Genomic DNA, 55,469 nt, shown 5'->3' with positions numbered 1-55,469 from the left:
CGCCGTAGGCGGCGGTGCGCAGGGTGGCCTTGTCCTGGTCGGTCAGGGTGGTGGTGATGGACATGTCGTGTACTCCTCGAAATCGGTTGTGGTACCGACTGGAACCTGTGTTGGTGCCGGTCGTTGTGTTCGATGTACATACTGTCGCGGGGCTGGCTGACACCGGACTGACACACGGCTGACACCTGCACTGACACCGCGATCGGCTATCCCGCTGACGATCACACGACCCGAGACCGCTACTCAGGACATCCGGTAATAGCCGCATACCGCGCGGTTCGGATCGGCCGCGACGTGGCAGCCTGCCTACGACATGCGCTGCGGCTCAGCGAGCCATCGGCCGGGGTGCGGCTACAGGATGAGAATCGACGGCATCGATACAGGGCCTGATGTCGTGGTCAGTGTGTCTCGAGGCTATTCAGTTCGTCGGAAAACAGTAGGGCGGGGTCGAACTCCATTCCGGTGAAGTGCCCGGCGAGTTCGAGCGAGAGGACGCCGTGGAGTCGGGTCCAGAAGGACACGGCGCCGTGGAGGGTTGTGGCTGGTACCGAGTGGTCGGCGGCCCATCGGCGATGATGTTCGAGGTGGGCGTCGAACGGTGTCGTTGGCTTGACGGGGGGTCGCGCGGAGAATGCCTCGATCAGCATCGTCATTATCTCGTTCGAGATCTCGGTGGTGTCGTCGGGGGCGTGGTAGCCGGGGACGGGTGTGCCGTAGATGAGGAAATATCGCTGAGGGTCGGCCAAAGCCCAATCCCGTAGGGCGTAGGCCAGCCCGGCCACATCGGCGCCGGAGTCTCGAGCCTCTCGCAGGGTGTCGCCGAGGCTCCGGTAGGCGTCGCGAATGAGTTCGGTGATCAACTCGTCACGGCTGGCAAAGTACCGGTACAGGGCGGGGCCGCTCATGCCCACCTGTTTGGCAATCGCGTTGAGCGACAGTGCGGATGCACCCGCTGTCGCGATCTGCTCCCAGGCGCACTGCTTGATCTCGGCCTGCATCTGCGCTCGATAGCGCTCCCGCGGGCTCTTGGCACCGGTTTCCGTCATGGACGACTCCTTCCGGCGGTACACCTGCCGCCAATTCTGGTTAGAGGCTATCACTTTTGCTCTTGCTTCTCACCGAGGACAGTTATATGGTCTAACCAACGCAAGATGCACTAACAAACGACCTTCGGGTCGGCCCGTCAACGAGGAGCAGAACCATGACCGACACTCGCCCGTCCAGCACTCCGAAGGCGCAAGCCGAGTCCGGCACCACCCGCCGCCGCGGGCGGGCCGCCCTGATCGGGATCGCGCTGACCGCCGCAATCCTGGGCGCCACCGTCGCACCGGCCCATGCCGGCGGCCCCACCGCGGACGCGGCACCGCTGACCTGCGACGGGAAGGGCATCGATCCCGCCGCGCCGATCCACTACCGAACCGAGGCTCTGATCAAGGCGCCACTGGACACCATCTGGAACCTTCAGGCCGATGTGGAACGCTGGCCGTCCTGGCAGAAGGCCGTTACCAGCATGAAGCGCCTGGATTCCGGGCCGCTGCAGGCCGATTCGCAGTTCCGGTGGACCACTCCCGCCCCCGCCACCGCCACAACCCCCGCGACCACCCTGACCATCACCTCCACCGTCCATCAGCTGGAACCCGGCCGGTGCATCCGATGGAGCGGTCCGGCGGTCGGTGACGGGATGGCCATCGACGGCGGCATCCATGTCTGGACCTTCACCCCGATGGACGGCGGCGTCCTCGTGCGCACCGAGGAGAACTGGAATGGAGCCCAGGTCGAAGCAGACGTGCCGACCTCCACCTACTTTCTCGGTGCCGGTCTCGAAGCCTGGCTGGCCGACCTGCGGACCGCCGCCGAACGATAGGGGAACAACCATGCCCGCCAACACATCTCGGCATGGCGGCACAGATCGAATCAATTACCTCGCTGCGCGGTCCGTCAGCGTCGCAGCCTTGTAATGCCACCTACCGCGCCGCAGCGGCTTACGGGCGAGACCCGCTGCGGCGCAAGACATCCTGCGATCAGCGTAAGTCGTTGTGTGTCAAACAGTTCGGTCGATGCCCCCGTCCGTCGTCCGGCTGGGCGGAGATGGGGTCGGTCCCCATAGCGTGCCGGCGAGGTCCCGAGCCGGCGGCATCACTCCAAGACACGCCCCGGACGACCATTTGGTGATCGGTGCCGGTCCGCGCCACCGGCCGCGCTGCTATAGTCCACGGCGACAACGGCTTTCGCCGTGACCTTCGAGGTGGGGGAAATGACAATGCGTCGATCGGTGCTTCTTTCGATGTCGACTGCGGGTATGGCGGCCGCACTGCTGTCCACGGCGCCCTTCGCGGCCGCCGAGGCGCCTGAAGAGGCCCGGCTCGCGGCCTGCGACATCGGGGTCGTCCTGTCCGAGTACGACTACACCGATTTGGACGCCTACGCTCAGCGGGTGCTCGAGCGCAGTACGGGGGAGTGGTATGCGGAGTTCTCCTCGAGCTTTCCCGAACTCCGCGACAGGATGCGTGCCGTGGAGGTGCGGTCCACTGCGGGCGAGGTCCGGTGCGGCACGCTCTCGGGCGATGCCACCCGCGCCGAGGTGCTGGTGCACCTGCGTCAGGATCTGCGGAAGGCGGCGACAAATGGTCAGGTGGAGTCCCAGCAGGTGGTCATGGTGATGGTGCTGGAGAATGTCGGCGGGCGCTGGCTGGTCTCCCGTGTCACCGCGGCCTGATGTCGTTTCGATAGGCGGGCAATCCAACCCGCTGCGCCAAGGGGCAACCGGGACGGCGCCCCGCCGAAGCTAGGGCCTAGCTGACTGCCCCTGCCTCTGCCTGGATGCCGGGCCGAGAACTGGGTGCGCAGAATCGGTCGGTCCTCACCTCCCGCGACGCGAGTCCGATCTTGTAGGGTGGCAAGCCCAGGTGGCATGGAGACGGGGGAGTTGTCATGGAACGCAGGGGTTTACGACGATATCTCGGGGCCGTTGTGGTAACCGTGATGGCCTCCACGGGCGCCGGTGGCGTGGTGGAGGCGAGCCCCGGAACACCGGCCGACCGCCCTCTCGTGGTCAGTCTGCCCGCTCCGACGGGACGCTATCCGGTCGGTGTCAGCGACTGGCATCTGACCGACATCAACCGCGTCGATCCGTGGGATCCCAGTCGTCGCCGCGAACTGATGGTGCAGATCTGGTACCCGGCCGCCGACGGAGCCGTCACGCCGACGGCACCGTGGATGCCGCCGGGCGGCCGGGAAGAACAAGCCGACTACCTGGCCAAACTCGATGTCCCCTCTGATGGCTGGACTCTCGCTCCCAGCCATAGCCGTCGCGACGCGCCTGCCCGCATCGACGGTGGGCGGTTTCCGATTCTGTTGAATTCGCCCGGAATGGATGACACGACGGGTTGGAGCACCGCCCAGGCCGAGGATCTCGCAAGCCACGGATACATCGTGGTCGCGATCAACCACACCCATGAAGCATTCGCGGTCCAGTTCCCCGACGGACACACCGAACGCAGTGCGGTGCCGTTGGATTCACCGCAGCACGTGCTGCCCGATCTGCTGCTACCGACCCGGGTAGCCGATGCGAGGTTCGTTCTCGATCAACTCGCTGGGGCCGCAGAACAATCGGCCCGCGGTGCCGACCTGCCGCAACAACTCGCCGAGGACCTGGACCTGTCAAAGGTCGGCATGTTCGGCCACTCCCTCGGTGGGTCGACCACCGCCCAAACTATGCACGACGACCACAGAGTCCGCGCCGGTGTCGACCTGGACGGGCCGATACTCGGCTCCGTCGCCGGCGACGGGCTCGATCGGCCGCTGCTGATGCTGGCCAGCGACACCTCACCCTGGTTCGGGCATCCGGGCTGGGAACCGAGCTGGGCAACGAATACCGGATTGAAACTCCCGCTTCGCGTCGCCGGCACACGGCATATGTCCTTCTGCGACCAGCAGACCATTCTGCCGCAGCTGGCCACTGCCGGCCTGGTCGATGCAGCCAAGGAATCCGACGCGGTCGGATCCATCGATCCCCACCGTTCGATCGACCTGCAACGCGCCTACCTACTGGCCTACTTCGACGCCAGCCTGGGTCGAACCGATACCAACATCATCGAAACGATCACGCGCCTCGCGTGGCCGGAGATGCTTCCGCATCCCTGAGACTGCTCGTGCATCCGTGGTGTCGGGGTGCAGATCCGTCCCGGCCGACGAGGCATGTTTCGGGTACCGCGGCGGAAGGGCTTGACCCTGACCCTGCGTTAGGGTTGGAGCCTTGTCACATGACCAATGACATCACTTCCTCGACTCGGCTCGCTCCGCCGATCGGCGGGTTCCAGGAAATCGACGGCCGCCGTGTTTTCGTGCATCGGTCGGGCAGCGGCGGACCGGCCGTCGTGTTCCTGCCCGGCGCGAGCGCGGTCGGTCTGGACTATTTCGCTGTCCAGCAACAGGTTTCGCAATTCACCACCGCTGTGGTCTACGACCGTGGCGGCACGGGCTACAGCGATTCGCTGCCTCTGCCGCGCACTGCCGCCGCGGTTGCGACGGAACTGCGCGAGCTGCTGCGCGCCGAGAACATCACCGCCCCTTACGTTCTCGCGGCGCACTCGCTCGGTGGCTTCTACGCGTATCGGTTCGCGCAGTTGTACCCGCAGGACGTGGCGGGACTGGTCTGGTTGGACACCTTGCACCGCGACTGGGACGACTTCATGCCTCCCACTGCGAGTCTGGCCGCGGCCGAGCGGATGGCACCTGATCTGGAGCAGCTCCGACAGATGCGCCCGGCCCTGCGCGAGATGCACGCCGCGTTGCACGCGGACTACCCGGAGCACATATGGCAACCACTGATCGATGCCAAGGTGAGCGACGAATGGTTGCGGGTCGGCATCGCCGAGCGTGCCGCCTTGACCGACCGCGCCACCGAATTGCGAGCGGGGCCGAGCATTCCCGATGTCCCGATGGTCGCGCTCACCGTGGTGGGCGACGATCCCGCCCAGCAGACGCTGACCTCGCCGGAGATGAAGGACGCCAAGACGAGAATGGACGCGGCCCTGGTGAGCGGAGTCTCGCACGGGGAACAGCGCATCCTCTCCGACACCCTCCACCACCGGCTCTGCTTCGACCGCCCCGATGCCGTAGTCCAGGCGATCCGAGACGTTGTGGACCGGGCGGCGCACCGCTGAGTTCACCCACCCCGCCGGCTCCGCAAGCTCCGCCGTCACGCCATCCCCCTAGACTCGGCACGACCATGCCCGACGACGACAGGGGAACGGTGCTGACCATCGGCCGGCTTGCGGCGACCGCGGGCGTGACCGTGCGCGCCGTTCGCCACTACCATCACGTCGGCCTGCTGCCCGAGCCCGAGCGCGATGCCTCCGGCTACCGCCGCTACAGCGCGCAAGCGGCGGTGGATCTCATCCGGATCAAGACCCTCGCTGACGCCGGTGTTCCGCTGGCACGTATCGACGCGCTGCTCCACGCACAGCCGACCGAATTCGCCGCGGCCATCACCGACATCGATGCCGAATTGCAGCGCAAGATCGACCAGCTCACCGAATTCCGCAGCCGCATCGCCGATCTGGCGAGCGGCGAAAATCTTGTCCTGCCCCCCGAGGTTGTCGCCATCCTGAACCAGATGCGCGGTCTCGGCGTCAGCGAACGGAGAGTACGAGCCGAGCGGGACTCGTGGATCCTGCTGCAGGCACTGGACCCGCAGGCCATGCCGCAGCGGATACGGGACAAGACCGCGGGCCTCGACGACCCCGAGACGACGCGCCTGTATCTCGCCTGCGATCGAGCAGTCGACTGGGATCCCCACGATCCACGCCTGGACCGGCTCATCGACGACCTGGACGCATGGGAGATCGAACACGAACGAGACAGCAGCCGACCGGAGAGCCTGCAGCTGATCTCTTTCCGGATCTCCGAGGCGTCACCGGCATGGCAACGCATCATCGAAGCGCTCGCCCACCGAGCCGAGCGGCGCCGAACTGCCGGGCACCACAGCTGAAGCGGGCACCGAGCTCACCTACCGCCGGAAATGAGCCAGAGCCACGAATTCGGTGCATCCGTCCGGTGGGTTTCTCGGTCGCTCAACAGGATTCGCTTGGAGTGGCCACCGCCCTCAGCTCTGTCCTTGCTGCGGTGCGGGGAGGCCGAGGGTGGCCGCGACGTACCGCCACAGCAGCGCGGTGGCCGTTTCCGTGGACACGCGTGGCACGGTTCGTAGCTGCTGCGCCAGTGCGTGGCGCAGTCCTCCGATGATGTAGGCGCCCGCGCTGTCGGGGTCGATGTCGGCGTCGAGTTGGCCGAGTTGCTGGCCGCGCCGGATATTGCGTGCCGTGGCATCGCTGACGCGCTGGATCAGCAGAGGTTCCACTTCGGCAATCTGCGGATCGGGGGCCGCGCGGTTCAGGAAGATCTCGGCCAGCGGATCAGCAAAGTGGTAGTCGACGATCCGGCGCGTGCGTTCGCGCTCCCGTGCGCTCCAGTCGGACTCATCCGGCAGTCCCTCGTCGGACAGGAGCGTGTCGAGACCGTCGTAGAACGACGTGTAGATCGCCGTGACCAGTCCGGCTTTGGATCCGAAATGGTGGTAGAGAGCACCGCTTGTGACCCCGGCCCGCCGGGTGACCGATGCGAGGTCGAGGGTGCCGTGCCCGGCTAGGAGCTCGGCCCTAGCCGCGGTGAGGAGTTGTTGACGTCCCAGTGGTGCGCGTGCCATGGTCTTAGCATAACACAACTACGTTATGTTTCGGAGGCGTTCATGACCCATGTGGTTTTCAACCAGGTTCCCCCGCTGACCGGCCACAATCCGGCCGACGATCCGGCTCTGCTGGAAGGTCTGCACCGGGACGGGGGCGGCGAGGCCGAGGCCGAGGTTCGGGAGGTCGGCGCCATGGCCGCCTCGGAACAGGTCCAGGCGTGGGCGCGGCAGGCCAACGCTCATCGACCTGTCCTGCGCACCCACGATCGGTATGGGCACCGCATCGATGAGGTCGAGTTCGATCCCGCCTGGCACGAGGTGATGGCTCGCGCGGTCGGCTACGGGCTGCACGGATCGGCCTGGGCCGACGACCGGCCCTACGCACACCTCGCTCGGGCGGCGAAGCTGTACGTCTGGCCGACGGAGGCCGGTCACATCTGCCCGATCTCGATGACCTACGCCAGCGTCGCCGCGCTGCGGCAGAGCCCCACCCTGGCGAGTTCCTATGAGCCGCTGCTGGTCTCGCGGTCCTATGATTTCGGGCTTCGACCGCCGCTGACCAAATCGGGCCTGATTGCGGGTATGTCGATGACCGAGAAGCAGGGAGGCTCGGATCTGCGCGCTGTCACCACCCGTGCCGTGCCGCAGGCCGACGGCTCCTATCTGGTCACCGGACACAAATGGTTCACCTCGGCCCCGATGAGCGACATCTTCCTGCTCCTGGCCCAGGCGCCCGGCGGGCTGTCGTGCTTCCTGCTCCCGCGGGTCCTACCCGACGGCACCCGCAACCGCATGCACCTGCAGCGGCTCAAGGACAAACTCGGTAACCACTCCAACGCCTCCGCCGAGGTCGAGTACGCCGAAGCGACGGCCTGGCTGGTCGGCGAGGAAGGCCGCGGTGTGTCGACGATTCTCCAGATGGTCAATCTGACCCGATTGGACTGTGTGATCGGCGCTGCCTCGGGCATGCGGGCCGGCCTCACTCAAGCTGTCCACCACGCCGCTCACCGCCGTGCGTTCGGCCGCCAGCTCATCGACCAGCCGCTCATGCGCAACGTCCTGGCGGATCTGGCAGTCGAAGCCGAGGCTGCCACCACCTTGATGACCAGGCTCGCGGCCGCGACCGACCGGGCGAAGAACGGCGACGAGGCCGAGGACCACTTCCAACGGCTCACGCTCGCCGTGTCGAAGTACTGGCTGTGCAAGCGTTGGCCGGCACATATCGCCGAAGCCCTCGAATGCCTCGGCGGCAACGGCTATGTCGAGGAATCGGGGATGCCCATGCTCTACCGTGAAGCACCGGTTCTGGGGATCTGGGAAGGCTCCGGCAACGTCGCGGCGCTCGACGTGCTGCGCGCCATGGCCAAGCAGCCGGAGACGGTCGCCGCTTTCCTCGCCGAAGTCGACAAAGCCGCCGGCGCAGACCGAAATCTCGATGTCGCCGCCGACCGTCTGCGCACCGAGCTCGGCGCCCTGCTCACCGCCGACGATCTGGACCTCGTCCAAGCTGGAGCCCGCCGCCTCGTCGAAAACATGGCCCTTACCCTGCAGGGCTCGCTCCTGGTCAGGCACGGACACCCAGCGGTAGCGGACGCGTTCTGCGCCACCCGCTTGCACCGCGACTGGGGATCCGCCTACGGAACTCTGCCCACAGCCCTCGACACCACGCCGATCATCGAACGGGCCCGACTCAAAGCCATTTAGCACAACCTCGAAGTCCTGGCGCGAGACCCCAACGGTGTCGCGTCAGTGACAACGAAGTCCTGTCGGTAGCGACTCCCGTGCGCTCGGCCACCGTGCCGGCGGTAGCTGGTGGATCTACGTCGAAAGGCCGAGACTGGTTACTGCCTGCCCGCGCCATTACGGCACGCGACGACACGGGTCCCGCCCACCTCGGAACCGCCAGATCGGGCAAGGTGCGTGGGTCCGTCCATCGGCATGAAGGAGGCTGGAAATGAATCACGTAGATACGGACCCGACCTTCTATCGCAGCGCGGCGGACGCGGCTGCCGCCCCAGCGGAGCGGCTCGCATACGTTGTGGCGTTCGACCGCGCGGCACAGAAGCCGGATGCACTGTCAGTAGTCGATGTGGATCCGGGCTCGGCCACCTATGGCCGGGTGGTGGGCTGGACCGAGGTACCCCACCTGGGCAACGAGCTGCACCATTTCGGCTGGAACGTCTGCAGCAGCGCGCTGATGCACGAGGGCCACCACATGGAGGGGCTGGCCCGGCGGTACCTGATCGTGCCGGGTCTGCGCTCGTCGCGCTTGTACGTGTTCGACACCCAACCCGACCCACGCCAGCCCAGCCTGTCCAAGATCGTGGACAGCTCCGAGCTCGCGGCCAAGGCCGGCTACTCCCGTCCACACACGCTGCACTGTGGGCCGGACGGTGTGTTCATGACCTGCCTCGGCGGGGCAGACGGATCGGACGGGCCGGGCGGGATCGCGCTGCTCGATCACGACACATTCGATGTGCTGCGGCAATGGGAGACCGACCGCGGGCCGCAATACTTCGCGTACGACGCCTGGTGGCATCTCAATCAGAACACGCTGATCAGCAGCGAGTGGGGCACCCCGTCGATGATCGAGGACGGGCTGAAACCGGAGCTGCTGCTGGCCAACAAGTACGGCCACGCGATCCACTTCTGGGACCTCACCGCCGGCAGGCACCAGCAGCGGATCGACCTCGGCGAGCACCACCAGATGCCACTCGAGCTGCGCCCTTCGCACGATCCGGACGCTACCTGGGGGTTCGTCGGCGTGGTGATCTCGACCGAGGATTTGTCGGCCTCCGTGTGGCGTTGGCACCGCGACGATGGCGTGTGGGCAGTCGACAAGGTGATCACCATCCCGGCCGAGCCGGCCGATCCCGACCTGCTGCCGCCGGCGCTGAAAGCGTTCGGCGCGGTGCCGCCGCTGGTCAGCGACATCGACCTGTCGGTCGATGACGCATACCTCTACGTCTCGTGCTGGGGTACCGGAGAGCTGAAGCAGTTCGACGTGCGCGATCCGGCCAACCCGAAACAGACCGGGTCGGTCCGGCTCGGCGGGGTCGTGGGTCGCACCGCCCACCCGGCCGCGCCGGATCAGCCGCTTTCCGGCGGTCCCCAGATGGTCGAGATCAGCCGTGACGGTCGGCGGGTCTACCTCACCAACTCGCTCTACAGCGCGTGGGACGACCAGTTCTACCCGGATGGGGTGGGCGCCTGGATGGCCATGATGCGCACCGAACCCAACGGCGGAATGACCATCGACGAGTCGTTCTTCCCGCACGATGAGGACTTTCGAGGTCTGCGGGTGCACCAGGTGCGCCTCCAGGGCGGCGACGCCTCCTCCGACTCCTACTGCTACCGGTAGACGGGTCGAGCAAGTTCAGAAACCTTCAGACAGCGCGCGTGCCGGTGCTTGAGCGTGTCATCTGCTGGGCGAGCAGGCACCGCGCACGCTCATGCCTATCGGGCCATTTCGCGCGCCGTCCGGTGGCGTTCACCGCCGCCGTGGCCGTCTCGGCGTAGGCGTCATGTGCTTGGTGGTCGTGCCGGTTCGCCATTGAGTGGGGCTGCATCCGTGGCGTTGGCGGAACCAGCGGGAAAAGTTGCCTGGTGAGGAGAAGGCGAGTAGTTCGGCGATCTCGGTGAGTGTGTGGCGGCGGTTGGTGACCAGGTGCTGGGCGAGTTCGTCACGGGTGGCATCCAGCAGGGTGGTGAAGGTTTGGCCTTCGGCGGCGAGGTGGCGGTGGATGGTGCGGCGGTCGACGCCGAGGCTGCGGGCGATCTGTTCTACCGAGCAGCGTCCAGTGGGCAGGAGCAGTTCGATGAGTTCGCGGACCCGGTCGATGGTGGTCACGGTGGGGGCATCGCGCACGGAGTCGAAGAACTGCCGGGCGTAGGCACGCAGCTGGGGCTCCGACATGGCGTTGGCGGCGTCGAGATCGGTGGTGTAGGTGAGGATTCCGTTGAAGTCCTGGTCGAAGCTGATGTGCGGACCGAGGAGGCGGTGGTGCGTGCGGCGGTCGCGGGGGGCGGGGTGGGTGAAGCGGACTTCCAATGGCTGCCAATCGGTTCCGAGGAATCCGCGGAGGAGTCCATGGAGGACGCCGACAGCCAGTTCGACGGCTTGCCGGGTTTCGCCGGGTTCCCCGAGGTCGAGGGTCAAGCGGATAGTGGCGATGCCGTTGTGCTCGGTGAGGCGGGTGTGCAGGGCCTCGTTGTACAGGTGGTCGTGCCGGGAGATGACCCGCAGGGCGCTGCGGGCGTCGGGTTCGTCTCGGATGATCAGGCTGAGTGGGCCCAAGTTGGCGAAGCGGCGCCGTTCGGCCAACCGTAGCCCGAAGTCCTCGCATCCCGCCGCCATCGCCGAGCGTTCGAGCAGCTCGGCGATGGCGGCAGCGGGTACCCAGCGGTCCTGCAGGCTCAGGCTGGCCGGGTCGAGACCGGCTGCGCGGATCAGCTCGACCGGGGCGAAGCCGAGCGATTGGCCGAGTTCGACGTAGCCGTGCAGTGCGGCGTAGCGGGCCAGCGGCTTCAACACGTCTCCCAATGTCCCGAGTTGAATGAAATCCTGTCCCGTCAGGATAAGCGATGGCTAGCGATCGCGCCTACTGTGGGTCTCACTACAGCCGCGGTGATCAGTGGAAGGAGGAGATCGTGATCGGTGAGCGCACCCGATACGGCCTTCCGCAGACATCGCGGACTCGGTAGTCCGAACACGCCGTAGCCGCCCGTGCGCGGGCGCGTGGATGGCGGAGCCGGACCCCGCACGTCGGACATGAGGACCGACCGTGCCCGCATGCGGTACGGCCGCGTCGAAGAGGAGATTCACTGTGGCACACGCTGTTCGCTTCTACGAGACCGGTGGCCCGGAGGTATTGCGCTGGAATGAGATCCAAGTAGGCGAGCCGGGCCCCGGCCAGGTGCGTATCCGGCATGAGGCGGTAGGGCTGAACTTCGCCGACACCTACTTCCGCAGCGGCCTGTACCCGGCCGCGCTGCCTGCGGGCATGGGTGTCGAGGCGGCCGGGATCATCGAGGCCGTCGGCCCCGAGGTCGACGCTTTCCGACCTGGCGACCGGGTCACCTACACCGGCAGTCCCTTGGGCGCCTACAGCACCGAGCGGGTGATGCCCGCCGAACATCTGATCCGGTTGCGGGACGAGATCGGTTTCGACACGGCCGCGTCGATGACGATGCGAGGCCTGACGACCGCATATCTGCTGCGCCGCATTCATCCACTGCGCGCGGGGGACACTGTGCTGTTGCACGCGGCGGCCGGTGGTGTGGGGTTGATCTTCCTGCAGTGGGCGAAGTTGTTGGGCCTCACTGTGATCGGAACGGTGTCGAGCGAGGAGAAGGCCGAGATCGCCCGGGCGCACGGCTGCGATCACGTGGTGATCTACACCCGCGAGGACGTCGCCGTACGGGTGCGGGAGCTCACCGGCGGGGCCGGTGTGCCGGTCGTCTACGACAGCATCGGCAAAACCACCTATCAGACGTCGCTGGATTCGCTGGCACGGCGGGGGTTGCTGGTGTGCTTCGGCACCGCCTCCGGGCCGGTGCCGCCCATCGATGCCATGCAGTTGGCGGTCAAGGGCTCGCTGTTCGTCACCCGCCCCGCCCTCGCGGACTACATCGCCGACCCCGCCGAGCGCGCGGAGCTGGCCGGAGAACTGTTCGACCATGTCGCGGCGGGGCGGATCCGCATCGAAATCAACCAGCGCTACGAGCTGCCCGATGCGGTGCGCGCGCACCGCGACCTGGAATCCGGCCGCAGCATCGGTTCCTCGGTCTTCACACTCTGACACCCCGGCCGCCGCGGCGGCGTGACCCCATGGAGGACTTCTTATGACATCCCTTGCCCCACTACCGGATTCGACGAAGCGCGGCTCGATCCGGGTGCAGCCGTTGACCTGCACGATCGGCGCCGAACTGTTCGATGTCGACCTCGCGCAGGTGGCCGGTGACGACACGCTGTTCGCCGAGTTGCGCGCTCTGCTGCTCGAGCACAAGGTGCTGTTCGTCCGCGACCAAGACATCAGCCGCGCCGATCACATCGCTCTCGCACAGCGTTTCGGCCCGCTGGAGGACCATCCCGTGGCGGGTAGCGATCCCGACCACCCGGGCTTGGTGCGCATCTACAAGGACCTCGACAGCCCGCCCGAACACTATGAGAACGCCTACCACTGCGATGCGACGTGGCGGCAGAACCCGCCCATGGGCTGTGTGCTGCGCTGCGTGGAAACGCCGCCGGTGGGCGGTGACACCATCTGGGTGAATATGGTCGAGGCCTATCGGCGCCTGCCCGAACACGTGCGACAGCGTATTCAGGGGCTGCGGGCCAAGCACAGCATCGAAGCCAGCTTCGGCGCGGCCATGCCGATCGACGAACGCCACGACCTCGCGCAGCGTTTCCCCGACGCCGAGCATCCGGTGGTGCGCACCCACCCCGAGACCGGCGAGCAGATCTTGTTCGTCAATTCCTTCACCACGCACCTGGTCAACTACCACACGCCCCAGAACGTGCGCTCCGGCGCCGACTACGCACCGGGGGCGGGCGAGTTGCTGCACTACCTGATGCGGCAGGCGAGCATCCCCGAATACCAGGTGCGCTGGCGGTGGACGAACAACAGCTTCGCCATCTGGGACAACCGCTCGACCCAGCACTACGCGGTCCAGGACTACTGGCCCGCGGTCCGAAAGATGGAGCGTGCCGGGATCGTCGGCGACCCAACTCACTGAAACCTCTCACCCCCAACAGTATTCGAGTTCCGACAGGAGCGTCTCTCATGCATTTCCACGACGATTCCCTGTTCCCGGAGAACCAGGAGAAGCTGGTCATCACCGTCGCCCCCTACGGTCCGGAATGGGAACCCGGCGACTTCCGTGCGGATCTGCCGTTGACCATGGACGAGCACGTCCAGGCCGCGGTGGACTGCTACAACGTTGGAGCCACCGTGCTGCACATCCACGTGCGTGAACTCGACGGCAAGGGCTCCAAGCGGCTGTCGAAGTTCAACGAGCTGCTCGGCCGGCTGCGCGAGGCCGTGCCGGATATGATCCTGCAGGTCGGCGGCTCCATCTCCTTCGCACCGGAAGGTGAAGGCGCGGAAGCGAAATGGCTGTCCGACGACACCCGCCATCTGCTCGCCGAGCTGGATCCGAAACCGGATCAGGTGACCATCGCCATCAATACCAGCCAGATGAATATCGTTGAGCTGATGACCGACGCCGACATCGCAGGCACGTCGTTCACCCGCCCGGAGGTCTACGAGGCGTACCGGGAGATGGTCGTCCCCGCCGGGCCCACCTGGGTGGAGGAGCACCTGAAGCGCTTGCAGGCGGCGGGAATTCAGCCGCACTTTCAGCTTGCCAGCATCCCGCAGCTGGAGACGGTCGAGCGGTTGATCCGCCGCGGCGTCTACACCGGTCCACTCATGGTGACCTGGGTCGGCATCGGCGGCGGCTTCGACGGACCGAACCCGTACAACATGATGGAGTTCATCCGCCGCGTTCCCGACGGGGCCGTCTTGACCCTCGAGACGCTCATGCGCAGTTGCCTGCCGATCAACACCATGGCCATCGCGATGGGCCTCCATACCCGCTGCGGCAACGAGGACACCCTGTGGGGCCGCAAGGGGCAGAAGATAGCCTCGGTGCAGCAGGTCGAGCAGCTGGTGCGCCTCGCGGGCGAGCTGGGACGCGAGGTCGCCACCGGCAAGGAGGCGCGCGAGATCTACAAACTGGACGACCGTTACGTCGACACCGACGAGACCCTCGCCAGGATCGGTTTCGCGCCCAATCGCAAGCCTGGCCAGGTCGGGTTCACTCACCACACCTGACCATCCGGTGGCGGCGGGTCGCAGCGGTCTCGCGCCCAGTCTTTCCCCAGCTCCGGTGCGCCGCACACCGTCTCGGTGCACCGGATTCGCAGGAGCACCAATGGAGTTGCACACTACCGCCAGCGGGGCGGACGGCCATACCCTGGTGATGGTAGGGCCGGGAGCCTATGGCGACACCCGAATGTGGTGGTCTCGGTATTTCGACAGCCAGGGCCAGTGGGGGCCGCAGCAGCCCTTTACCGACCGCCAGTGCAATGTGTCGGTTCCGGTGAGCCTTCTTGGATGACTGCCAATCGCGGGAGCGATCTGTGGCGGTGGAAAGCGGGTGACCTGGGCGCAACTGTCGAGTAGTGCGCTACTCGTGTGTCGGACATGTGCGAAGCGAAGAATTCTGTCCACCGGGCTGTGACTCGGTTCGAGGTGAAGATCAGCGGGGGCGCTCTTCCGATCGTGGAAGGCTGAAGATGCCAACAGAAGATAACGCCACTAGCCATGGATCGACGGCGGAAGTGGCAGTAGTTGACCGATCCGGGACAGGAACTGTTTGCGGTGAGACCGAGGCCGCGTCGCTGAATCCCGCAATCGGTGGTGCCGGGCCGGAGGATCATCAAGACGGCAGCGGATCAGGAGACACAAGGCCCGCGGGTGCTGGTGGAAAATCGGAATGGTTCACCGCCGCCGTCGGTATCTTGTTCTGGCCTGTGGTCGTCGCCATGGGGATATTGCAAAGCGAGTCCGCCCGGGCATGGCTCGGCGATCACACACCCTCCGTGGTGGTGGGTTCGGGAGTTCTGATCGCGGTCGTGGTTGTCGCGATTCTTGCGATGTGGTCGAAGAGTCGTGATCCGGCCGTGCGGGCGGCTGCTCTCATGCTGGTCGGTTTTCCCGCGATCCTCATCGCCCTTGCCGGCGTGTTGTTCGTGTTGCCACAGCTGTGGCAGTTGAACGCCGTTCGGTCGCTGATGGTTGTGATCCTGTTCGCCACCCCTGCGGTGATGTGGTGGCTTTTCCTCGCTGCTCAGCGCGCGAGTCTGCTCAACGAGTTCCTCGCCAATCTTCAGCGGTTGGGACTGCTCGAGGTGCAGCGGAATTTTGGGGAGACCGAGGAAGCGCGAAAGACGAGGATCGGTAGTTACCTTCAGAGGTTCGAGGGCACGTATGGTCGTCTGCCGCGGAAGGTGCACGACGATGTGATCGAGAAGCGATTTCAGCCCTATTCGAGTGAGGAGGCGCGGGGGCAGACGCCGATTTCGATTGCAGCTGTGCCGGTTTCGATCGCCATGGTTCTCCTTGCGGTCGGGTGGTTGCTCACGTTGCCGCCAGTCGATCGGATGCCTTCGGCGACCGATCGGCCAGTGTGGGTGCTTGCGTTGACTCCTAACGCCACGCCGGTTACCTTCGCGTTCCTCGGTGCCTATTTCTTTTCGGTTCAGATGCTGTTCCGCCGCTATGTACGTTCGGACCTACGCGGCAGCGCCTATATCGCGGTCATTGTGCGGATAGTTCTTGCTGTTATCGGGATCTGGGTGCTCGAAGGCATCGCCGAGGGCGCGTCGTGGCAGACCTCTCGGTCCCAGATGCTGTTGCTCGGATTCGCCGTCGGCGTTTTTCCGGTGGTGGTGTGGCAGATCATTCGCAGCATCATGATCAAGGTCTTCCGGTACGCCCTGCGCAGCCTGGAGTCCGAGCTGGCACTCGACGGGCTCGACGGGCTCACCGTGTGGCACGAGTCGAGGCTCGAGGAAGAAGACATCGAGAATATTCCGAACATGGCGACCGCCGATATCGTCGACCTGCTCGTCAGTACCCGTTTGCCCGCCGACCGTATCGTGGACTGGGTGGATCAGGCGATCCTGTTGACATACCTGGGTAAAGAGCAGGCGAGCTACACCAACAGCAATGGTGTACGACGCAGTCTGGCGCGCCATGGTGTTCGATCGGCCAGCTCGTTGCTGAGCGCAGCAGAATGTATGCAGATTCGGGGCGAGTTCGGCACATTCGCCGCGGACATCGAGGACAAGGCCGGTCTGGCCGCGGTTCCGACACTCGTGGCGGCAATCCGGACGAACAGCAACCTGACCCTCGTATTGCGCTGGCGCGGTATGGAAGACGGGACGCGCAGCGCGTGACGCGGTCAGGGAAAGGGCGATGTATTTGGTTTCGAGGTATTCATCGATACCTTCGCTGCCGCTTTCGCGCCCCAATCCCGATTCTTTGACTCCGCCGAATGGCGCTGCCACATCGGAGATTATGCCGCGATTGACGCCGACCATCCCGGCCTGCAGCGCACGCGTTACCCGTAGTGCGCGGTCGAGGCCGGTGGTGTAGATGTAGGCGGCGAGCCCATATTCGGTGTCGTTGGCAGCGGCGACTCCGGCCGCTTCTCCGCCGAAACCGACAATGGCGGCGACAGGACCGAAGACCTCCTCCCTGAGGATGCGCGCGTCCGGGGAGATGCCGGTCAGGACCGTCGGGTGGTAGAAGTATCCGGTTTCGCCGTAACTGTGTCCGCCGGTCGCGACGACGGCGCCCTTGTCGACGGCGTCGGAAACGAGTGCGGCGACACGCTGGCGCTGCTTGTCGCTGATCAGCGGACCCACTTGGGTGCCTTCGAGATCGCCAGGCCCGATCCGCAGTGCTTTCATTCTGGCGGTGAGTTTGGCGCAGAATTCGTCATGCACGGCGTTGTCGACGTAGATGCGGTTGGCGGCGGTGCATGCCTCTCCGATGTTGCGCATTTTCGCTGCCATCGCTCCGTCGACCGCGGCGTCGACGTCCGCGTCGTCGAACACCACGAACGGCGCGTTGCCACCCAGTTCCATCGATGTCCGCAGCACTTGATTTGCGGCCTGCCGCAACAGGATCTTGCCGACTTCGGTCGATCCGGTGAATGTCAGTTTTCGTAGCCGTGTGTCGGCGAGTAGGGGAGCGGTCAGCTCCGCCGCACGCGTCGACGGCAACACCGACAGCACGCCATCGGGGAGACCTGCGTCGCGGAACACCTCGGCCAGCAGAAGCATGGTGAGCGGGGTCTCCGCTGCTGGTTTGACGATCATTGTGCATCCTGCCGCGAGCGCGGGCGCGATCTTGCGGGTGCCCATCGCGAGCGGGAAGTTCCAGGGCGTGATGGCGAGTGTGGGTGGCTTGCCCATCTCCAGCGTCATGAGAAGGGCGAATTGATCGGTCTCTGGACGTTGTCAGCGCGCCGCGGCCGAGCGGAGCGCGGTCTCGAGCACACCGAGCGCTTCGTCGAGAAGGTCGTCGCTGATCACCAACGGGGGAAGTAGCCGGATCACATTGCCGTACGTTCCGCAGGTGAGGGCGATGACACCCTCCGACAATGCTTGCGCAGCAATAGCTTTCGTTGTGAACGGGTCCGGAGCGTCGGTGCCCGGGTGGACCAGCTCGATCGCGAGCATCGCTCCCCGGCCGCGAACCTCACCGATGATGTCGATCTCGTCGGCAAGCCGACGCAGGCGCGGCTTGGTCAGGGCTTCGATCTCCCGGGCACGTGCGGGAAGGCCCAGTTGCCGCATCGTCTCGATCGTGGCCAGTGCTGCGGCGCACGCGACCGGATTGCCGCCATAGGTTCCGCCGAGCCCTCCGGTATGGACCGAGTCGAGCAGGTCCGCTCGCCCAGTCACCGCGGCCAGCGGCATGCCGCCTGCGATGCCTTTGGCCATCGTGATCAGATCCGGAACGATCCCTTCGTGCGTGCTGGCAAACCACTCACCGGTGCGCGCGAAGCCGGTCTGTACCTCGTCGGCGACGAATACGACCCTGTTGTCCTTGGCCCAGGACACGAGAGTCGGCAGAAATCCGTCCGCAGGCACGATGAACCCGCCCTCACCCTGAATGGGTTCATAAATGATTGCCGCGACCGCGTCGGCGCCGATCTGTTTCTCGATCTGGTCGATCACCTGCTGGGCGGCTTGCGGGCCGGTCAGACCGTGCCGGTCTCGATAAGGGTAGGACGCAGGCATCCGGTAGACCTCCGGCGCGAACGGGCCGAAGTGCGCCTTGTAGGGCATGGTCTTCGCGGTCAGGGCCATCGTCAGATTCGTACGTCCGTGATAAGCGTGGTCGAAGGTCACGATCGCGGAGCGCCCGGTCGCCAGGCGTGCGATCTTGACGGCGTTCTCCACGGCCTCGGCGCCCGAATTGAAGAGCACAGAACGCTTTTCATGGTCACCGGGCGTCAGTTCGGAAAGTGCCTCGGCGACGCGGACGTACCCTTCATACGGTGTGACCATGAAGCAGGTATGCGTGAAGTGCGCCGCTTGCTCGGCGACAGCTGCGGCGACGGAAGGATGCGACGCGCCGACACTGGTGACCGCGATGCCGGAGCCCAGATCGATCAACGAGTTCCCGTCCACGTCGACGATCACGCCGCCGTCGGCATCGATCGCGTACACGGGGACCGATGAGCCGACGCCCGCCGCCACTGCGGCGCGGCGACGCCGAGCCCATTCGAGTGAGCGTGGGCCGGGCAGCTCCGTGACGAGCTGCCGCTTCTGCGCCAGCCGGTAGGTGAAGTCGGTCACGGATTTGTCCTCGTAAGTTGGGGTTTGCTTGTCGTGTGCTGAGCGGGCCGATCTCGCTCGGATCTGGACGGGGCCAGAGCTAGGGCAAGTGTCGCTGCCAGTCGAACCTGCTGCCAGTGTCCAAAGTGGACATCTTCTACTTCCGATGGGCCAAAGTGGCACACTTGATGGGTGCCGCTCACCGTCCGTCAACTTGTCGCAGAACCGACCTTGCGAATCACGCTTCGGGCGGGGGCCGAACATGCCGACCGGGAGTTGAGCTGGGCGCACGTGTCCGAACTCGACGACCCCGCTGCGTTTCTCAGCGGGGGAGAGCTATTACTGACCACGGGTGTGGGGCTGTCCGACTCCGACCAGGAGATTTCGGGCTGGGTCAGGCGTTTGGTCGCCGCCGGCGTTGCGGCGCTGGGGTTCGGTGTCGGTCTCAGGTACGAAGACATACCCGCGGCCGTCCTCGACACCGCGCACGCGGAAGGTCTGCCGCTGCTCGAAGTGCCCCTCGAGGTGCCGTTCATCCTGCTGGAAAAGGCCGTCTATCAGGCGTTGTCCTCCGAAGACCATGCCCGGCTGCAGCTCAGCCACCAGCAACAGCGGCGACTGATCCACGCCGCACTGGCAGCCGACGGGGCCAAAACCTTGGTTCGGCGCACCGCGGAGCTCATCGGCGGTTGGGCCGCTCTGCTCAACTCCGCCGGCGACATCGTGGACAGCACACATCGCAGTGCGCGACGGGCGGTCGAACAGACCTCGCGGGCGCGACGGTCCCGACCCGGTGAGATCGTGTTCTCGACCGAAGGTGGTGAGGATGTCATCTCGCATCCTCTCGCCGCCGCGGACGGCCGCGTGCTGGGCTACTTGCTGGCCGGTCGCGAGGGTGTCGTCGGTTCTCTCGACCACGGTGTCGTCACCATCGCAGCGTCATTGCTGACCCTGTTCGCCCGCCGAACCGAGCAGTCACGAGATGCGCTCGCTCGTGCGCGAGCGGCAGCACTGAAGATGCTGATCGCCGGACAAACCTCCACCGTGGCGGCAATGGCCGACGAGTTATGGGGAGGGCTGCCAACCGAACCGATCGTTGTGTTCACCGCATATGGAGATCCGCGACGCCTCTCGACGGCGTGCGAGCTGTTCGAGGTGCGCCCTGACGGGGAGATCGCTTACGCGGTCATCGACGATCACCTAGCGGTGATCGCTTCGCACGGCTCGGCGAATTCCGTGCTCGCGCGCCTGACATCGGTTCCGGGTCTCTTCCCGGGCATATCCGGCGAGGCGAGTTGGGGTGAGCTCGCGCGTGCGATCCGGGAAAGTCGCCAGGCCGCAGACGACGCTGCGCGACGCCAGGAGCCAACAAAGTTCACAGCGGTGATCAGCGAGGGGCTCAGTGCCTGTTTCGATCATGATCGTGCACGCGCTTACGCCGAGGCTCACCTGGCGCCGCTGCTCGATAGCGACCGCGGCGGCTCGGATGCACTGCGCTCGACACTCGAGGTGTGGCTCGCTCACAACGGGCAGATAGACCCGGCGTCGAAGGCATTGGGGATCCACCGGCATACGCTACGTCGCCGACTGGATCGCATCGAACGCTTGCTCGAGATCAGACTCGAGTCGCCGACCAGTCGGTCGGAACTGTGGCTCGAACTCCAGTTGGTCGAGCGCTGAGTTAGTGCTGGTCCAGCGCTGCCAGCCACGAGATCTTCGGACCGGTCCTGTCTGTGTTCACCTTCGCCGACGAAACCGAGGCACTGCGGATCGCGAACCCAGCTACGGGCTCGTGTCAGCGGTGTGGACCGCCGATCTGGGAAGAGCCCACCGTGTGGCCGCGAGCTCGATGCCCGGCTTGTTCGGATCAACTGCTTCGAAGAGGGTGACTCCTCGGTGCCCTTCGGTACTCCGGCAACGGAGCAGAGCGCAGCATCCGCGCGCCTCGCGCATCCGCCACTCGGTCTGCCGGACTGGCGAACCACCAACCCCGGCCTCGCTCGTTGTGCGTCAAAGCCTGAGGTAGCCGGTCGGCGGTGCAGACGAACCAGCGGAGGTGCGGGGGGCGAGAACGCCTGGCGTGTGGAAATTCCCGGTGTAGCGTCCATGGAGAACAAGAGGAGATCGAATATGGCTGGTGGGCGCAACGGATTCCTGCTACTCGGTGGTGTGGCGTCGGTCGGGGCGGGTGCGTTGCATCTGTTCGCCGCGGGACTGCACACCGAGCACGCCACCCTCGCCCGGCTGATGGTCGTGCTGGCGGCAGCACAGTGCGCGGCCGGGCTGCTGGTGTCGGTGAGCACGCGAAAGGCCATGCCGGTCACGGTGATCGGGGTGAACCTCGTCGCGGTGGCGATCTGGGGGTATACCCGGTTCGCGGGGCTGCCGTGGCCCGACGGTCTCGGCACGGCAGAGGCGCCGCAGTTCCTCGACAGCACGTGCGCGGCGCTGGGGGTGCTCGCGATCGCCGGCGCAACCGTCGCTCTGGTGCGCCCCGGGGCGTCACTGCCCACGGCACCGACCGTAACCGCCGCCGGTCTGGCCAGCGCCCTCGCCGTCGCGGCGATGCTCGGCGGCGTCGGACATGTGCACAGCCATGGCGACGGCGGCCACGCCCATGCTTCCGACGGCGACCATGCCACCGGCGGCGACCATGCCGACCACGACCACGGGACCGGCACCGAATGGCCGCGGCCGTGGGATCCGGCGACCCCGATCGACCTGTCCGGCGTGCCCGGCGTGACCGCCGCGCAGGAGCAGCGCGCGACCGCCCTGATTCGCACCACCCTCGACCAGCTGCCCGCATTTGCCGACGTCAGTTCCATCGGCGCACTGGGCTTCCGTTCCATCGGCGACTCGGCCACCGGTTACGAGCACTACATCAACACCGGCTACATCCGCGACGACCGATTCCTCGATGCCACCTACCCGGAGTCGCTGGTCTACCGGGTCGACGGCACCGATCGGACCCTGGTCTCGGCGATGTACATCGCCAGAGGCAAGAAGATCGACGACCCCGAATTGGTGAACTACGGCGGGCCTCTGATGCAGTGGCACGTCCACGACAACCTCTGTTGGAAGGCCGGCGCCAATGGTCCCCAGGTCGCCGGTGTCACCGACGCCCAGGGCAACTGCCCGCCCGCCTCGATCAATCCCGGCGCGGGCAATCCGATGGTCCATGTGTGGATCACCGCCAACGAGTGCGGACCGTTCGCGGCCCTGGAAGGCCACGGCGCGGGGCAGGCGGCCACGGCCGCGGACGGCCGTCGCACCGACACCTGCTCCCACGACCACTCCGGCGGCCACCGCTGAGCCATTCCGCCGAAACCGGTTGCGCTCGAGTCATTTGGACACGGCTCTCGCCTACTCGGAGATCATCCTGAACGAGAAGGGCGCCACCGGGCCGAAGTTATCGGGTCACATGCGATCAGATCGTCACCAGGCGCGCGGCGACGAGCTCCCCGGCGGCAAAGCCATAAGCACTCAGTTTCTGTCCCGGTACCACGTCCGCGATGGTCATATGCACTCCGCCGTCTGCCACGTCCTCGGAGACCCGGGGTCGGCTGTCGAGGTAGAGGTCGATGCGGTCGATCCCGGCAACCGTCAGGTCCACGGTAGCCACACCCGCAGCCGGACCGCCGACAACCACATCCAGTCGGCGCACCGGCATCGACGCCAGCAATTGACCCGCGGCGGCCAACAGGTCGACGTTCTCGCCGAGCACATCGTTACGCGTCATCCGATGGACCGCGTCCGGCCGGACACCAAGATCTTCGACGGGGGTCCCCGCCGCCGCACCGACCCGTAGCGTCCGCCGGATAGCCGTCCGAAGGTTCGCACCACTCGGAAGCGCACGGTAGGGCGATTCGGCGTCCGCGGGCTCCGGCACCCGCAGCAGCGCGGACAGCAGCCCGTGCGTCCAGACGTTCGCTCCGCCCGCGCCGGTGTTGTCGTCGACGCCGAGAATCCTTCCGACCTGATGATCCGCGAATCCGGCGGCGAAGATATCCGTCGCCGAGTAGCAACGGGCGTCGGTGATCAATACCACCGGTCCGTGATAGGTCTGACCGATCTCGTTCGCCTCGGCAGCAGGGGTGATCGGGTGCGCGGCCGAGTAGGTCGCCCCCGTCTCGGTTGCCTGCTCGATTGATTCGAACCATGGCCCCAGATCGATTTGCCCCGTCGGATTGTTCTTGTGCCGCCGAACAATACGAAGATTGAGCGGCGTGCTGATGAACTGCACCGGTTCGGGGGAGATCGCCCTCGGCGTCATGGTCTGCAGGAGAAACTCCGAGGCAAAGATATGCCCGCCGCCGTTATCCCGCACATCGACGATCAGGCCCCGCCTAGGCAGCAGGCCGGTCAATCGCACGAACTCGTCGCGAAAAGCCACCGGATCCTCGACGCTGAAGGTGAAGATCCGCACATACCCGAATGTCCCGCTGGTTGTGCTCACCTCCCGCGCTCGGAACACTCCCGGCATCGTGGTCGCGATGTCGGCGCCCTCCACGGCAACCGGCTCGACCAGCTCCGCCGAGGTCTGCCCATCCTCGAGGGTCACGACATCCGGGCGGTACAGCAGCTTCATCGCACGCGACTTCTCGTCGGAATCCAGGTCCAATCCCATCGAGGTCGCCGCAACGCTCACCGCATCGTGGTCGGTCACCGGCGGCAGGTTGGTCGCGATCTGCCACGGTGCGCGGAGCTCGCGCGCCACTCCGTCGCCGCCCACGAAGCTCACGGTCACCCATTCCTCTTCCGGGGGAAGCTGGATCACCAGCGGACGCAACGTCAGCGAATCGAGGCCACGCGCCAGATTCGCCGAATCATTACTACCCGCGAACCGGGCACCATTCACGGCCACAGCGCGTGCGATCGGCGTTCCGTTCCAATGGGTGATCTCCGCACCGATACCGAAACCGTCGGCGTGGAACCCACCGACGATCCGCGTGACGAGGTAGTGGTCGGCGCCGGCATCGTGCGCCTTCTCGATGCGGAATGGCAGGAAGGCGATCTGACCAGCGAAGGGTGCTGGAAGCAGGTAATTGGTATGGAGGTCACGCGTCGAGTGGAAGATGCTCGACACCTGCGAGTGGAACAACCATTCCGGCTCCATCGTCGACGCCGTCTGCCGATCCAGCCTCGTTCGCAACATCCGCAGGCGCCGCACCGGGTTCGCCGCGTGCATCGCCTCCTTCAAGGGCAAATGCACGTAGTTCGATTCGATGATGAGCAGCGCCTGATCGACTATCAACCTGCGTTGTTGCAGCGTCAGCGTGCCCGCCCCGGCGAGAAACGTACCCAGGGCCTCGGACGCGAAGTTCGGTACATCGACGCGTTGACCATCTCGTGCCGTTGCGCGATCCGATAGCGAATTCACATCTGTTGCTGACTGCTCAGATCGAGACATGTGCCTGCTCCTGCACTGCGACTTTCGGGCATTCACCCGCCGGCTTTTCTACCTTCCGCCCCGAACCGGACTAAGCCACGGGTAGTCGGCTACTCGAATTCGGTGGGAATCGGTGACGGCCGGTAGGTGCGTGGCCATCACCGATCGCGCCCGCGTCACACAGTTGTCGTGCGAGGCGGCATAGTCGAAGTCACCGAGCCTTGGAAGCTCAACCAGAACGCCCTGAACACCAATCTCGTTTCGATACCAGCAAGCCGCTCGCTCCTGGACGCCTCCAACAAGGCGCGATTCGAACCGCATTCGATCGACCACGCGCAGCCGGATCAGCCTCTATGGCAAGGCTGAGAGGAGATCATTTACTTCCATCCTCCGCCGTGCGGTATGAGCGGACGATTGTTGTGGCCGACTCTGAATCGTGACGGCGATGATCGAACCTCTTCAGCCGAGGACAGGTGCGCCACGAGTGTGTCGCTGAACCGCACCGGCAACCCGGGATGAATGCCATTGCGCTAGTGGAAGGTTGGCTCCTGGGCAGGTGATCCCTCAAAGTAGTCAGGTGGTGTACATCACGACACCGAGCTTGGAATCCGCGGTCTTGGCATAGAAGGCAGTGAGTCCCTCGAGTTCGGCGACGATGATTTCCGGACCTTCATCGGGTGTGATCAGCTCCAGCTCGTAGATTTCGTGCTCGTCGACCAACTCCTCGAAATCGGCTTGCCTGACAGCGGTTTTGACGGCCATCACGTCAACCGTGGCGAGACGTGCGGCGAGCTCGGTTGCCTGATCCGGCGACACCACCGAGCAAGCCCCGTTCTCCAGGGTCGAGCAGGCGATGCTGTCGACACCGCCGACCACGGGCCACAGCTCGTGGTCTTCAGGGCCGGGCCAAGCCTCCCCGGTGAGGAAGTAATTGAGCGCGGCGCCGTAGTGGGTGCGGTAGTGATCGGGCTTGTCGAGTCTGTTGATGCTGGTCGGATCCTGCCGGAGTGCGTGGATCTCCTCGCCACTCACCGCTTGCAGCCAGGTCGCCTGTGCCACGGAGCCCTCCTGTTCGTTCGCTTGTTCGACAGGTGTACAAGGGTTTTCAGGGCCACGCAACCGCGCCAGGACGGGGCGACGAATGCATTTCTCGGGCATGATCGCGCCGCGAAGGGATTTGCAGTCGTGGGTCTCGACATCGAAGAAGGTGGAGAAGAATTGGATATGGGCGCGGGCGAAGCAGTTGCGGAGTGCGATCGATGATTTCGGGAGGGCGGCGGAGATCGCCGCCGCCTCCGACGCGGATGACATGGTGCGGTTACGCGATCGGGCGTTCGCCGACGGCATGTCGAAATTGTTCTCGATTTGCCTCGGGGACGCCGAGGTCCGATCTGCTGCGGGTTGGTCGGTTTTCCGGAAACAGGTGATCACCCTGATCGGAGCGAGTGGCTGGGCGCTGACCGGCTACATCGACGACACCCTCGACAGCGCACCGCATTCGGCGCTCGAGGAGTGGGATGGTTGGGAGATCGCCTGCCGGTTCCGATCCGCCGTGCAGTTCCTACTGGACGAGTTCGATGATCCGGAGCTGCTGGTTTCGCCGGACTATGAGAAGCAGATGTTGTCCGAGGCCGACGCCGAGCTCCGCGCACAAGCTTCGTTGGTGTCGCCACTGCCCGGCGAAAGACCTCCGGCGGGGATTCCGGACAGTCACCGGTGGTGGTCCGCGGCCTCCTCATTTGCTGCACGGAAAATCGATTGGGCGGCGGTGGCGACCCTGGCATGGTTGTGGGAATGGGTATCTGGACGGACCAATTCCTCGCCCCGTATGAGGCATACCTGCCGGAGGCGGCGGAGTTCGCCGAGTTGGCGGCGAGCATGATTCGCTATCAGGTGGCATGCGCGCCCTGGACGCTGGTCGCCGGAAGCCTGTCCGCCAATGCCCAACTGCCCTATGTCGGGATTCTCGGCGATATTCGATGGAGCATCAGCGACGGTTCGCTGACCGTGGGCGGCGAGCGCGCCACCGACACCACCGACCGCATCGAGTGGGAGGAGGAACAGGTGCCGCCGTGGGGACAGGCCCTGGAGGCAGGACGGGTACTGGCTACCGGGACCGAACCAGCGGATATCGCGCCCGCACTCTCCGCAGCCCCGTACGGGCGAGAGGACATCGCCGTCGTCTTCGACCAACTCGACTTCACCAATCCCGAAGTGCTGAATTACTTCTGGAGTGAGGACAGTCGAATTCAGTTGACTTGTTTCGCGCTTGCCCACCCGCAAAACCGGCCATTGTCCGCCAATACGCTCGCTGATCCGGACAACGGCCCGGTGCATCAGGTGCAGGCGTTCGCGTCGGTCGGCTACAAGCTCGGCAACGGCGGCTATCCGTGCCCGGCGATCGCGGATGCCGTAGTGCGAGTCCTGGGTCCAGGTCTGGTAGTCGGTCAGACAATCGGTTGAGCGTTCCCCTGGTTCTTCACTCGGTGGCGTAGGGGCAGGATCAGCATAGGTATCCTGTTCTGCCGCTGAACGCGCTGGCCGATCGCCCCCGTGGAACAGTTGGAGGTCAACTGGCCGTGCCGATCTGAAGTCCGCCAGAGCCGCATCGAATCCAGCGAGTTGCGCCGCCGCGGGCAGCTCGACGTCGACCTACCGGGCGTGGAAGTCATGCATCGAACCGAAATGCATCGACTGGAAGGTACCCGGGTAGCTCCTGGTCCATATGTCCGAGGGCATGTCCCATGCTTGCGGGATATCGAAGTCCAGCCAGATGCGTTGCGCTTCGGCAAGCACCGCATCTGCTTCGGCTCGAAGATCGAACAAATTGGCAGGTTCCACGAAGAGTAGGTGGTGGTTATCGCAGTAGTCGGTGCCATCCGTGAAAAACCTCGGTGGAACATGCTGGAGCAGAGCAGCCGGATCGCCAGGGAAAAGCGTTCGGGCGCAGGCCAGGTCATAGATGAATCCCGCCACCACACTCGGCAATTGCTCTCGCCCCCAGATCCCTGACGCGACATGCAAAGTCACGCGCAAGGCGCTACCCACGTGTTGGGCCGTCGGCGCCTGAATGAGATTCGCGATCTGGTTGTAATGGGCCGTGTTGAGGACGAGGCTGATCGCACTATCGACCTCGTCGCGGCGGGCTTTGACGAGTTCGGCCCGGCCGAACCACCACCCATCCATTCGTTCGAAGGATTCCTGCGCGGCCGTCCGACACCGGAGGTGACGTCGTTCCGGGATAGCAGCGACAGCGGCGAATCTATCGATCGCCTCGAACCAGAAAGGCGCTAAGGTCCTGCTCCACCCAAGCATCGACCGCCACACCTGATCGTCGGGTTGCCGACTCAGTGCCCGACGCATCTCACCACGCGAGATCATCTCGGTCATGTTAGCCAAGGAAGACGAACCTCGTATATTGCTGCTGTCTGCGACATCCTGAACCAGTAGCGGCCCGCCGAGGCGGAGTGCGTACCCAGCTGTCGGACATAGGCGGTCGCCGGCTGGTGAGACCGCCGAAACCAAGGGATATGGCTCAACGCCTGGTGAGAATCGATGAATACCGATGAGTTTCGAGCGCGTAGGAGGTCTACCCAGTCATGAGGAAACTGATCTATGGGTTCGGCGTGTCCCTGGACGGCTACATCAACGACCGCGACGGCAGCATCGACTGGACTGACCCGGACGAGGAGCTGCACCAGTTCCACAATGACAGGTACCGCGAGATCGAGGTCTCGCTGCACGGCCGCCGGCTGTACGAGCTGATGGCCGAATACTGGCCACACGTGCCCGAGGACGCGCCGCGCATCGAGCGCGAGTTCGGCGGGCTCTGGACGGACAAGCCCAAGGTCGTCTTCTCCCGGACGCTCACCGAGGTCCATTGGAACAGCACGCTGGTCAGTGAGAACGCGGTCGAGGAGGTCCGCAGGCTCAAGGCCGGAGGCGATGGCGTCATGGAGGTCGGTGGCGCGAGTCTCGCGGCCTCGCTGATGCCACACGGGCTCATCGACGAGTACCAGCTGTTCCTCTCGCCCGTGGTGCTCGGCGGCGGCACACCGTTCTTCCCGTCACTGGACAAGCGCGTCCAGCTCCGATTGGTCGAGACGAGGCACTTCAACACCGTGGTGATGCTGCGCTACCGCGCCGACTGAGGTCCGTTCAACGGCAGCGGTCCCCGTTCATGCGCGACCGTCACCGCAGCGGTGCGATCGTCGACGCCGCGAGGTCGCCAAGGCCTGCGGTACCTCGAGGTAGGCGGTTCGCCAGACGGGCCGGGGCGTCGAGCCTTGCGAGGGACTCGGCGACCTGCGGCATAGCCATCAGCTGGCACCGATGTGCGGACGTTCCGATGTTCTGAGGACGTGAACCAGCCGCCTGAACGAACGGCCGCGACCAGCTCGACCGCCGTAGCGGGTCATCGGCACCTGGGTGTCACTGTGGGTGGTACGCACGGCTGGGGCTGGTCGGCGGAAGCGGGGTTGTCGAAACATGGCGGCATGCAGCAGATCAGCCTGGGTGATGTCACGATCACCAGAGTCATGGAGTACGTCGGGTCGGTCGAGATGACGCCGGAGGTGCCAGCATGTTGATCACCATGGCAGGTTCGGGCTCGATGCTGTCTGTGGTTGCGCCCGAGCGGGATCCAGTCGGCTCAACCCGGCCGCGTCGGCGGCCGAGTGTCCACTTCGACCAGCGATGGCAGCGGCCGGGTGAATTGACCGACGGCGTGGAGGTGGCGCAACGCAACGGCGTAGGAGCCGAGGAGACTGGTCTCGCAATAGGTCAGCCGCCGCTCTGCGCAGGCTGTACAACCACAGCGTTGCCCGCGAGATACTCAGCGCTGCTCTGGTTCGGTAGGTCGACCAATAGCGTGAGCTACGGGAGGCGCTGTGGGGGAAGAGAATTCATCGGATGGTCGGTAGGTACTCGTGGCGCCTGCCGAACTGGTCGACGCAGCGAAAGCTTGGACGTATTGTCTTCAACGCATTGGCGTGAGAGGAGTGGCAGTGGCGGACGAGTCGATCGAATCGTTGAGCGAGACCGGGCGCGTGGAGCAGGCGACGGAGGCGGATCTGGAGAAGATCCTCAACGAGGACATTCGCTCTTGCCTCGACGAGGACACCAAGGTGCACCGCGGCGACTTGAGGATCGACGGTGATCTCGGAATCTACGACGGCGCGCTCATCGTATTCGGGAACCTGTCGGCGACGGGCTCGGTCGCCACCGACGAGACCGGCAGCCTCATCGTGACCGGCTCGACCGAGTGCCGGCACCTGTTCCTCGAGGGCAATCTCGAGATTCAGGGGAACGCCACGATGCGGGGCGTCGTCTACGGCTTCTACGAGGCGGGGATCTCCGAGGTGCACGGGACGACGAAAGCCAAGGTCGGCCTCATCGGGAATCACTGCTGGGAGTGCGGAAACGAGGAGTACGAAGTCGGAGGCACGTTCTCCAACTTCCGCGCGGGAAGCTTCACCGGCGATCCAGAAGCGCTCCGCCGGGTGGTCGGCGAGCGTGCCTTCCAGGGGCTCGGCATGTTGCTCGGCTTGAGCGAGGAGGAGCCGAAGGAGCGAAACTCGGCATGGGGGCTCTCGCTCTTTCGCGACATGTGACCCGAATCCTGCACGATCGCTCGGTGACGCGATGCCTTCGGATTTCGCGCTCGAGCACGAATGGTGTTGGGACATACCGAAGGTGATCCCAATTCGACGTGCCGCCGCCTGTGGACCGCTCGAGCGGAATCCGGGGCGGTGGCTCACCGCACGTGGCGCGATACCCGGTCGGTGACGAATGTGATGGTCCGGTCGACCTGGTCGGAGAGCCAGTGCTCGAACGTGGCGTGTGTGGCGGGTGGGTTGTGCAGTGCGTCGGCGAAGTACAGATCGGGTTCGTCGTGGAAGCCGAGGACCAGCGGGGCCTCTCCGGCGCTGTCGTGTGCGGCCGTCACGTAGAACCACTCCTCGCCATTGTGGTGGTCGCACACTCGCACGAGCGGAGCCGTCGGCAGGGAATGCCAGATCGGATCGTCCCGCCAGCCGAAATCCGTGGCGGGATCGGTGAGGACTTTCGATATTCTCGCGACCGCATCGATTTCCGTCGTCTCGTCCCACCAATAGTTGAAGAACGCGACCGCACCCACCTCGCACAGAAACCGGCGATACGAAGGCGGTAGCGCACAACCGAGCTCCGCTTCGATCCCTCGGATCTGTTCCTGGGAGGCCGGTTCCCCTACGACCCGGACGGCCTCGTCGCACTCCCCGAACTCTGCCACGATCGCCTCTTCGTACCCCGCCGCGACCACCGCCTCCAGCCAGGCATTGCCCCGATCGATCGCACTTCGGAAACTCTCCTGCGGCGCGGCCGCGAACCGCCGGGCCAGATCGGGAAGGGTTGACACGGCGGAATCCTACAGCCTGGCCCAGAAAGCCCGCACGCTCAGCGGGATTCGCCACTCGGCACCTGCTCGGGTGGATCGAATCGCCCCCTGCGGCATTACCCCGGTTGCGATCGGTGCGGGTGCGTCACGGCCGAATTTTGAAGCCGACCTCCGCGACAGACGGAATCACGTAGCCGATAAGTGTGATGGCGAGCAGCATCAACGTCGCCATCCGCGAACGGTGTCCGGCGGGGTGGGCGGGGACTGATCTAGCATCGAGGCGCTCGCTGTTCGGACGATGAAGGGGGCGGGATGGTAGAGGACGGTTCGGTTTTCGCGGGGTATTCGATCGAGCGGCGGCTGGGTCATGGCGGGATGGGGACGGTTTATCTGGCCAGGCATCCGCGGCTGCCTCGATGGACCGCGATGAAGCTGTTGAATCCGGCGATGTTCTCCGATAAGGAGATTCGTGCTCGGTTCGAGCGGGAAGCGGATTTGGTCGCGCAGCTGGAGCACCCGAATATCGTGACGGTGTTCGACCGGGGGGTGGAGGACGATCAGCTGTGGATTTCCATGCAGTACATCGACGGGGTCGATGCTGCGAGTGTGGATCCGCATGCGTTACCTGCTGCTCGGGCTACGCAGATCATTGTCGAGACCGCGAAGGCGCTCGACTTCGCACACAGCATGGGTGTGCTGCACCGCGATGTGAAGCCCGCGAATATCCTGCTGGCCAAATCCACTGGTGGGCAGGAACGGGTGTATCTCACCGATTTCGGGATCGCTCGGCTGCGCGATGACGCGGGGCACCTCACGCAAACCGGCACATTCAATGCGACGCTTGCCTATGCCTCGCCCGAACAGCTCACCGGGGCCGCGATGGATGGGCGTTCCGATCAGTATTCGCTGGCCTGCACGCTGTACTGGCTGCTTGTGGGTGCCGCACCGTTCGAATCCACGCACCCCGCCGCGGTCATTCAGGGCCACCTGCAACAATATCCGCCTCCGCTGACCAGTCGGCGGGCCGGGCTGCCTGCTGCGCTGGATCGGGTGCTCGTGCGGGCGATGGCGAAACGGCCCGAGGAGCGGTTCGCCTCGTGCGTCGAATTCGCCGAAGCCGCACGCCAAGCGCTGGCGGGAATCCCACCGCAGGGGATGGGCGGCGCACCCGTCCCGGGACCGATAACGCCCGCCCAGCCGATGGCGCAGATGGGTGGATACCAGGCACCTCAGCAGCTTCACCCCACTCCCGCGCAGCCCGCACCTCAGCAGATGCCGCTCGGTTCCGCTCCGCACGGCGGCTACGGTTATCCGGTCGGCGCGCCGCGGCCACGCTCGAACCGCGGGCTGATGGTCACTCTCTGCGCCGCCCTCGTGGTCGTTATTGCTGTCGGAGTGGGGATTTGGGCCGCCAACAGCGGCGGTAAGGAGGACGAGGGGCCGCGGCGCGATCTCGCGGAAATGCAGCAGGGGTTCCCCCGGTTGCTGCCCCAATCGGCGCTCGAGTCGGAGGGGAAATACGGTTCAGGGACCGGGTTCTCGGGTATCGGGTGCGGCGGGGAAGTCCTGGAGAAGGAATGGCAGCTCACCTGGTTGGACGGGCCGCACCCCGAGGTGGGCAAACCCACCGCCAAATGGGATTGCAACTTCACCAACAGCTACATGATTCCCGCGAGCAAGACCCGATGGCCGCAGCTCAGGATCTTCCGCTACGACTCTGCGGAAGAGGTGAAGAAGGTGACGGCCGCCTTCCTCGGCGCCTCCACCCGCACGGATGCCAACGGCGCCCGGGTGTATACGAACTACGCGTGGGGCACCGACCCCGAGACCACTCCTCGAATGGTGACGGTGTTCAACGAACCCGAGCGCGAGAAGTGCATCCTCTACACCTACGGTCTCGGCGCGAGCAACGATCCGTCGATCAACCAGCTGGTCGATTTCTGGAAAACCATGCCGCTGAACTGATGTCGCCGTCACGTCCCGGTGCGAAGTTGGGTGGGGCCGGGAGCCGTCGGTACGGACAGGGGTGTGACACCGGCGTGGTCGCGGTCGTTGGGGTCTAGGTCTTGCTCTGCCGAGACTGGTCGGCGTCATCACCCGGTGACCGAGCGGGGCACGCACGAGGCGGTGGTTTCCTCGGTGCGCAGGCCGTGCGAAAGGTTGACGGGCCGGATCAACGCCAGCCGGTGGCGGTCAGGAGTGCGAGACTGCTGGCCGCCAGTATCACGGCGAGGATGCCGCCGAACAGTAGTGGTCGCGCACCGGCGGTGCGGAGCTGTCGCCAGGTGAGGGATGCGCCGATTGCGGCGAGGACGGCGGCGATGAGCCAGGCGCTGAGCTGCCCGAGTGGTGCGGTCCAGCAGCGGGGCACGATACCGAGCCCGGAGATGACCGATGCGGCGAGAAACAGCACCACAAAGAGCGGGAAGCTCTGCCGGAGCGGGGTTTTCGCACTGCCGGAGCTGCGGCGGGTGAGATGCAGGCCCAAGCACATCGGGACGATCATGAGACTGCGGACGAGTTTGACTATCACCGCGAAATGCGCTGCCGCGGAGCCGAATATCACGCCTGCCGCCAATACCGACGAGGTGTCGTTGATGGCGGTGCCCGCCCAGAGACCGAATGCCTCCTGGGACAATCCGAGAAACCGCCCGAGAGGCGGATACATCAGTACCGCAACGATATTGAAGACGAAGATCGTGCCGAGCGCGTATGCGACCCGTTCTTTGTCCGGCTTGATGACCGCGGTGGCTGCGGCGATCGCGGACGCGCCGCAGATCGTCGTCCCGACTGCGACCAGCGTCGCCGAATCACGGTCCAGCGCAAGCATTCTGCCGACGACGAATGCGGCGACTGCTCCGACGATCAATGTGCCGATCAGCACTGTGGCGGTCTGCCGTCCCACGGTGAGCACCGACCCGACGGGCAACCCGAGACCGAGCAGCACGATCGCGATGCCGAGCAATCGCTGACGTACCAGGGCGAGACCGGGCGCGAACATCCCGGTGTCCATCGCCGATCGACGTCCGAAGGCACCGATCACGGCTCCGCCGAACAAGGCGATGATCGGCGCGCCCACCATCGGTAACATCAGGCCCGCCCCCGCGGCGGCACCGGCGACCGCGGCGGCGAGCAGGATCCCGGGAAGATTTCGTCGTAACCAGGTCATATTTCTCACGATCACGGCCTGGTTGCCCCGCCGGTAGACCACGATCCCGAAGCAGCTCATCAGCGGTACTGATGGGCCTGGACATGCCGCGACCCGATAATCCGCTCATAATCGGGCCATGACCTTGCCGCCGGGAACGCCCGATCTGGACGTGCTCGATCTGCTGGTCTCCGTTGCGGAGCTGGGCAGTCTCGGGGCGGCCGCACGACGCCACGGCATCACCCAACCGGCCGCGAGTATGCGGATCAGCGCGCTGGAGCGCCGCGCGCGGGTGCGATTGCTCGACCGCGGTCCGACCGGTTCGGTACTGACCGACGCGGGCCGGGTTGTCGTCGGTCACGCCCTGCCGGTGCTCGCTGCCGCCCGGTCTCTGGTCGCGGGTATGGCCGCATTGCAAGCCATCGATGTCCCGCGGCTGCGCGTCGCGGCTTCGAAGACGATCGCCGATCATCGGATTCCGCAGTGGCTCAATGCGTTGCGTGCCGCCTGTCCGGATGTGCTGGTGGCGCTGGAGGTGGAGAACACTCGGCAGGTCGTGGCACTGGTCCGCGACGGCGAGGCGGACCTCGGCTTCGTGGAGGGGCCGCATCCGCCGCACGGTCTCGGCAATCGGGTGCTCGGAGCGGATGATTTGGTGGTGGTCGTCGCGCCGAAACATCCGTGGGCGCTGCGCCGCGCACCGGTGACCCTGCGTGAACTCGCAGACACGGCGCTGCTGTGGCGTGAACAGGGATCGGGGACCAGGGAAACCGTCTGGGAGATACTCAGCACGGCAGGTCAGCCTGCGGCGCCGGCGGCGGAACTCGGCTCCGCGGTGGCGATCACCGCGGCCGCGTGCAGTGGTGTCGCGCCCGCGGTGCTCAGCCGGTTGATCGCCGCACCCGCATTGTCTACGGGTGCGCTCGTGGAGATCCAGCTCGCGCCCCCGGTGATCTTGACCCGCAAGTTCCGCGCCATCTGGCGCCGCCGCACTCCGCCCGCTGGCCCGGCCGAGATTCTGGTCGAATATGCCGCGCGGATGGGATCGGTTACCTCGACCGGCTGGTGATACACCGCGATCGGACGGCATTTGCGCAGGTGACAGGCTTGCGTCGCGGATACTAACTGGCGTAACCCTCCGGTAATCGCGGGGAGCATCGCGTGTAATCATCCGTTTCCAGCATTTGCGGCATGACAGGCAGAACGTACTCGGGACATCAGACCCAGGCGGGCATCCCGGATCGGCGCATCGCCGACGGTGGTTCGCCGGTCGCTCGTTACAGCGCCGGTAGGCGTTCGGCACCGGCGCGCCGCATCAGCGACATTCTGCGGGCGCGCATCCGCAGCGGCGTCTACGGCAATCGTCCGTTACCCGCGGAAGCGCAGTTGGCCGCCGACTTCGCCACCAGCCGCAATATCGTGCGCGACGCATTGGCGTTGCTGCGCGATGAAGGTTTGGTCGACCGGGTTCCCGGCGCGGGCACCTTCGTCGTCTCGGATAAGGCGGTGCAGGGGCTGGACCGGTTGCGCGGCCTGGCCGAGACATTCGAAACCGGCAGCGATCGCGTCGTCAACCGGGTACTGCTCGCCGAGGTCGTGCCCGCGACGCCGATCGTGGCCGAGCGGCTCGAGCTCGAACCGGCGACACCGGTGGTGGCGCTGGAACGGATCCGCTACCTCGACGGCGCACCACTATCCCTGGACGCCTCTTATCTGACCGCCGATGTCGGTGCGCCGCTGCTGGATCTGGACCTGACCGGATGTGACGTATTCGGTTTGCTGGAGGCCGAACTCGGTCTGCCGCTCGGATCCGCGGCGGTCTCCATCGAAGCCGTTGCGGCCGATCCGACCGTCGCCGAGCTCCTCGAGGTCCGGCCCGGCTCGCCGCTGCTGTTCCTGGAACGGCTCACCTACACCGATTCCGGTCGGCCCATCGACCTCGAATACGTCCGCTATCGCGGTGACCGCTTCTCGCTGTCGGGCCGACTGCACCGCATCCCGGTCACACCGAATCGCGGTGTGACCGAACCGAACGAAAGGGGTTGATCTCCGATGTCCATGGATATCCCACCTGTCGCGCAGCGCCGGGAGTTGAGCTGTGACGTCCTCGTTGTCGGCGGCGGCACCGCGGGCACGATGGCCGCCCTCACCGCGGCCGAACAGGGCGTGAATGTCCTGCTGCTGGAGAAGGCGCATGTGCGGCACTCCGGCGCGCTGGCCATGGGGATGGACGGCGTGAACAACGCGGTGGTCCCCGGCAAGGCCAGCCCGGAGGAGTACGTCGCCGACATCACCGTCGCGAACGACGGAATTGTCAACCAGCGCACCGTCTATCAGACCGCCACGCGCGGCTTCGAGATGGTGCAGCGGCTGGAGAGCTATGGAGTCAAGTTCGAGAAGGACGAGCACGGTGAATACGCCGTGCGCAAGGTACACCGCTCCGGCAGTTATGTGCTGCCGATGCCGGAGGGGCGCGATGTGAAGAAGGTGCTCTACCGCACCCTGCGTGCCCGTGACGTGCGCGCCAAGGTGACGATCAGCAATCGAGTGATGCCGGTCCGGGTGCTCACAGTCGGCGGCCGCGCGGTCGGTGCGGTCGGATTCGATACGCGCACTGGCGAATTCGTCACGATCTCGGCGGGTTCCGTTATTCTCGCCACCGGCGCCTGCGGCAGGCTCGGTCTGCCCGCGAGCGGCTATTTGTACGGCACCTACGAGAATCCGACCAATGCCGGCGACGGCTACGCGATGGCCTATCACGCGGGTGCGGAACTGTCCGGTATCGAATGCTTCCAGATCAATCCGCTGATCAAGGATTACAACGGCCCCGCCTGCGCGTATGTCGCGAATCCCTTCGGCGGCTATCAGGTCAATGCCGAGGGCAACCGTTTTGTGGATTGCGATTACTGGTCCGGGCAGATGATGTCCGAGGTCAAGCGCGAACTCGACAGTGCGCGCGGGCCCATCTATCTGAAGCTCAGCCATCTGCCGGATGCCACGATCCAGCAGATCGAGGGCATCCTGCACACCACCGAACGCCCGACCCGAGGCACTTTCCACGCCGGGCGCGGTACCGACTATCGAACCAGCGATATCGAGATGCACATTTCCGAGATCGGTTTGTGCAGTGGACATTCCGCTTCCGGAGTGTGGATCGATGAGCATGCCGCGACGACGGTGCCCGGGCTGTACGCGGCGGGGGATATGGCGCTGGTCCCGCACAACTACATGATCGGGGCCTTCGTATACGGCGATATCGCGGGTCGGAGTGCGAGCGAATACGCCAGGGGCGCGGTGCGTCCGGAGTTGCCCGAGGATCAGATCGAGGCCGCGCACGCGCTCATCTATCGGCCGCTGAGCAATCCGGACGGGCCGCCGCAACAGCAGGTCGAATACAAGCTCCGCCGCTTCGTGAACGATTATCTGCAACCGCCCAAGGCGCAGCGGTATCTGACCCTCGGCCTGGAGTCGTTCGAGCGCATGCGTGGCGATATCGCGCAGATGGGCGCGCACACACCGCACGAGTTGATGCGCTGTGCGGAGGTGACATTCATCCGCGATTGCGCCGAGATGGCCGCACGTGCCTCGCTGCGGCGCACCGAAAGCCGATGGGGTCTCTACCATCAGCGCGCCGACTGGCCGCAGCGCGATGACGCCGAATGGTTCTGCCATCTCAACTTGTTCCGTGGTGAGTCCGGCGCGATGGAGTTCACCACCCGGCCCGTCGCACCGTACATCGTGCCGGTGCCGGGTTTCGTTCGCCCGGATGGTGTCGCCGATGTCGCCGCTCCGGTGCTGGTCGGCGCGTGGGGTGGCAGATGAGTGCCCGACTGCTCGAGCTGATGGTTATGGCCGAGGAGTGGCCCGAACTCGAAGAGTTGCAACCCTTTCTCACCGACCCGGATCCGGAGGTCCGGCGTACCGCCCTCTCGGTGCTCAGTGAGACCACCGAGGAATGGGGGCAGGCCTCACCGTTGATCGCGGCCGGGTTGTCCGATTCCGACGTGACCGTGCGTCACGCCGCCATCGGCTTGCTGACCGAACTGCTCGAGGTACTCGTTCCCGGCGCGGAATTCGATGCTGTACTACGCGATTGCGTACTCGCCGCCGAACCCGCGGTGCGGTCGGCGGCGATCGAGGCGCTGTGGAGGCACCGTCGCAGCGACGCGGCCGAACTGTTCGGGTGGTTCGCCGATCCGAATGCCGAGGTGCGCCGGACCGTCGTCGGCGGACTGACCTCGGTGGACGCATTGTGCGAACTCGACGCGGCGGCCGCAGACCCGGCCCAGCTGGTCCGCATCGCGGTCGCCAAAGGTCTAGCGGCAGTGGGAGATCCACGAGGAAGCGCCACTCTGATCGGGTTGGCCCGCGATTCTGACCCATTGGTCCGCGCCGCCGCGCTGACCGGATTGGCGCAAACCGGCTGCGGTGACGAGGCGGCGGCCATCGCCGCCGCGGGCATCGGCGATCCGGCCTGGCAGGTCCGCCAGGGCGCGGCGATCGCACTCGCCGTCGCCGATCCCGAAATCGCCGTACCGCACCTGATCTCGGTGGTTACCGACGACAACCTCGATGTCCGCAAGGCCGCGGTGCGCGCGCTCGCCGAGCGGATCGCTCAACGGCCCGAGGTCGCCACCGCGCTCCGCTCGGCCATGGAGGACCCGGACGCCGATGTCCGCGCCTTCGCCCGCATCGGCATTGCCAACTCTGGAAAGGAAATCTGATGGCCCAGGTCAACACACGAATCGACGTGCCCGTCACCGTCGATGAAGTCAAATGTATCGACGGCTGCACGCTATGCGTCGATATGTGCCCGCTGGATTCACTCGCGATCCACCCCGACTCCGGCAAGGCGTACATGCACGTCGACGAATGCTGGTACTGCGGCCCGTGCGCGGCGCGCTGCCCGGTCGGAGCCGTGACCGTCAATATCCCCTATTTGCTGCGCTGATCGCGGGCGGAGGACATCACGATGAGGACACCACACTGGAAGATCCGGCGTTCGGTCACACTGCTGCTCGGCGTCGCGACCGCCGCGACAGTCGTCGCGGGCTGTGGCACGCCGAATGACGGCAAGACCATCACGGTCAATATCGGTTACCAGTCCAAGACGATCAATACCGTCACCGCGGGCACGCTGCTGCGCGATCGGGGCACCTTCGAAGCGAAGCTGGCCGAACTCGGGAAGCCGAAAGGGGTGACCTACAAGGTCGAATGGAAGGACTTCGCCGCCGGACCGCCGCTGACCGCGCAGATGCTCGCCGGCCAAGTGGATATCGGCTCGATGGGTGATGCACCCATCCTCGTCAACGGATCGAAGACCCGCGGCCACGACGACGTCAGGTCCGAGCTGATCGCAGTGACCGGCTACAATCTGCGTGGTTCGCTGAATCAAATTGTCGTGCCAGTGAATTCACCAGCCATCACCCTGACCGATCTGCGCGGCCAGGTCGTCTCGACCAGCGTCGGTTCGGCCGCGCACGGCATGCTCGCCACCGGCCTGTCCGGTGCGGGCCTGACCTTGGACGATGTGAAGCTGCTCGGCCAGGACCCCGCGGTCGGAGCGTCGGCATTGCAGGGCGACCAGGTATCGGCGTTGGCGCAATTCGTGCCATGGCCGCAGAAGCTCGTCTTCGACGGCAAGGCGCGACTGCTTTATGACGGAGGCAGCGCGAATATCCCGACCTTCCACGCGGTGGTCGCGAACAAACGCTTCGACACGAACAATCCGGATATCGTCAACGCCTTCCTGGCGGCCCAGCGCGAAACCACCGACTACCTCAACCGCAATCCGCTGGCCGCCGCGCAGCGCGTCGCCGAGATCACCGGGATACCGGCGGAGGTCGTCTACCTCTACAACGGTCCCAACGGGCTGGTGAGTTTCGACCCCACCATCAAGTCACAAGAGGTCGACGCGCTTCGCACGCTGCTGCCGTTCCTGAAGGGCCTCGGCGCCCTCGCCGATCTGGATCTCGGCGAGTTCGTCAACGACACCTATGTGCGGGCGCTGTACGGGGCGGACTATGACGCCCAGCGTGCCTCGACGACCGCACCGAGCCCGCTGGTCGGTACCGACACCGTCTGCGGCGGTGCCGTCGACAACCCGGCGACCGCATCGGAGGTGTGGTTCAAGGGCGAGCAGACCACCGCGGTCGCCAAAACGCCGGCCTGCCTGCTCCGCCTGATCGCCCAGCGCGACAGCGAAACCCGCGCCGCCTACGTGCCCGACACCGCATCGGGCATCCGCATCTTCGCGGCCACCGCCACCTGGGTGCGCGATCCGGCGGCCGGGCCCGATGAACAACTACGGCCGTTCGCGATCGAGGCCGATGCCAAGTCCTATGCCAACGCCCATCCCGGTAGCGCCGTCCTCGACTACCAGGCGGCGCTGCTCGCTCGATAGCAGCGAGCACGAACACGAGACCAGGAGGCTCGACATGACGGTATCCGCGGAACCGATATCCCTGATCCCGACAACACCTTCCGACATCACCATGGCATCGCGGTCCCGTCGCTGGTACGGCCACGGTCGGCTCCCGGAGCGGCTGCGCGCGGCAGCGCTGACCATGGCGCCGCTGGCCGCGCTGATACTGCTGTGGTATCTGCTCACTGCGAATCACGTGGTGTTCTGGTTACGCTTCGATAAAATCCCCACCCCGGCAGAGGTTTACGATTCCTTCCGGATCCAGCTCGGCACCCGGTCCTACTACAGCAACATCACTTCCAGCATGCGCCGGATCCTGATCGGATTCGGACTCGCGACCGTGGCCGGCGTGCTGATCGGTATGGCGATCGGTCGTTCGCGGTTGGTCAGTGCGTTGATCCGGCCGGTGTTGGAGGTATTCCGGCCGATTCCGGCGATCGCGCTGGTGCCGTTGGCGATTCTGCTGTTCCCGACGGGGGAGCAGGGGATCGTGTTCATCACCTTCTTCGCGGCGTTTTTCCCGGTGGCTGTCAGCACGATCCACGCCATGCACGCGCTGCCGAGAGTATGGGAGGAAGCCGCACATACCCTCGGCGCCGGTCGTTGGGAGATCCTGTTCCGAATCGCCCTACCCGGTGCGCTACCCGGCATCTTCTCCGGTTTGTCGGTGGCGATGGGCGTCGCCTGGATCTGTGTGATCAGCGCCGAAATGATTTCCGGACAGTTCGGAATCGGATACTTCACCTGGCAGTCCTACGGCCTGCTCGACTATCCGGGGGTGGTGGTCGGCATGCTGTCGATCGGATTGCTCGGCTGGGCCACGGCGTGGCTGGTCGAAAGAACCGGACACCGGGTCAACCGATGGCTGCCCAGGGCGGCGCGATGAACGCGGGCGCTGCGGTGCGCATGCGCGGACTGCGCATCGCCTACGACGAAATACTCACCGCCGAAGTCGATCTCGACATAGCCGGTGGCGAGATCGTGGTGCTGCTCGGACCGTCCGGGTGCGGCAAATCCACCATCCTGCGGGCGATGGCCGGATTATTGGAGCCGGTCGGCGGCACCGCGGAGGTGGACGGCGGTAGTGGCGAACAATGCGCGATGGTCTTTCAGGAGGACGCACTGTTGCCGTGGCGTACGGCTCGGAAGAACGTCGAATTCGCCTTGAAGCTGTGCGGGGTGAGGCGCGGCCGACGACGCGCCGAAGCACTCGCATTACTGGACCAGGTGGGGCTCGATGGTTTCGGCGACCATCTGCCCGGCGCGTTGTCCGGCGGTATGCGTCAGCGGGTCCAATTGGCCCGTACCCTGGCCACCCAGCCACGGGTACTGCTCATGGACGAACCCTTCGGGGCATTGGACGCGCAGACACGAGCAGATATGCAGCGGCTGCTGATTTCGGTGTGGCAGCGGCACCGCACCACTGTCCTGTTCGTCACCCACGACGTGGACGAGGCATTGCTGCTCGCCGACCGGATCGTGCTGCTGACCCCGCGCCCGGCGCGGATCCAACGGATCGTCACGATCGACAACCCGCGCGCACCCGGTGCGCGATTCGAACCCGAATTCGCCCGCAGGCGCTACGAAATCCTGGCAGCACTCGGCGAAGACGCCGAACTGGGCGCCGCGAATACCGTGGAGGCATCATGACTTTCGTCGTCGGCGCGGCGTGCGTGGACGTGCTGGATCGGGCGTGCGTGGAGGAATGCCCGGTCGACTGCATCTACACCGGCGGGCGCATGGCCTATATCCAACCCACCGAATGTGTGGATTGCGGTGCGTGCGAACCAGTTTGCCCCGTCGAGGCGATCTATCTCGATGCCGATATACCCGAAGAGCAGCAGCCGTTCATCGCCGAGAACGCCCGGTTCTTCGATGAGCCGCTGCCGGGCCGCGCCGCCGCGCTGGGATCTCCCGGGAGCGCGGCAAAACTCGGCGCGGTGGGTATCGACACGACATTCGTGCAGGAATATCAGCCATGAGCGGTTCGAAACGACCATTACGCGTGGCGATTGTCGGCGCGGGACCGGCCGGTATCTATGCCGCCGACGCGTTGATGAAGTCGGTGTCGGATACGGACGTCTCGATCGACCTGTTCGAGCGCTTGCCCGCACCCTTCGGGCTGATCCGCTACGGCGTCGCACCGGACCACCCCCGGATCAAGGGCATCATCACCGCTCTGCACCGGGTGCTCGACAAGCCGCAGGTTCGACTGTTCGGCAATGTCGACTACGGCATCGACATCACTCTCGACGACCTCCGGATCTTCTACGACGCCGTGATCTTCGCGACCGGGGCCGATACCGACCGCGCGCCGGATCTTCCCGGTATCGATCTGAACGGCTCCTACGGTGCGGCGGACTTCGTGTCGTGGTACGACGGGCATCCGGATGTGCCGCGGGACTGGCCGCTGGAGGCCGAGAAGGTCGCCGTTCTCGGCGTCGGCAATGTGGCGCTGGACGTGGCCCGAATACTCGCCAAGACGGCCGACGAACTGCTGCCGACCGAAATCCCGCCGAACGTCTACCAAGGGTTGAAGGCCAACAAGGCCGTCGAGGTGCATGTATTCGGTCGCCGTGGACCGGCCCAGGCGAAGTTCACACCGCTGGAACTGCGTGAACTCGACCATTCGCCGACCATCGAGGTCATCGTCGATCCCGAGGACATCGACTACGACGCGGGTTCCGAGAGTGCGCGGCGGCAGTCGAAACAGGTGGACATGGTGGCGAATGCGGTGGAGCAGTGGGCAATCCGCGATATCGGTGACCGGCCGCACAGGCTGTTCCTGCATTTCTTCGAATCGCCCGCCGAGATCCTCGGGGCGGATGGCAAGGTCGTCGGCCTGCGCACTGAGCGCACCCGGCTCGACGGCACCGGAAATGTCGAGGGCACCGGCGTATTCAAGGAATGGCACGTCCAGGCCGTTTACCGTGCCGTCGGCTACCTCTCGCAGAGCATCCCCGAGTTGCCGTTCGACGACCGGGCGGGCGTGGTACCGAACGAGGGCGGGCGCGTGCTGATCGACCACGATGCCGCCGAAACCGCGCGTCATCTGCCCGGAGTGTATGTCACCGGTTGGATCAAGCGCGGCCCGATCGGTCTGATCGGCCACACCAAAGGTGACGCCAACGAGACTGTGGCGTGCCTGCTCGATGATCGCGAGAACCTCTCGGGAGCAACCGATCCCGATCCCTCATCGGTCGTCGAGTTTCTCCGGTCCAAGTCGATCAGCTTCACCACATGGCAGGGCTGGTACCGGCTCGACGCGCATGAGCGTGCCCTCGGCGAGCTGGAGGGGCGCGAGCGCGTCAAGGTGGTGGAGCGCGCCGACATGCTCCACGTCGGTCTCGGACGCCGCTGAACCGCTCCAGCGCCGAATTGTCCCGCTGCCGAATTCCCGGCCGCCGAATTGTGTTCCTTATGAAAGCCAGGTCGAGCCATGCCATCCACATCGATCCAGCCGCTGACCACCGAGCGAATCCTGCAGGCGTTGAGCCTGGTCGAGGATCCCGAAATCCACCGTCCCATTACCGAACTCGGCATGGTCGGCAACCTCACCATCGACACTGACAATCGGGTGACCGTCGAGATCCGGCTCACCGTTGCGGCCTGCCCACTGCGCGACCGGATATCGCGTGAGGTCCGAGATGCCGTGCTCGACATTCCGGGCGCTGCCGCGATCACCGTCGAATTCGGTGTCATGACCGAGGAGCAGCGAACCACGTTGCGCAAGAAAGTGCGTGGCGACGAACCGACGATTCCCTTTGCTCAGCCCGGTTCGCTCACCCGCGTCTATTGCGTCATATCGGGCAAGGGTGGCGTCGGAAAATCCAGTGTCACCGTCAATCTCGCCGCCGCGATGGCCGACCGCGGCCTCCGCGTCGGCATCCTCGACGCGGATATCCACGGCCACTCCATCCCCGCCATGCTCGGCCTGGCGGCTCGTCCCACCCAGGTAGATCGAATGCTGATGCCACCCACCGCGAATGGGGTGAAGGTGATATCGATCGGTATGTTCGTCGAAGGCAACGAGCCCGTCGTCTGGCGCGGCCCGATGCTGCACCGCGCACTGCAGCAGTTCCTTGCCGACGTCTACTGGGGTGATCTCGATATCCTGCTGGTCGACCTGCCACCCGGTACCGGCGATATCGCGATCTCGCTGGCCCAACTCCTGCCCACCGCGGAACTGGTGGTCGTCACGACACCCCAGCAGACAGCGGCCCGGATCGCCGAACGAGCGGGCGCGGTAGCGGCGCAGACCGGACAACGGGTTGTCGGCGTCGTGGAGAATATGTCCTGGTTCGACGCGCCGGATGGTGCACGCCTGGCGCTCTTCGGCACGGGCGGTGGGGCGATGGTCGCCGAACGGCTCACCGAGATCCTCGGCGCAAGCTGTCCACTGCTCGGCCAGATTCCCTTCGATCCGGCAGTGTGCACCACCGGCGACCTCGGCACCCCGATCGTGCAAGCCGATCCGAATGCGAACGCCGCGAATGCTTTTCGCGCGATAGCGATGTCGTTGGCCCGCAGACCCCGCGACATCGTCGGCTTACGGCTGGCCGTTGCGCCCGGCTGACAACATCGAGGGTGCCTCATTCTACGGTGCCGTCCAGGACGAGAAGGTGGGGCCGGAGCCAGCGGTGGCAGCTGGGTTGTATCGGCGAGCGGGTCAACTCGTAGCATCGCGATGAAGTGGTCCACCGGGCGGAACTCGGTAGGCGGCTGTTCCGGCCCGGGTCTGCCCGGGAACCCGTGTATCTGGCGCTGACGGTGGGTCAGGCTGCTACCGAGTGAACCGGGCGATCTCCTCGGCAACGCGCTCGGGTGCTTCGAAGGGGAACGCGTGATCGAGCTGTGGGTAGATCAGCAATTCCGAACCGTTGATGTAGCGATGCAGCAGGGCTGAGTTGGCGGCGGGTTCTTGTTTGTCGTTGTCGGCGCCCAGGATCAGGGTGGGCAGCCGCAGGTTCGGCAGGCTGGCGATGACGTTGGCGGTGGGGTTGATGAGCCAGTCGCTCATTGCCGCGCGTTGGCGGTTGAGGCCGGTCAAGTTCACCCCGACCCGGTCGGGGCGCAGAGCTGTTCGTTGACGCCACGCAGCCAGAGCGTCGGGATGATCGCTGAAATACAGTGGAATGACCTGGTCGGCGGGCGCCAACGGATCGAACGCGGGCGCGCCCGCGATCAGATCGGGCAAATCGGGCAGCACGTGCTGCGATCCGCCGGGGCCCGTACCCATCAGAATCAGGGCGCCGACAACACCGGGGTGATCCACGACCAGACGTTGCGCGACGAATCCTCCCAGGGAGTAACCCACGACGGTGGGGCGGTCCAGATGAAGAGCCTGGATCAGACCGGCGGCCTGATCGGACAGTTGCCGGACGGTCAACAGGGCCGAAGAGCTCGCCGGGGTCCGTCCCACGCCGTCGGAGTCGAAGATGACCACATGGTTGGTCGTGGCCAGGCGATCGAGCAGCGCCGGATCCCAGTCGTCCATGCTGAATCCGAGGCACGGAGTCAACACCAGGGTTGGCCCGTGTCCGAAACTGCGGTAAGCGATCGGTACCCCAGCGACGTCGACGACGTGGGTGGGCGCTGTCAACGACGGCGACCCGCGGAAATCGTCGGCCGTTGTCCATGCGATATCCGTCGTGGAGGCTGGCTCGTTGGGAGCCGGGTCGGCGTGAGCGACGCCGGGCACGACCAACAACATGCTGATGGCCAGTCTGGTGGTCAGTACCGCCAGCACAGCCGAGACGGGTGTCCTGCGTCCCGAGACGGGCCGGAGATGGCCGGGCAATGGCTCGCCATCGGGACCGACCGAGTTCGGTTGCGGTGGGTGGAAATCGGACATGTGGGCTCCTTCTCGTTGCGGGACGGACCAGAATCGAGACAGAGTCCCGCTGGGTACAGCCCGATCGTTGGCACGCCAACCGGCTCGGCGATCAGCGACCTCGGCCGTACCGTCCTGGTCCAGATGCCACATGTAAGAGGCGCCGACGGCTCAAAAGGATTCGCCCGATTTCGGCCAGCCTCCACGACCGCGAACTGTGTGTCGTTTGCGAACACTCGGTCATAACCGCGTCTCGAGCGGACGATGGCCGCCTGACCGCACGGCGGCCCGCTGGCTTAGGGTGCACAGCCACCTACTGAGCCCCAGACCCACCCGTGCCGGTCCATCCTCGACTTGTCGAGTCGACGCCAACATACGCAGGTCGGCATGTGCACGCAGTGCCGGCGGCCGAACGATGCTCGGCCCGTTGATCGTCCAGGTCCCGCGCGGGCCAGTTAGGACAGTCCAGACAATGAGCTCCGCGCGAAGCTACGGCGCTGTCTGCGTCGTGTAGGCGGCCGTCCAGTCCGGTAATGGTTCGCAGCGGGAGAGCCAGTCGGACGGTATGCCGCTGGTGGTCGACTGGGCGCCCAGAACCCCTCCGATGATGGCGCAGGTGGTGTCGATGTCACCGCCTGCTGCAGCGGCCGTCCAGCACGCCTCGGCGAAGTCGTAGCGATACCTCGCTGCGACCCACAGGCAGAAAGGGACGGTGTCGAGTGCGGAGGTGTCGTGGCCGACACCCAATTCCGCAGCGGCAGTGGCAGAATCACGCAGGGATTGCGCCTGCACGATCTTGTCACGGACCGCTCCAGCCGGTGTGCGGGCCGCGATTACGTCGAGAAGTTCGTTGCCGTGTAACTGCGGCTGCGAGACCGACAAGGCGGTGGCCACCGCCACGGCGACTGCGCCGGCCATTCCGTCCGGGTGCGCGTGGGTGACCTCCGCCGAGGCAGCGGCCTCGCGGGCACCGGCTACACCTACGTCACTCGCAAGAACCGGCGCAATGATCTGGACCGGCTGGTACTGCGCAAATACGATCCGATCGTGTGCCGTCACGTCGATTCCGGGAGAACCGCTGATGGCGAAGAAGTCGAAGATCGTCAAGAACGAGCAGCGCAGGCAGGTCGTGGCCCGCTACGCGCAGCGGCGCGCCGAATTGCGTTCGCTCGCGCGGGATGTCAACGCGACCCCCGAGGTTCGGGCGCAGGCCCAGTTGGCCCTGCGACGACTGCCCCGTGACGCGAGCCCGACGCGGCTGCGCAACCGTGACGCCATCGACGGCCGCCCGCGCGGGCACCTGCGCAAGTGCGGGTTTTCGCGAGTTCGCCTGCGAGAGAAGGCGCATCGCGGCGAACTGCCCGGTGTCAGCAAGTCCAGTTGGTAAGAACGCTCGCGAGAGGTCGCTGCTGTTTGTGTCGGTGAGTCGAGTGCGCCGACCGGACCTCGCCGCAGGCGAAGTCGGATCGCATTCTCGCGGTACCGATCGGCTGTGGACAGGGGTGATTTCGAGTCCATCGAACTCACGGTCGCCTTGGGTCGGGGTCGGCTCGGTTCGAAGCGCCCGCCGAGGGCGTGCCTCGGGTGGGTGTACGGCGCTGATGGGCTAACCTGCTCGTTGATGAATACGAATATCGTTATTGACAAGAGAGTGGGTGCCTCCCAGTGAAGATCGCCTTCGTCGGCAAAGGGGGCAGCGGCAAGACCACACTGTCGTCTCTGTTCGTCCGCCATCTGGTCGAACAGGGCTCACCCACACTGGCCATCGACGCCGATATCAACCAGCATCTGGCCACCGCGCTGGGCGCAAGTGACGAGGAATCGCTGGCCCTTCCGACACTCAGCGCGCATCTGCCGCTGATCAAGGACTACCTGCGCGGTGACAATCCGCGTATCTCCGCGCCCGAGGCGATGATCAAGACCACGCCGCCGGGCTCGGGCTCGCGGCTGCTCGGCGTCGTGGAGGACAACCCGATCTATGACGCGTGCGTTCGTAAGATCGGCGGTGCGCGACTGGCGGTGACCGGACCGTTCACCGAAGAAGATTTGGGTGTGGCCTGCTACCACTCGAAGGTCGGTGCGGCCGAGTTGCTGCTCAACCATATGGTCGACGGGCCGGGTGAATACGTGGTGGTCGATATGACCGCCGGGGCCGATTCCTTCGCCTCCGGGCTGTTCACCCGATTCGACCTGACCGCTCTGGTCTGCGAGCCGACCTTGCGCAGTGTCGGCGTCTACCGTCAATACCTCGGCTACGCCAAGGATTTCGGAATCCGCATCGCCGTGGTCGGTAACAAGGTCTGCGACGACGACGATCTGGCGTTCCTGCGCGAGCAGGTCGGCGAGAATCTGCTGTGCTGGGTCGGTCGCTCCGGGCACGTGCGCGCGGCCGAACGTGGCCTGATCCGGCCGATCACCGAACTCGAGCCCGACAACCAGCACGCACTGGCCACCATCCGCTCGAACCTGGATGCTGCCACGCGGGACTGGGCCGCCTACCAACGACAGGCTGTCGAGTTCCATCTGCGTAACGCGCGGGCTTGGGCAGGCGAAGATCTGGCCGAACAAGTGGATCCGGATTTCGTGCCCGATCCGCGTCTGCGCGCGAGCCGCGGACCGTTGCTCGACTATCGGGTTTGACAGGGTCGGCCGCCATCACCGGTGAGACGGCGATGGCGGCCACTGCACCGTCCAAGGCGTGCCGAATCGACCACAGCACGACCGTCCGCGTCGCTGCCACCTCCTTTGCCGGCCGGGTATCGGACAACGATGCACCGCCGTCGGCCGCCGCCACGACAGCGCCTGACGCAAGGAGTCACCACATGCGCCTAGAATGGTCACTCAATGCCGCATGGTCCGGTCCGGACGTTTTCGGTGTGCGCCGAGTCCAGATCATCGTGTTCCAGGTACTGCGGAATCAGCCTCGGTCCGTTGCCGATTCGGTCGGTACAAAGGTCGACTCGACGGTTGTCGGTGACAAGAGGGGGAGTCGGTGCTCGCGCAGAACGCGCTGAACTCGGTATGGGCGAGGCTGTCCTCGACGTATGTGCTCGCCGCTGTCGTGGTGGTGGGACTGGTCGTTCAGGCTCCGTTGACGCGGGCGGTGGGCGCGTCGGCGCGGTGGCAGACGGCGGTGACGATCTTCGCGGGTGTTTTCGTCCAGGCGGTGCCGTTTCTCGTGCTGGGTGTGTTGGTCAGTGGTTCGATCGCGGCGTTCGTCTCGCCCGCACTGCTGCGAAAGGTGTTGCCGCGTAACCAGTCCGCGGCGGTTGGCGTCGCGGGCCTGGCGGGTGCGGCGCTGCCGGGCTGTGAATGCGGTGTCGTGCCGGTGGCGCGGCGGTTGACCGATCAGGGCGCACCGAGCGCGGCCGCCTTGGCGTTCATGCTGTCCGCGCCCGCGATCAACCCCGTGGTTCTGATCGCGACGGCGGTGGCGTTCCCCGGCGAGCCGGGCATGGTCGCCGCGCGGTTCACCGGTTCGCTCGCGACCGCGGTGGTGATGGGCCTGATCTGGTCGCGGATCGGACGGCCGGCATGGATGCTTCCGCGCCGCGGCGGACACGACCACGACGTGGCCGGGCGATCGCGGTGGGAGGTCTTAACCGAGGCCGCACGCCATGACCTGTTGCAGGCGAGCGCGTTTCTGGTGCTCGGCGCCGCCGCCGCTGCGGCGCTGCGGGTGCTGGTCCCGCCGTCCTGGTACGAACATCTCGCCGGTCGGATGGCACTGGCCGTAGTGGTGATGGCGGTACTGGCGATCGTGTTGGCGTTGTGTTCGGAGGCCGACGCTTTCGTCGCGGCGAGTATGTCGACGCTGCCGTTGTTACCGCGTCTGGTGTTCCTGGTGGTCGGGCCCGCGGTCGATGTGAAACTGTTCGCCATGCAGGCCGGAACCTTCGGTCGAGGCTTCGCCGCCCGGTTCGCGCCGTTGACCTTCGTGGTGGCCGTGGCGTGCGGCACGACAGCCGGACTGGTCTTCCTGGGAGGTGCTCGATGAAGCGGGAGACACAGAACCTGCTGTTGGTACTCGTCGGCGTCGCGGTGCTGTGGGTGACCGTCGATGGTGTGTATCTGCGGTATGTGAAGCCGGGCCTGTATCCGTTTCTGGTGGTCAGCGGCGTCGGGTTCGTCGCGCTGGGGCTGGTGGCGATCGTGCGGGACATCCGTCGCGGTGCAGCCCTCTCGGACGACGACCACGAGCACGGCACCGGTCGCGCCTTGTGGCTGTTGCTCATCCCGGCAGCGGTCCTGCTGCTGATCACCCCACCCGCGCTGGGCGCCAGCGCGGCTGTGACGAGTTCGCCGGTCGAGGTGATACCCCGCGCGTCGGGGGTGCCAGAACCGCGGCAGCGACCGTTTCCGCCCCTGCCCGACGAGCCCGCGCCACGGTTGACGTTCGTGGACCTGGTGAATCGGGCGTACCTGGATTCCACGCACTCCCTGGACGGCCGCGAAGTGACCATCAGCGGTTTCGTCATGCGCCCGGACGATCTCGCCCTGGAGAAACCCGACACCCCCGAAGCCGACCTGGCCCGCGTCGTCATCACCTGCTGCGTCGCCGACGCCCGCTACGTTCGCGTCCACCTCGAGGGCATGCCCGAAGCGATCGAGGACGACGCCTGGCTCGAGGTGCGCGGGATCGTACGAACCGACAACGCCCGACCCGATCCCGATCAAACGCCCACCTTCGAAGTGACCCACTACCAACGCGTTCCGGCACCCGACAGTCGCTACGAACGCACGCGATAGCCTGCCCGGCCTCGAACGCGAGCGAGGCAGACCACGCCCGAGTGGGTACGTACGGATGCGGCGTCGGATGAGCCACCTGCCTGTCCGAGCGTCGCTGCTGTCGCGGGGCCATAGTGCAGAATTCGGTGAATACAGACGTTTATGTACTATCTGCCTCGTTGCAGCCGTTGTCGTAGTCCGACGTGAGATCAACAAATTCGCCGGAACAGTTTGGCGTGCGCGACTGGTATCAGAACGCCGTCGACCGTGACACCGGCGGCCAGACCGCACCCACCCGGGTGCAGTTGTGCGAGGAGATCATCCGCGCATGGGATAGTCGGTGAGATGACCACAGATCCGGCCACCGTCGACCTGAAGTTCTCGGCCGCACGAGGTGAGACGGTCGAAGTGCAATTCGAGCCGCTGGGGACGACGTTCAACCTCAGCGACGGCGATTGCCTCTACCTTCGCACGCCCCTGGACGCGGTCCCACACATGGAATTCCAGGTCTGGCCCAACGGCATAGCCGTGTGGGTCGCGCACGGCGCCGACCATCGCGTGCTGGACCGGGACGGCAATCAGATCGACGCCCTGCTCTGATCCGTTCCCGCGCGAACGATTGCCCGCCTCTGCGCTGTTTTCCGGCGGAGAGGCGGTTCGGGTCCTTCGAGGCTCTTCGAACCGTCGACCATCGAAGCACCGCCGAACCCTGTCCCCGGCGTCGCCGCTCACCAGCGGCGACGCCGGGGATTTCGTCGTTGGTGGCTCTCGCTCCGGCGTCAGTTCGACGTAACGCTGCTACACCTACCTCGATCCCGCCACCCGCCCCGCACCCGTCGCCATCGACACCGTCCACACTCTTGGCACACTGGCCGCTCTCGCGCGTCCCCCGGAATCGAGAAAACCCCTTCCGAGGTCAGGCTTGTCGGTTCCGGTCAAGGCGCTGATTGCGGTAGCCGGACGGTAACCAATGCGGCGGTGGTGGATTCGTCGAGCATCATGAGGGCGGCCTTGATGTGCAGGCGGGTCCAGCCGCCGTCGAGGGTGCGGACACGGACTTCCCCGCTGGTACGTCCGTGGCGCAGTCCCTTCGCCATGGCCGTCGCTGTGGGGAGGTCGTCGGGATGGATGGCGGGTGCGGGCTGACCGGTCAAGCCCTGCCAGGCGATTCCCGGTGCGGGAGTGCCCATCCAGCGGAGCAGTCGCAGCGTGCGCAGGTTCACGATGCCGCGGTATTCGCCCTCCTCGGCCGTGGCCTCCAGGACTCGATGCTCGAGGATGGTCGGAGGCGGGGCCGCGGGGATGTCGTCCGCGGGCCCGATGTCGTGGGTGATGCCGCGCAGGACCACCTGCCGCGCGCCGGCGGTGCTGAGCTCCTCCAGCAGACGGCAGGAGAAATGCGCCGCCCGGAGTTCGCCGTCGTCACGCCGAACGGTCCAGATCTGCTGAGTCTCGGTGCCGATCTCTTCGCGCACGATACGCGCCAACGCCTCGCTTTGATCGGTGAGGTTGGCGTGCACCTGGGTGAACACGTCGGCAATGGAATGCCGGTATTTGTCCGTGCGCCCCTCACGGGTGATGCCGTACAGATCCAGCAGGTCGTCGCTACGCGTGCTGGTTCCTTCGGTGTAGTTGAAATACCAGGCTCCCGCCGGATCACGCGGCGGCACCTGATCACGAGGGTCGCCGCACCACAGCATCACCCCGTGCAACCGGGCCGGCGAGATCGCCAGCGGCACAGCGATTGTGCGGCGGCTTCCGTCCGCCGAGACGCGGTCGATCCGCCCGTGGCCGGTGATCGCGTCCGCGATGGCGTCCTGTGCCTGCGCCAGTGTCGTGCGGTGGCGCAGTATTTGATCGAGCGGGACGAAATTCTTCGGAGTGCGCCCCCACCCGATCACCGACATCGGTTTTCCCCGTTTGCCCCCGAATAGTTCGATCAGCAACCATTTGACCGCAGCCACGATCCGTACCCCCTCGTATTTCCTTGTCTACCTGGTGATCTAATCCTCAACCCGCTCGGGTTGTCACAGCTTGGCGAACATCTCGAGCACTCGCGCATAGTGCGGGCCGGCCACCCTTGCGGCCGCTTCGGCGAGCCACGCGTCCGCACCGACGAGAACCCGCGGCTTGCCGCGTTCGGCGCCGGCGAGAATCGTCCGGGCGGCCGCGTCGACGTCGGTTCTGGCCAGGCGCTGCTCGAACCGCGTGACCGTCCGCGCCGGATCCACACCCGGGGCCAGCAACGCGCTGCGTGCGATCGGTGTGCGGATCGCTCCTGGATAGACGCAGGTGACCTTCACGTCCGTTTCGGCCAGATCGGCGCGCAGGGACTCGGTGAATCCGCGCACCGCGAACTTCGCCGAGACGTAGGGACCATGTCCCGCGACCCCCACCAGGCCCAGCGCCGAGGACACGTTCACAATCCGTGCGCGCGGCCCGGCCTGCACCAGATGGGGCAGAAACGCCTTGGTGCCGTGGACAACTCCCCAGAAGTTCGTCCGCATTACCGCGTCGAAATGCTCATCCGGCGACGACGCGACCGAGCCCACGTGCAGGATGCCGGCGCAGTTGACAACCATGTCCACCCGGCCGAACCGGTCGGCGGTGGACGCGGCAAAGTCGCCGACCGCGACACGATCGCCCACGTCCAGCCGCGTCGCCATGATCTGCGTCGTCGCGTCACAGAGTTCCCGCGTTCCCGCGACACCGATTTCGTCACGATCCGCCAGTGACAACACCGCGCCGCAACGGCTCAGCTCGACCGCCAGCGCCCGCCCGATCCCGGAACCCGCTCCGGTCACGGCGACCACCGCTCCGCGATAGAAGCAAGATCGCCTGGACTTCGAAGCAATCAGTCGCCGGATGGCCGAACCGCGCGAGACAGCGCAAGTACACATGACTGGAGCCTACGATGCGAAACCCATTGCCGCAGTGCCGGTCCTGACCGATCGTGGCCAATGTCCGAAAGTACTACCGATCCGGAACTGTCAACCTCTGCCCACGAACTTTCCTGCAAAGCAATGGATTACAGGACGACACGAGTCGTTGCCGATTGATCCTCATCGAGTCTTTCGGCTACCATCGGCGGCACGCGCGCCCGTCACCAACGGGCTTCCGGCGAGCGTCCTTTCGATATGGCCTCGCATGGCAGCGAAGTCGCACAACACGTGTGAAATCGACGATCACCGCTGCCCAGAATCGAGCCGAATCCGCTGCAGAGCAGACACACGCCCAAACGGTGGACCTTGACCTGTTCCCCGCAAACGACTGCTACTCAATCTCTCGCTCCGACACGACCTTTCCAGCGGTGGGCCGACCCGAAATCTGGAGGGGACGGGTCGGCCCTCCCCTTGGAAGGTATTTCGCATCAGCTCGAAAGAACGCACTCGCCCCTGGGCGCCGACAGCCCCAGCGCAACCGAAGAGACCACCCCATGACCACGATGAACCCCACTCGCGTCCAGCCCAGCCGCACCCTGAGACCTCGAATCAGCATCACCGACATCGTCGCCACCTACGGAATGCACGCCATCGAAACTCGCATCGCAGTCCTGCGGGCCTCCGGGCAGCACCACGCCGCCACCGTCATCGAGCGCGAACTCCGGCAAACCCGACGAGACCGGACAGAGCAATCTGAAGGACACACGCAGTGATCGGATCCGATCTCTTAGCCTCCCTTTACCGCGGAAGATGAGCCACCTGCGACCGCAAATGTAGCCAGCCCACCGAACCGCGAGCATTCGCCCCGCCCAACGAACTGAGTAATCTCGCGGTCCACATGCTGCCGTCCGATCCGCATCATCCGATACATGAGCGTCTAACGTAGCCGCAGCCGGCGACATCCCTCTTCATCAGCGACGACGCCGACGCACATGGGATGTAGTGCTCGGCTGCGGTGAATACCTTCTCCAGCTCCGCGACGAGCTTCTCGGCAGTGACCGAGCGTTCCACCAGGTGCAGCAGCGATTCGCGGGTGTGCTCGTCGATCATCGACGCGATCTTCACCGCTTTCCTGTCGACGGTGGAGTCGAACTGGAAATCCAACGCCCACAACACCTTAGGCGCATCCGCATCGATCCGCGGCACCGACGAACACCCGGCTCGCTTGCGCGGGGAATGCGCGCGCACCTGCAATCCCTCCTCACGCCATAGCCGGTGGACCTTCTTCTTGTTCACCTCCATGCCCTCGTCGTGGCGCAGGCCGGCCCAGGCACGCCGGAATCCATGGCCGGGGTGTTTCGTGGCGTAAGCGCGCAGCCAAGCCCGCAACCCGGCGTCCGGATCGGCGGGAGTCAGCGCCAGCGGAGCGCGGCGATAGGTCGCCCCGGCGAGCCCAACCACCTTGCACGCGAACCGTTCCGACATGCTCAACCCATCCCGCAGCATGTCCACGGCGCGGCGCTTGGCGGCAGGGCTCAGAATTTTCCAGTCATGATGGAACCGGCCCACCGCGCCGCTCGGACGCAGGCGTGACCCGGAATTTTCCTGACCCCAACGGGTGTCTTTCGAAGGACCCGTCG

The 55,469-nt window shown here is 65.5% G+C and carries 50 protein-coding genes and 2 pseudogenes; 36 read left to right on the top strand and 16 right to left on the bottom strand.

Annotated elements, in window-relative coordinates; translation table 11 throughout:
* Positions 1-398: 398 nt before the first annotated feature.
* The gene (locus AB0H61_RS37665) at positions 399-1,046 is read right to left on the bottom strand and encodes a TetR/AcrR family transcriptional regulator (RefSeq protein ID WP_357313409.1); all 648 of its coding nucleotides are present in this window, start codon (positions 1,044-1,046) and stop codon (positions 399-401) included.
* 155 nt (positions 1,047-1,201) lie between these two features.
* Here AB0H61_RS37665 and AB0H61_RS37660 point away from each other — a divergent pair, with 155 nt between their 5' ends.
* The 5 genes from AB0H61_RS37660 to AB0H61_RS37640 all read left to right on the top strand — a co-directional run bounded on the left by AB0H61_RS37660 (position 1,202) and on the right by AB0H61_RS37640 (position 5,992).
* Positions 1,202-1,864, top strand: coding sequence for an SRPBCC family protein (locus tag AB0H61_RS37660; protein ID WP_357313407.1), 663 nt, complete (start codon positions 1,202-1,204; stop codon positions 1,862-1,864).
* Positions 1,865-2,254: 390 nt separating this feature from the next.
* Positions 2,255-2,716, top strand: a complete 462-nt coding sequence (locus AB0H61_RS37655) for a hypothetical protein (protein WP_357313405.1) — start codon at positions 2,255-2,257, stop codon at positions 2,714-2,716.
* Between the two features lie 266 nt (positions 2,717-2,982).
* Positions 2,983-4,143: a hypothetical protein gene (locus AB0H61_RS37650; protein ID WP_357313403.1), complete on the top strand. Its 1,161-nt coding sequence runs from the start codon at positions 2,983-2,985 to the stop codon at positions 4,141-4,143.
* A 119-nt stretch (positions 4,144-4,262) separates the two neighbouring features.
* A complete protein-coding gene (locus AB0H61_RS37645; RefSeq protein ID WP_357313401.1) occupies positions 4,263-5,165 on the top strand; it encodes an alpha/beta hydrolase in 903 nt (300 codons plus the stop codon).
* 65 nt (positions 5,166-5,230) lie between these two features.
* Positions 5,231-5,992: a MerR family transcriptional regulator gene (locus tag AB0H61_RS37640; protein ID WP_357313399.1), complete on the top strand. Its 762-nt coding sequence runs from the start codon at positions 5,231-5,233 to the stop codon at positions 5,990-5,992.
* A gap of 114 nt (positions 5,993-6,106) precedes the next feature.
* Here AB0H61_RS37640 and AB0H61_RS37635 read toward each other — a convergent pair whose 3' ends face one another.
* The gene (locus tag AB0H61_RS37635) at positions 6,107-6,706 is read right to left on the bottom strand and encodes a TetR/AcrR family transcriptional regulator (RefSeq protein WP_357313397.1); all 600 of its coding nucleotides are present in this window, start codon (positions 6,704-6,706) and stop codon (positions 6,107-6,109) included.
* A 42-nt stretch (positions 6,707-6,748) separates the two neighbouring features.
* Between AB0H61_RS37635 and AB0H61_RS37630 the strand changes: the two genes are divergently transcribed.
* Both AB0H61_RS37630 and AB0H61_RS37625 read left to right on the top strand, forming a co-directional pair.
* Positions 6,749-8,392, top strand: coding sequence for an acyl-CoA dehydrogenase family protein (locus AB0H61_RS37630; protein ID WP_357313395.1), 1,644 nt, complete (start codon positions 6,749-6,751; stop codon positions 8,390-8,392).
* Between the two features lie 250 nt (positions 8,393-8,642).
* Positions 8,643-10,049 (top strand): selenium-binding protein SBP56-related protein, encoded by a 1,407-nt coding sequence (locus AB0H61_RS37625; RefSeq protein ID WP_357313392.1) that lies wholly within the window; start codon positions 8,643-8,645, stop codon positions 10,047-10,049.
* A 129-nt stretch (positions 10,050-10,178) separates the two neighbouring features.
* Here the strand turns inward: AB0H61_RS37625 and AB0H61_RS37620 are convergent, their stop codons facing one another.
* Positions 10,179-11,219: an AraC family transcriptional regulator gene (locus AB0H61_RS37620; protein WP_357313419.1), complete on the bottom strand. Its 1,041-nt coding sequence runs from the start codon at positions 11,217-11,219 to the stop codon at positions 10,179-10,181.
* A gap of 295 nt (positions 11,220-11,514) precedes the next feature.
* On the opposite strand from AB0H61_RS37620, the gene AB0H61_RS37615 reads away from it, so the two are divergent.
* The 3 genes from AB0H61_RS37615 to AB0H61_RS37605 are packed head-to-tail and all read left to right on the top strand — an operon-like array spanning position 11,515 to position 14,526.
* Complete coding sequence (locus tag AB0H61_RS37615; protein WP_357313390.1) at positions 11,515-12,489, top strand: quinone oxidoreductase; 975 nt, start codon at positions 11,515-11,517, stop codon at positions 12,487-12,489.
* Positions 12,490-12,532: 43 nt separating this feature from the next.
* Entirely contained in the window at positions 12,533-13,426 is an 894-nt protein-coding gene (locus tag AB0H61_RS37610) for a TauD/TfdA family dioxygenase (protein WP_357313388.1), read from the top strand.
* Between the two features lie 47 nt (positions 13,427-13,473).
* A complete protein-coding gene (locus AB0H61_RS37605; protein ID WP_357313386.1) occupies positions 13,474-14,526 on the top strand; it encodes a 3-keto-5-aminohexanoate cleavage protein in 1,053 nt (350 codons plus the stop codon).
* Positions 14,527-15,149: 623 nt separating this feature from the next.
* Here AB0H61_RS37605 and AB0H61_RS37600 read toward each other — a convergent pair.
* The 3 genes and pseudogenes from AB0H61_RS37600 to gabT all read right to left on the bottom strand — a co-directional run bounded on the left by AB0H61_RS37600 (position 15,150) and on the right by gabT (position 19,070).
* The gene (locus AB0H61_RS37600; RefSeq protein WP_357313384.1) at positions 15,150-15,710 is read right to left on the bottom strand and encodes a hypothetical protein; all 561 of its coding nucleotides are present in this window, start codon (positions 15,708-15,710) and stop codon (positions 15,150-15,152) included.
* A gap of 957 nt (positions 15,711-16,667) precedes the next feature.
* Positions 16,668-17,708 (bottom strand): annotated as a pseudogene (locus AB0H61_RS37595) (aldehyde dehydrogenase family protein); the annotation flags it as partial.
* 15 nt (positions 17,709-17,723) lie between these two features.
* A complete protein-coding gene (gene gabT / locus AB0H61_RS37590; protein ID WP_357313417.1) occupies positions 17,724-19,070 on the bottom strand; it encodes a 4-aminobutyrate--2-oxoglutarate transaminase in 1,347 nt (448 codons plus the stop codon).
* A 171-nt stretch (positions 19,071-19,241) separates the two neighbouring features.
* On the opposite strand from gabT, the gene AB0H61_RS37585 reads away from it, so the two are divergent.
* The 3 genes from AB0H61_RS37585 (at position 19,242) to AB0H61_RS37575 (ending at position 22,361) form a co-directional block, all read left to right on the top strand.
* On the top strand, positions 19,242-20,729 hold the full coding sequence (locus tag AB0H61_RS37585) for a PucR family transcriptional regulator (protein ID WP_357313381.1): 1,488 nt from the start codon (positions 19,242-19,244) through the stop codon (positions 20,727-20,729).
* Positions 20,730-20,782: 53 nt separating this feature from the next.
* Entirely contained in the window at positions 20,783-20,938 is a 156-nt protein-coding gene (locus tag AB0H61_RS37580) for a hypothetical protein (protein WP_357313379.1), read from the top strand.
* Between the two features lie 241 nt (positions 20,939-21,179).
* On the top strand, positions 21,180-22,361 hold the full coding sequence (locus AB0H61_RS37575; protein WP_357313376.1) for a hypothetical protein: 1,182 nt from the start codon (positions 21,180-21,182) through the stop codon (positions 22,359-22,361).
* A gap of 115 nt (positions 22,362-22,476) precedes the next feature.
* Here AB0H61_RS37575 and AB0H61_RS37570 read toward each other — a convergent pair whose 3' ends face one another.
* Positions 22,477-24,459: a S41 family peptidase gene (locus tag AB0H61_RS37570; RefSeq protein ID WP_357313373.1), complete on the bottom strand. Its 1,983-nt coding sequence runs from the start codon at positions 24,457-24,459 to the stop codon at positions 22,477-22,479.
* Positions 24,460-25,011: 552 nt separating this feature from the next.
* The gene (locus AB0H61_RS37565) at positions 25,012-25,497 is read right to left on the bottom strand and encodes a DUF1877 family protein (RefSeq protein ID WP_357313370.1); all 486 of its coding nucleotides are present in this window, start codon (positions 25,495-25,497) and stop codon (positions 25,012-25,014) included.
* 184 nt (positions 25,498-25,681) lie between these two features.
* Here AB0H61_RS37565 and AB0H61_RS37560 point away from each other — a divergent pair, with 184 nt between their 5' ends.
* Together AB0H61_RS37560 and AB0H61_RS37555 are read left to right on the top strand one after the other, a co-directional pair.
* Positions 25,682-26,320: a hypothetical protein gene (locus tag AB0H61_RS37560; RefSeq protein ID WP_357313368.1), complete on the top strand. Its 639-nt coding sequence runs from the start codon at positions 25,682-25,684 to the stop codon at positions 26,318-26,320.
* A complete protein-coding gene (locus tag AB0H61_RS37555; protein ID WP_357313366.1) occupies positions 26,233-26,901 on the top strand; it encodes a hypothetical protein in 669 nt (222 codons plus the stop codon). Before AB0H61_RS37560 ends, AB0H61_RS37555 begins: the two co-directional genes overlap by 88 nt.
* 189 nt (positions 26,902-27,090) lie before the next feature.
* On the opposite strand, the gene AB0H61_RS37550 is transcribed toward AB0H61_RS37555, so the two are convergent.
* Positions 27,091-27,828, bottom strand: a complete 738-nt coding sequence (locus tag AB0H61_RS37550) for a hypothetical protein (RefSeq protein WP_357313364.1) — start codon at positions 27,826-27,828, stop codon at positions 27,091-27,093.
* A gap of 209 nt (positions 27,829-28,037) precedes the next feature.
* Here AB0H61_RS37550 and AB0H61_RS37545 point away from each other — a divergent pair, with 209 nt between their 5' ends.
* Together AB0H61_RS37545 and AB0H61_RS37540 are read left to right on the top strand one after the other, a co-directional pair.
* On the top strand, positions 28,038-28,589 hold the full coding sequence (locus tag AB0H61_RS37545; protein ID WP_357313362.1) for a dihydrofolate reductase family protein: 552 nt from the start codon (positions 28,038-28,040) through the stop codon (positions 28,587-28,589).
* 855 nt (positions 28,590-29,444) lie between these two features.
* Positions 29,445-30,050 carry a hypothetical protein gene (locus tag AB0H61_RS37540; RefSeq protein ID WP_357313359.1) on the top strand — a complete coding sequence of 202 codons (606 nt, stop codon included), beginning with the start codon at positions 29,445-29,447 and terminating at the stop codon, positions 30,048-30,050.
* 143 nt (positions 30,051-30,193) lie between these two features.
* Here AB0H61_RS37540 and AB0H61_RS37535 read toward each other — a convergent pair whose 3' ends face one another.
* Positions 30,194-30,835 (bottom strand): SMI1/KNR4 family protein, encoded by a 642-nt coding sequence (locus AB0H61_RS37535; protein WP_357313357.1) that lies wholly within the window; start codon positions 30,833-30,835, stop codon positions 30,194-30,196.
* Between the two features lie 291 nt (positions 30,836-31,126).
* Here AB0H61_RS37535 and AB0H61_RS37530 point away from each other — a divergent pair, with 291 nt between their 5' ends.
* On the top strand, positions 31,127-32,779 hold the full coding sequence (locus AB0H61_RS37530) for a protein kinase (protein WP_357313355.1): 1,653 nt from the start codon (positions 31,127-31,129) through the stop codon (positions 32,777-32,779).
* Positions 32,780-32,987: 208 nt separating this feature from the next.
* On the opposite strand, the gene AB0H61_RS37525 is transcribed toward AB0H61_RS37530, so the two are convergent.
* Positions 32,988-33,983: a putative sulfate exporter family transporter gene (locus tag AB0H61_RS37525; RefSeq protein WP_357313353.1), complete on the bottom strand. Its 996-nt coding sequence runs from the start codon at positions 33,981-33,983 to the stop codon at positions 32,988-32,990.
* A 118-nt stretch (positions 33,984-34,101) separates the two neighbouring features.
* Between AB0H61_RS37525 and AB0H61_RS37520 the strand changes: the two genes are divergently transcribed.
* From AB0H61_RS37520 to AB0H61_RS37470, 11 genes are all read left to right on the top strand, one after another.
* Entirely contained in the window at positions 34,102-35,031 is a 930-nt protein-coding gene (locus AB0H61_RS37520; protein ID WP_357313350.1) for a LysR family transcriptional regulator, read from the top strand.
* A gap of 122 nt (positions 35,032-35,153) precedes the next feature.
* Positions 35,154-36,008: a GntR family transcriptional regulator gene (locus tag AB0H61_RS37515; protein WP_357313347.1), complete on the top strand. Its 855-nt coding sequence runs from the start codon at positions 35,154-35,156 to the stop codon at positions 36,006-36,008.
* A 12-nt stretch (positions 36,009-36,020) separates the two neighbouring features.
* Positions 36,021-37,784, top strand: coding sequence for a fumarate reductase/succinate dehydrogenase flavoprotein subunit (locus tag AB0H61_RS37510; RefSeq protein ID WP_357313414.1), 1,764 nt, complete (start codon positions 36,021-36,023; stop codon positions 37,782-37,784).
* Positions 37,781-38,686, top strand: coding sequence for a HEAT repeat domain-containing protein (locus tag AB0H61_RS37505; protein WP_357313345.1), 906 nt, complete (start codon positions 37,781-37,783; stop codon positions 38,684-38,686). Before AB0H61_RS37510 ends, AB0H61_RS37505 begins: the two co-directional genes overlap by 4 nt.
* The gene (locus AB0H61_RS37500) at positions 38,686-38,913 is read left to right on the top strand and encodes a ferredoxin family protein (RefSeq protein ID WP_357313342.1); all 228 of its coding nucleotides are present in this window, start codon (positions 38,686-38,688) and stop codon (positions 38,911-38,913) included. The genes AB0H61_RS37505 and AB0H61_RS37500 overlap by 1 nt, the downstream gene beginning before the upstream one ends.
* A 21-nt stretch (positions 38,914-38,934) precedes the next feature.
* Positions 38,935-40,365, top strand: coding sequence for an ABC transporter substrate-binding protein (locus AB0H61_RS37495; RefSeq protein WP_357313339.1), 1,431 nt, complete (start codon positions 38,935-38,937; stop codon positions 40,363-40,365).
* A gap of 34 nt (positions 40,366-40,399) precedes the next feature.
* Positions 40,400-41,272 carry an ABC transporter permease gene (locus AB0H61_RS37490; protein WP_357313337.1) on the top strand — a complete coding sequence of 291 codons (873 nt, stop codon included), beginning with the start codon at positions 40,400-40,402 and terminating at the stop codon, positions 41,270-41,272.
* Positions 41,248-42,036: an ABC transporter ATP-binding protein gene (locus AB0H61_RS37485; RefSeq protein ID WP_357313334.1), complete on the top strand. Its 789-nt coding sequence runs from the start codon at positions 41,248-41,250 to the stop codon at positions 42,034-42,036. Before AB0H61_RS37490 ends, AB0H61_RS37485 begins: the two co-directional genes overlap by 25 nt.
* Positions 42,033-42,368 carry a ferredoxin gene (gene fdxA, locus AB0H61_RS37480; RefSeq protein ID WP_357313332.1) on the top strand — a complete coding sequence of 112 codons (336 nt, stop codon included), beginning with the start codon at positions 42,033-42,035 and terminating at the stop codon, positions 42,366-42,368. The genes AB0H61_RS37485 and fdxA overlap by 4 nt, the downstream gene beginning before the upstream one ends.
* Complete coding sequence (locus AB0H61_RS37475; protein ID WP_357313329.1) at positions 42,365-43,747, top strand: FAD-dependent oxidoreductase; 1,383 nt, start codon at positions 42,365-42,367, stop codon at positions 43,745-43,747. Before fdxA ends, AB0H61_RS37475 begins: the two co-directional genes overlap by 4 nt.
* 78 nt (positions 43,748-43,825) lie before the next feature.
* Positions 43,826-44,962, top strand: a complete 1,137-nt coding sequence (locus AB0H61_RS37470) for a P-loop NTPase (RefSeq protein ID WP_357313326.1) — start codon at positions 43,826-43,828, stop codon at positions 44,960-44,962.
* Between the two features lie 207 nt (positions 44,963-45,169).
* On the opposite strand, the gene AB0H61_RS37465 is transcribed toward AB0H61_RS37470, so the two are convergent.
* Both AB0H61_RS37465 and AB0H61_RS37460 read right to left on the bottom strand, forming a co-directional pair.
* Entirely contained in the window at positions 45,170-46,240 is a 1,071-nt protein-coding gene (locus tag AB0H61_RS37465; protein WP_357313323.1) for an alpha/beta hydrolase, read from the bottom strand.
* Between the two features lie 468 nt (positions 46,241-46,708).
* A complete protein-coding gene (locus AB0H61_RS37460) occupies positions 46,709-47,137 on the bottom strand; it encodes an ADP-ribosylglycohydrolase family protein (protein WP_357313321.1) in 429 nt (142 codons plus the stop codon).
* Between the two features lie 45 nt (positions 47,138-47,182).
* Between AB0H61_RS37460 and rpmG the strand changes: the two are divergent.
* The 6 genes and pseudogenes from rpmG to AB0H61_RS37430 all read left to right on the top strand — a co-directional run.
* A pseudogene (gene rpmG, locus AB0H61_RS37455) lies at positions 47,183-47,284 on the top strand (50S ribosomal protein L33); the annotation flags it as partial.
* 16 nt (positions 47,285-47,300) lie between these two features.
* Positions 47,301-47,606 carry a 30S ribosomal protein S14 gene (rpsN, locus tag AB0H61_RS37450; RefSeq protein ID WP_357313411.1) on the top strand — a complete coding sequence of 102 codons (306 nt, stop codon included), beginning with the start codon at positions 47,301-47,303 and terminating at the stop codon, positions 47,604-47,606.
* Positions 47,607-47,884: 278 nt separating this feature from the next.
* Positions 47,885-48,859 (top strand): ATP-binding protein, encoded by a 975-nt coding sequence (locus AB0H61_RS37445; protein ID WP_357313319.1) that lies wholly within the window; start codon positions 47,885-47,887, stop codon positions 48,857-48,859.
* 352 nt (positions 48,860-49,211) lie between these two features.
* Positions 49,212-50,216, top strand: a complete 1,005-nt coding sequence (locus AB0H61_RS37440; protein ID WP_357313316.1) for a permease — start codon at positions 49,212-49,214, stop codon at positions 50,214-50,216.
* Positions 50,213-50,968 carry a TIGR03943 family protein gene (locus AB0H61_RS37435; protein ID WP_357313313.1) on the top strand — a complete coding sequence of 252 codons (756 nt, stop codon included), beginning with the start codon at positions 50,213-50,215 and terminating at the stop codon, positions 50,966-50,968. The genes AB0H61_RS37440 and AB0H61_RS37435 overlap by 4 nt, the downstream gene beginning before the upstream one ends.
* Positions 50,969-51,292: 324 nt before the next feature.
* The gene (locus AB0H61_RS37430; protein WP_357313310.1) at positions 51,293-51,547 is read left to right on the top strand and encodes a hypothetical protein; all 255 of its coding nucleotides are present in this window, start codon (positions 51,293-51,295) and stop codon (positions 51,545-51,547) included.
* A gap of 335 nt (positions 51,548-51,882) precedes the next feature.
* Here the strand turns inward: AB0H61_RS37430 and AB0H61_RS37425 are convergent, their stop codons facing one another.
* Both AB0H61_RS37425 and AB0H61_RS37420 read right to left on the bottom strand, forming a co-directional pair.
* Positions 51,883-52,911, bottom strand: coding sequence for a GAF domain-containing protein (locus AB0H61_RS37425; protein WP_357313308.1), 1,029 nt, complete (start codon positions 52,909-52,911; stop codon positions 51,883-51,885).
* A 63-nt stretch (positions 52,912-52,974) separates the two neighbouring features.
* Positions 52,975-53,751, bottom strand: a complete 777-nt coding sequence (locus tag AB0H61_RS37420; RefSeq protein WP_357313305.1) for an SDR family oxidoreductase — start codon at positions 53,749-53,751, stop codon at positions 52,975-52,977.
* Between the two features lie 632 nt (positions 53,752-54,383).
* On the opposite strand from AB0H61_RS37420, the gene AB0H61_RS37415 reads away from it, so the two are divergent.
* Positions 54,384-54,602: a hypothetical protein gene (locus AB0H61_RS37415; protein ID WP_357313302.1), complete on the top strand. Its 219-nt coding sequence runs from the start codon at positions 54,384-54,386 to the stop codon at positions 54,600-54,602.
* Between the two features lie 145 nt (positions 54,603-54,747).
* On the opposite strand, the gene AB0H61_RS37410 is transcribed toward AB0H61_RS37415, so the two are convergent.
* The coding region (locus AB0H61_RS37410; protein ID WP_357313299.1) for an IS3 family transposase at positions 54,748-55,469 on the bottom strand (722 nt) is incomplete at its 5' end.

It is taken from the genome of Nocardia sp. NPDC050710 (genome assembly GCF_040654375.1).
In the GTDB taxonomy this organism is placed as follows: Bacteria; Actinomycetota; Actinomycetes; order Mycobacteriales; family Mycobacteriaceae; genus Nocardia.
Note: the sequence above shows the minus strand (reverse complement) of the source record. Positions and strands in the feature narration are given on the sequence as shown.

What these genes read in the sequence shown, in the direction of transcription:
- AB0H61_RS37555 (WP_357313366.1), top strand. Translation starts at nt 26,233, where the DNA reads ATGGGTATCTGGACGGACCAATTCCTCGCCCCGTATGAGGCATACCTG.
- AB0H61_RS37645 (WP_357313401.1), top strand. Translation starts at nt 4,263, where the DNA reads ATGACCAATGACATCACTTCCTCGACTCGGCTCGCTCCGCCGATCGGC.
- AB0H61_RS37650 (WP_357313403.1), top strand. Translation starts at nt 2,983, where the DNA reads ATGGCCTCCACGGGCGCCGGTGGCGTGGTGGAGGCGAGCCCCGGAACA.
- AB0H61_RS37665 (WP_357313409.1), bottom strand. Translation starts at nt 1,046, where the DNA reads ATGACGGAAACCGGTGCCAAGAGCCCGCGGGAGCGCTATCGAGCGCAG.
- AB0H61_RS37460 (WP_357313321.1), bottom strand. Translation starts at nt 47,137, where the DNA reads ATGGCCGGCGCAGTCGCCGTGGCGGTGGCCACCGCCTTGTCGGTCTCG.
- AB0H61_RS37655 (WP_357313405.1), top strand. Translation starts at nt 2,255, where the DNA reads ATGACAATGCGTCGATCGGTGCTTCTTTCGATGTCGACTGCGGGTATG.
- AB0H61_RS37630 (WP_357313395.1), top strand. Translation starts at nt 6,749, where the DNA reads ATGACCCATGTGGTTTTCAACCAGGTTCCCCCGCTGACCGGCCACAAT.
- AB0H61_RS37510 (WP_357313414.1), top strand. Translation starts at nt 36,021, where the DNA reads ATGGATATCCCACCTGTCGCGCAGCGCCGGGAGTTGAGCTGTGACGTC.
- AB0H61_RS37515 (WP_357313347.1), top strand. Translation starts at nt 35,154, where the DNA reads ATGACAGGCAGAACGTACTCGGGACATCAGACCCAGGCGGGCATCCCG.
- AB0H61_RS37490 (WP_357313337.1), top strand. Translation starts at nt 40,400, where the DNA reads ATGACGGTATCCGCGGAACCGATATCCCTGATCCCGACAACACCTTCC.
- AB0H61_RS37635 (WP_357313397.1), bottom strand. Translation starts at nt 6,706, where the DNA reads ATGGCACGCGCACCACTGGGACGTCAACAACTCCTCACCGCGGCTAGG.
- AB0H61_RS37485 (WP_357313334.1), top strand. Translation starts at nt 41,248, where the DNA reads ATGGCTGCCCAGGGCGGCGCGATGAACGCGGGCGCTGCGGTGCGCATG.
- AB0H61_RS37520 (WP_357313350.1), top strand. Translation starts at nt 34,102, where the DNA reads ATGACCTTGCCGCCGGGAACGCCCGATCTGGACGTGCTCGATCTGCTG.
- rpsN (WP_357313411.1), top strand. Translation starts at nt 47,301, where the DNA reads ATGGCGAAGAAGTCGAAGATCGTCAAGAACGAGCAGCGCAGGCAGGTC.
- AB0H61_RS37660 (WP_357313407.1), top strand. Translation starts at nt 1,202, where the DNA reads ATGACCGACACTCGCCCGTCCAGCACTCCGAAGGCGCAAGCCGAGTCC.
- AB0H61_RS37575 (WP_357313376.1), top strand. Translation starts at nt 21,180, where the DNA reads ATGGCTGGTGGGCGCAACGGATTCCTGCTACTCGGTGGTGTGGCGTCG.
- AB0H61_RS37430 (WP_357313310.1), top strand. Translation starts at nt 51,293, where the DNA reads ATGACCACAGATCCGGCCACCGTCGACCTGAAGTTCTCGGCCGCACGA.
- AB0H61_RS37435 (WP_357313313.1), top strand. Translation starts at nt 50,213, where the DNA reads ATGAAGCGGGAGACACAGAACCTGCTGTTGGTACTCGTCGGCGTCGCG.
- AB0H61_RS37605 (WP_357313386.1), top strand. Translation starts at nt 13,474, where the DNA reads ATGCATTTCCACGACGATTCCCTGTTCCCGGAGAACCAGGAGAAGCTG.
- AB0H61_RS37505 (WP_357313345.1), top strand. Translation starts at nt 37,781, where the DNA reads ATGAGTGCCCGACTGCTCGAGCTGATGGTTATGGCCGAGGAGTGGCCC.
- AB0H61_RS37475 (WP_357313329.1), top strand. Translation starts at nt 42,365, where the DNA reads ATGAGCGGTTCGAAACGACCATTACGCGTGGCGATTGTCGGCGCGGGA.
- AB0H61_RS37465 (WP_357313323.1), bottom strand. Translation starts at nt 46,240, where the DNA reads ATGTCCGATTTCCACCCACCGCAACCGAACTCGGTCGGTCCCGATGGC.
- AB0H61_RS37550 (WP_357313364.1), bottom strand. Translation starts at nt 27,828, where the DNA reads ATGACCGAGATGATCTCGCGTGGTGAGATGCGTCGGGCACTGAGTCGG.
- AB0H61_RS37470 (WP_357313326.1), top strand. Translation starts at nt 43,826, where the DNA reads ATGCCATCCACATCGATCCAGCCGCTGACCACCGAGCGAATCCTGCAG.
- AB0H61_RS37625 (WP_357313392.1), top strand. Translation starts at nt 8,643, where the DNA reads ATGAATCACGTAGATACGGACCCGACCTTCTATCGCAGCGCGGCGGAC.
- AB0H61_RS37545 (WP_357313362.1), top strand. Translation starts at nt 28,038, where the DNA reads ATGAGGAAACTGATCTATGGGTTCGGCGTGTCCCTGGACGGCTACATC.
- AB0H61_RS37570 (WP_357313373.1), bottom strand. Translation starts at nt 24,459, where the DNA reads ATGTCTCGATCTGAGCAGTCAGCAACAGATGTGAATTCGCTATCGGAT.
- AB0H61_RS37415 (WP_357313302.1), top strand. Translation starts at nt 54,384, where the DNA reads ATGACCACGATGAACCCCACTCGCGTCCAGCCCAGCCGCACCCTGAGA.
- AB0H61_RS37500 (WP_357313342.1), top strand. Translation starts at nt 38,686, where the DNA reads ATGGCCCAGGTCAACACACGAATCGACGTGCCCGTCACCGTCGATGAA.
- AB0H61_RS37495 (WP_357313339.1), top strand. Translation starts at nt 38,935, where the DNA reads ATGAGGACACCACACTGGAAGATCCGGCGTTCGGTCACACTGCTGCTC.
- AB0H61_RS37530 (WP_357313355.1), top strand. Translation starts at nt 31,127, where the DNA reads ATGGTAGAGGACGGTTCGGTTTTCGCGGGGTATTCGATCGAGCGGCGG.
- AB0H61_RS37640 (WP_357313399.1), top strand. Translation starts at nt 5,231, where the DNA reads ATGCCCGACGACGACAGGGGAACGGTGCTGACCATCGGCCGGCTTGCG.
- fdxA (WP_357313332.1), top strand. Translation starts at nt 42,033, where the DNA reads ATGACTTTCGTCGTCGGCGCGGCGTGCGTGGACGTGCTGGATCGGGCG.
- AB0H61_RS37525 (WP_357313353.1), bottom strand. Translation starts at nt 33,983, where the DNA reads ATGACCTGGTTACGACGAAATCTTCCCGGGATCCTGCTCGCCGCCGCG.
- AB0H61_RS37610 (WP_357313388.1), top strand. Translation starts at nt 12,533, where the DNA reads ATGACATCCCTTGCCCCACTACCGGATTCGACGAAGCGCGGCTCGATC.